Genomic DNA, 55332 nt, shown 5'->3' on the forward strand with positions numbered 1-55332 from the left:
CGGGCTTCTTCGAGCTTCTCCAGCGCGGTGTTGAGTCCGTTGACGTAGTTGGCGTGGTGTTTGGAGTGGTGGAGCTCCATGATCTTGCCGGAGATGTGGGGGTCGAGGGCGCCGTAGTCGTAGTTCAGGTCGGGCAAGCTGTAATCAGCCACGCGTTACTCCTCAGGTAGACGGGTCTTCCTCGCATCTTACGGACGACCGGAGGCGATGGCCTAGGGTGGCACTGATGAGAACCAAGGACGAGCGGGCCGAGGACCGCGTGCTGACGGTGCCGAACGCGCTGAGCTTCGCGCGCCTGCTCCTCATTCCCGTGTTCTTGTACCTCGTGCTGGGGCCGGAATGGGACGAGCTGGCGCTCGTCGTGCTGGTCGTCTCCGGCGTCACCGACTACCTCGACGGCAAGCTGGCCCGCAAGCTCGGACAGACCTCCAAGATCGGCGCGATCCTCGACCCGGTCGCCGACCGCCTCTACATCCTGGCCGTCGTCGTCGGGCTCAGCCTGCGCGACATCATCCCGTGGTGGCTCGCGGTGATCCTGCCGCTGCGCGACGTGTTCCTGTTCAGCCTCGTGCCCTTCCTGCGCACCCGCGGCTACAGCTCGCTGCCGGTGCACTTCCTCGGCAAAGCGGCCACCGCCGGCCTGCTCTACGCCTTCCCCTTGCTGTTGCTAGGCGACGGCACGGGGGTGGTCGCCGACCTCGCGAACGTCTTCGGCTGGGCCTTCACGATCTGGGGCGTCGCCCTCTACTGGTGGGGCGGGATCCTGTACGCCTTCCAAGTGCGCAAGCTGCTGGCCAGCACCGAGCGCGTCGATCCTGAGTCGCGCGACGGGAGCGACGCCCGCGCGGCGGGGTGAGTCCCTGTGCTCGATGTGCTCGACGGCGGCCAGACGCGTGAGCCGTCCTACGGCCGGCAGGCCGTCAGCCTGCTCGACCAGATCGCCGAGCGCGCCCTCGACGACGACTACTACGTCGTCCGCACGGGCCGGTACTCGCGCTCACGCGGCCTCAACACGGTCGCGACGGCGGCCGTGCTGGGGCTCTTCGCGCTGATGGTCACGATCACCGCCGTGCAGTACTACCTCGACCAGCCCTCCCGGAGCCAGACGCGCGAGGCGCTCGCCGCCGACGTCGAGCGCGGCCAGGCGCTCCAAGCCGAACTGCAGGACCAGGTCGCCGCGCTGGAGGCCGAGGTCGATCGGCTCAGCGGCGGTCCCGGCGCGACACCGGAGCGGCAGGCGGTCGAGATCGCCACCGGAGCCACCGCCGTCCACGGCGAGGGCCTGACCATCGCCATCGACTCGCCGTCCGACGCCGAGGTCACCGACGGAGAGCTGCGCTCGTTGGTCAACGAGCTGTGGATCGGCGGCGCCGAGGCGGTCGCCGTCAACGGCCACCGCTGGGGCGCCTTGACGTCGCTGCGCACCGCAGGCGGCGTCATCGCCGTCAATTTCTCGTCGATCGGACCGCCCTATGTCGTCGAGGCGATCGGCGACCGGCGGCAGATGATCGACCGCTTCGAGGCTGGCGGGGAGGCCGACTACTGGCGGGGGCGCGAGGAGACGGACGGCCTCGTCTACACGCTCCGGGAGGCCGACGACGTGACCGTCCCGGCGGCCCCGGAGCATCGGACCTCGGTGCGACGCGCGACGATGGCGCCGACGGCAGAAGGAGTTCTCCCATGATCCCGGTGCTCGGGCTGTTGATCGGCGTCGGCGTCGGGCTGGTGCTGCAACCGGAGGTGCCCGTGGCTCTCCAGCCCTACCTGCCCATCGCCATCGTCGCGGCCCTCGACGCCGTCGTCGGCGCGCTGCGGGCGCTCGGCGAGCGTCGCTTCGACGACCGGGTGTTCGTGGTCTCCTTCCTGTCGAATGTGCTGATCGCCGCGTTCATCGTCTTCCTCGGCGACCAGCTCGGCGTCGGGTCGCAGCTGTCGACCGGCGTGCTCGTGGTGTTGGGCATCCGCATCTTCGCCAACGCCGCCGCCATCCGCCGGAGGGTCTTCCGTGCGTGAGCCCGAGCCCCGCGGCGGGGAGGAATCCGGGGGGTCGCGCGCCCGGCCCGCCCGCCGTGCGCGATGGACGACTGCGTTGCTGCTGGGGTTGCTCGCCTTCGCGATCACCGTCCAACTGGGCCAGGACGAGGACGACACGTACCAGAATCTCCGCAGCGCCGAACTGGTCGAGCTGCTCAAGACCCTCGACGCCACCAACGGCAGGCTCACCGGCCAGATCGCCGACCTGACCGCCACCCGCGACGAGCTGAGCACTTCGACGGACGCCTCCGAGACCGCGCGGACCGAGGCCCAGCGGCGCCTCGACGACCTGTCGATCCTGGCCGGGGCCGTCGGCGCGGTCGGGCCGGGCGTGCGGCTGACGATCACCGACGAGCAGGGCGGCGTGGGCGCCTCGCTGCTGCTCGACCTGGTGCAGGAGTTGCGCGACGCGGGCGCGGAGGCCATCGTCGTCAACGGTCATGCGCGGGTGGTCGCCCAGACGTGGTTCGCCGACGACGCCGACTCGAACGTGCTGGTGTCGGGGCAGTCGGTGGAGGCCCCGTATGTGGTCGAGGCCATCGGCGATCCCGCGACCTTGGAGCCCGCGATGGGCTTTCGCGGCGGCATCGCCGACCGGGTCGCGGCGCGCGGCGGATCGCTCACGGTCGAGCGCGTCGACGAGATCACCATCACGGCGCTGGTCGACGCGGCGGCACCCGAGTACGCTCAGGGAGATTTGTGACACGACGAGGAGCGAGCCTGTGATTCCCGAGGACCTGTACTACAGCAACGAGCACGAGTGGGTGCGTCTCGACGACGACATCGCGACCGTGGGGATCACCGACTTCGCGCAGGAGCAGCTCGGCGAGATCGTCTACGCCGACCTGCCGCAGCCGGGTGACTCGGTGGAGGCCGGGAGCACCGTCGGCGAGCTGGAGTCGACCAAAGCGGTCAGCGACGTCTTCAGCCCGGTGGCCGGCGAGGTCGTGGTGAGCAACGACGGCCTGCACGACAACTACGAGGTCTTCGGCACCGATCCGTACGGAGAGGGCTGGCTGTTCAAGGTGCGGGTCGCGCCGGACGCCGTCGAGGGTTTGATGAGCGCCGAGGAGTACGCCGGGCTCATCACGCCGTGACCTTCTCCGGTGGCTCCGCCAGGGTGTTAGGTTGGTCGGTGAACGGCGCGTAGACGACGCGCGCCCGCCGTACGCAGGAGTGAGCCACATGACGACGCCAGGCGAGGGAACGCCCGACGCTCAGGGTCTGCCTGACCACACCGGGCTCGTCCCGGCGGTCGAGCACGACACCGAGGAGATGTCGGCCGAGGACCTCTCGGCGGTCGAGAAGCTCCCGAGCGGCTCGGCGATGTTGTTGGTCCAGCGCGGACCGGGGGCCGGTGCGCGCTTCCTGCTCGACACCGACAGCGTCACGGTGGGCCGTCACCCCGCCTCCGACATCTTCCTCGACGACATCAGCGTCTCGCGCCGTCACGCGACGTTGACGCGGGCGGGGGAGTCCTATGTCGTCTCGGACAAGGCGAGCCTCAACGGCACCTACGTGAACCGCGACCGCATCGAGCGCGACGTCCCCCTGTCCGGCGGCGACGAGGTGCAGTTCGGCAAGTTCCGGCTGCTCTACTTCGACAGCGCTGCCCGAGGTCGCGGATGACGGGGAGCGCCGCCTCTTTCGAACGGCTCGGCATCGGCAAGGTGCTCGACGAGCTGAGGCCGGAGTTTCCCGATCTGACGATCACCAAGATCCGCTACCTCGAGTCCGAGGGCCTGTTGGAGCCCGAGCGCACGCCGTCGGGCTACCGCAAGTTCAGCTTCGCCGACGTCGAGCGGCTGCGATTCATCCTGCGTCAGCAGCGCGACGCCTTCTGGCCGCTGAGCCACATCCGTCAAGTCCTCGACGACATGGACAACGGCCGCGCCCCCGGCGGCGAGCCCGACTCGCGGACGGGCCGCCATCTGGCCTTGGCCGAGGACGGGCTGCCCACCGAGACGACGTTCGCCGAGAAGCCGAGCCGCGAGCGGCTGACCCGCCAGGACCTGTGCGAACGCGCGGGGGTCGACGCGGCCCTGCTCGACGAGATCGAGGCGCACGGGCTGATCGTCCGCCGCCCGCGGCAGACCTACTACGACGGCGACGACCTGGCCGTGGTCAGCGCGGTGGCCGATTTGGCCCACCTCGGCGTCGAGCCGCGCCATCTGCGCCAGGTGCGCAGCGCCGCGCAGCGCGAGGCCGACCTGGTCCGCCAGGTGATGGGGCCGCGCGGCGGGGCCGCCGCCGAGGAGACCGCCGCCAAGCTCGCGGCCGGGTCGATCCGGTTGCACACGCTGGTCCTGCGCTCGCTCTTGCAGGACTGAGACGTGCGCGAGGTGGAAGTCGTCGGCGTGCGCGTCGACATGCCGTCGAACCAGCCGCTCGTGCTGTTGCGGGAGAAGAGCGGTCCCCGGCACATCCCGATCTGGATCGGCGCGGTGGAGGCCTCGGCCATCGCCTTCGCGCTGCAGGGCACACCGGCGCCGCGACCGTTGACCCACGAGTTGATGGCTTCTATCGTCGGGGCGTTCGGCGCCGTGTTGGAGCGGGTCGACGTCGTCGACGTGCGCGACGGCGTGTTCTTCGCGAAGTTGTGTTTCTCGGGTGGCGTGGTGGTCGAGTCGCGGCCCTCGGACGGCATCGCGCTGGCGCTGCGGTGCGGCGCGCCGGTGTACTGCTCCGAGGAGGTGCTGGACGCGGCGGGTATCGTTCCCGAGTCCGACGAGGAGGCCGAGGTCGAGCGGTTGCGGGAGTTCCTCGACGAGGTGGCTCCAGAGGATTTCGACCGCTGACACGCCGGGGAGGTGCTTGACGAGTCTTAACCTGAACTTTAGGTTGAGGGTTGTCGAATCTCATGCCCCTGAAAGGCCTTGTCATGACCGAGCCCCGCGCCGCTGAGCACGACGTCAGCGACCAGGGACGGCTTTTCGACGACGACGTCGCGGCGATGCCCGACGATCTGGGCTTTCGCGGCCCCACCGCGTGCGCGGCGGCGGGCATCACCTACCGCCAGCTCGACTACTGGGCGCGCACCGGGCTCGTCGAGCCGACCGTGCGCTCGGCCACCGGGTCGGGCACTCATCGGCTGTACTCCTTCCGCGACATCCTGCTGCTGAGGATCGTCAAGAGCCTGCTCGACGCGGGCGTGTCGCTGCAGCGGATCCGCACGGCGGTCCAGCACCTGCGCGAGCGCGGCACCGACGACCTCACCGAGGTCACGCTGATGAGCGACGGCGCCAGCGTCTACGAGTGCCGCTCGGCCGACGAGGTCATCGACCTGCTGCGCGGCGGCCAGGGCGTCTTCGGCATCGCCATCGGCGGTGTCTGGAAGGAGGTCTGGGGCACTTTGCACGAGCTGCCGAGCGAGCGCGCCGTCAGCGCGGAGGCCCCGTCCGACGAGTTGGCCGCCCGCCGCGCGGTCCGCAGCGCGAGCTGAACAACGCAAGGTGAACAACGCAGGGGAGTTCTCCCCATTGACGGGGGGGGGAGCGTCCCTCTAGCTTTTTCGTATGTCGTCGTGGATGGTGCGGAGAGTCGTTGTCGTTGTGGTTGTGTTGTCGGCGTTGTCGGCGTTGTCGGCGTGCGGCGGTGGGACGGGGAAGCGGGCGGCTGGCGAGGAGTCCGGGTCGGAGGTTCCGGGGACGTCGACGGTGGTCGTGTTGGACGCGTCGGCGTCGATGTTGGCCGACGACGCTCCGGGGGTGCGTTTCGAGGCGGCTCGGGCGGCGGTGACGTCGCTGGCAGAGGCGCTGCCGGAGTCCCATGAGCTGGGTCTGGTCGTCTACGGCACGGGGACGGGCACGTCGGACGCGGAGTTGGAGGCCGGCTGCGAGGACGTCTCGACGCTGATCGAGGTGGCCCCGCTCGACAAGGAGGAGTTCGTCGCGACGGTCGGCGAGGTCGTCCCCCAGGGCTTCACGCCGATGGGGAAGGCGTTGGAGGAGGCTGCGGCGGCGTTGCCGGAGAAGGGAGAGCGGTCGATCGTGGTCGTGTCCGACGGCGAGGACCATTGTGGGCAGCAGGGTTTCGGGAAGGAGCCGTGCGAGGTCGCGCGGACGTTGAAGGGGATCACCGTGCACACGGTCGGTTTCAAGACGACGGGCAACGCGGCGGCGACGGAGCAGTTGGACTGCATGGCGCAGGAGACGGGCGGGTTGGCGTTGGACGCGGCGAATCCGGCGCAGTTGGAGGCACGGTTGCCGGCGGTGTTGGATCCGGAGTGGGCCGAGAGCACGATGCAGCCGGCGGGGTATCGGGGCGTGCGTCCCGGTATGACGGCGGAGGAGGCAAGCGCCGCCGCTGAGGCGGCGGGCGAGGAGTTGGCGGAGGTCGCTGCGACGGGGACGGTGGAGGTGGTCTATGTGGACTGCACGCTGGTGTTCGCCGACGGTGTGCTGGTCCAGGTCGTTCCGGACGGTGACGAGGTGACCACGATCGACGGTGTCGGGGTCGGCGACGACATCACGGTGGCCGAGGAGCTGTACGGCGTGGCGGGCGAACCGTCGCGGGTCACCGAGGACGGCACGGTCGTCTATCCGCTCGACGTCGACGCGGGGACGGGCTATGAGGTGACCTTCACGCCGTCGTCGACCGACGAGGTGGCGGGGGAGATCACCAAGATCATCCTGTGTCTGTGTATGCCCGAGCCGGAGGTGGAGGAGTTCTTCTTCGATCCCCCGATCAACATCGCTGGTCCTAGCGACGTCGAACGGGTGACGGGAGCCGATGAGGAGTTCAAGCAGCTTCTTTTGGACCTTCTCGCGGAGATGGAAGACTTTGGCGCTGAGATGGGCTGCGACGCCATGGTGGAGGTCGAGGCCTATAGCACCGCTGGCTTCGCCTACGGCTTCGCCGGATCCTGTGACGGCGACCGGCAGAACTGGAGTAAGGCCTCCGGCTCGTGGGTGAGCGAGTACGGCGGAGCTCAATCACCGTTGGAATGTTCCACACTGCGTAGTCTGAGCTGGCCGCCAGGCGTGCTCGGCGTCACTGAATGCCTTGAGGAAGGCACCATGGACCTCGGCCCCTACACCGGCTGAGCCTTGCTAGGCTGGACGCGCTGACGACGCCGTGCGGGAGAGACTGACCCAGCCAGGGCAGCGCCGAAGGGGCGATTCCTCCCCGGACCCCTCCGGCGCCCGGACCGCGCGGACGAGGCGATTCTGGAGGTCCGGCCGACAGAAGGGGAGCGGAACAGCACCCTAGGTTCAGGAGCCCCGGTGACCCTCTTCGTCGACCGTCACATCGGCCCGCGCGCCGCCGAGATCGAGCACATGGTCCGCGAGGTCGGCTTCGACTCGCTCGACGCCCTGGTCGACACGGCCGTCCCCTCCGGCATCCGGACCGAGGCGCCCTCGCAGATCGCGGGTCGCGGGATGACCGAGCAGGCGGTGCTCGCCCGACTGCGCGAACTGGCCGAGCGCAATAACCCCGGCGCGGCGATGATCGGCGCCGGCTACCACCCGACCGTCACGCCGCCGGTGATCCGGCGCGGCGTGCTGGAGTCGCCCGCCTGGTACACCGCCTACACGCCCTATCAGCCGGAGATCTCCCAAGGGCGTCTAGAGGCGCTGCTCAACTTCCAGACGATGGTCGGCGACCTCACCGGCCTGCCCACCGCCAACTCGTCCCTGCTCGACGAGGCCACCGCCGCCGCCGAGGCGATGACGCTCGTGCGCCGGGCCGTGCGCGGTCGTGGCGACGCCCCGGTGGTGGTCGACAGCGCGCTGCACCCGCAGACGCTCGCCGTCGTGCGGACCCGGGCCGAGGCGATGGGGATCGAGCTGATCGAAGCCGACCTGGCCGACGGCGGCCTGCCCACCGACGACTGCGCGGGCGCGCTCCTCGCCTATCCGCGCAGCGACGGCGGCATCGTCGACCCGCGTCCGCTGATCGAGGCCACCCACGCCGCGAACGGGCTCGCGGTCGTCGTCGCCGACCCGATGGCCCTGGTGCTGATCGCCTCGCCCGGCTCGATGGGCGCCGACGTCGTGGTCGGCTCGGCGCAGCGTTTCGGCGTCCCGATGTTCTACGGCGGCCCGCACGCGGGCTTCATGGCCGTGCGCGACGGTCTGGAACGGCATCTGCCCGGCCGCCTCGTCGGCGTCTCGGTCGACGCCGACGGCCGCCCCGCCTACCGGCTCGCCCTGCAGACCCGCGAGCAGCACATCCGCCGGGAGAAGGCCACCTCCAACATCTGCACCGCCCAGGTCCTGCTCGCGGTCGTCGCGTCGATGTACGCCGTCTACCACGGCCCCGACGGGCTCGGACAGATCGCCGCGCGGATCCACGGCCACGCGGCGGGGATCGCGGGCTGCCTGCGCGAGGGCGGCGTCGAGCTGGTCGCCGACCACTTCTTCGACACCGTCACCGCCCGGGTGCCCGGCCGCGCCGCCGAGATCGTCGGACGGGCTCGGGAGAGCGGGGTGCATCTGCGCCTCGTCGACGCCGACCACGTGGGCGTCAGCTGTTCGGAGGCCACCACCGGCGAGCACGTCGTCGCCGTCCTCGCCGCCTTCGGCGTCGACCCGATGAAGGGCGGAGGCGGCTCGGCGCTGCCGCCGGGCCTGTTGCGCACCGACCCGATCCTCACCCACCCGGTCTTCCACGAGCACCGCAGCGAGACGCGCATGCTGCGCTATCTCACCCGGCTCAGCCAGCGCGACTACGCCCTCGACCGGGGCATGATCCCGCTGGGCTCGTGCACCATGAAGCTCAACGCGACCGCCGAGATGGAGCCGATCAGCTATCCGGGCTTCGCCGACCTGCACCCCTTCGTCCCGGCCGAGGACGCCGCCGGGTTCATCGAGCTGATCGACGAACTGGAGTCATGGCTCGCGGACTTGACCGGCTACGCGAAGGTGTCGATCCAGCCCAACGCCGGTTCGCAGGGGGAGTTGGCCGGACTGCTCGCCATCCGCGCCTACCACCGCAGCCGGGGCGACGAGGGCCGCACGGTCTGCCTCATCCCCAGCTCGGCGCACGGAACCAACGCCGCCTCGGCGGTCATGGCCGGGATGAAGGTCGTCGTGGTCAGGTCCACCGACGAGGGCGAGGTCGACCTCGACCACCTGCGCGAGCTGTGCGCGACGCACGCCGACGACCTCGCGGCGGTCATGGTCACCTACCCGTCCACGCACGGCGTCTACGAGCACGGCATCACCGAGCTGTGCGAGGTCGTACACGCCCACGGCGGCCAGGTGTACGTCGACGGGGCGAACCTCAACGCGCTCGTCGGCCACGCGCGGCCGGGCGAGTTCGGCGGCGACGTGTCGCATCTGAACCTGCACAAGACCTTCTGCGTCCCGCACGGTGGCGGCGGTCCGGGCGTCGGTCCGGTGGCGGTCGCGGCGCACCTGGCGGAGTTCCTGCCGACGCATCCGCACCATCCGGACCCGGCGCGTCGCGAGGGGGTCGTCGGCCCGGTCTCGGCCGCTCCGTTCGGGTCGGCCGGCATCCTGCCGATCCCGTACGCCTACATCGCGCTGATGGGCGCCGACGGTCTGCGCAAGGCGACGTCGGTGGCGGTGCTGGCCGCCAACTACATCGCCGAACGGCTGGGCGAGGCCTACCCGGTGCTGTACGCGGGCGCCGACGGACTGGTCGCCCACGAGTGCGTGCTCGACCTGCGCGACCTGACGAAGGCGGCTGGGCTGACCGTCGACGACGTCGCCAAACGGCTCGTCGACTACGGCTTCCACGCGCCCACGATGAGCTTCCCGGTCGCGGGCACGTTCATGGTCGAGCCGACCGAGTCCGAGGACCTGGCCGAGCTGGACCGCTTCTGCGACGCCATGCTCGCGATCCGCGAGGAGATCGACCAGGTGACGGCCGGGGAGTTCGTGGAGGGCGACAACCCGCTCGTCAACGCCCCGCACACCGCCCACGACCTGCTGGAGTGGGACCACGCCTACGAGGTCGCCGAGGGGGTCTTCCCCTCCGGCTCGACCGTCGACAAGTACTGGCCGCCCGTCGCCCGCGTCGACCAGGCCTACGGCGACCGCAACCTCTCCTGCTCCTGCCCGCCCCCCGAGGCCTTCGCGGAGTAGGGGGAGGCTCAGGGAGTGACGGACTCCTCCTGAGGAGTCTCCACCGGGTAGGCGTCGACCTCGTCGGACCACCACTCGACGACGCGGTCGACCACGGGCTCGGGGTCGCGGACCCAACGGACGTGGTCGGTGGTGCGGTCGGGGCCGGCGAGCGCGCGGGTGTAGCGCCAGCGGGTCGTCAGCGAGGGGTCGCAGAACTGCTCGGCGTAGTGGTCCTCGGCGCGCGCCACCGCGTAGGCGTCCCCCTCCAGTTGGACGAGCAGCGTCGGGACCGAGAGCGTGGCGTCGACGGGGAACGGCGGCCGCCCGGTCAGCGCCCAGCGCGCCCACTCGCGCATGAGCGTGCGGGCGCCGGGCGCGCCGAACGCCGGCTTGGGCAGATAGCCGAAGACCAGGGTGAGCGGCCAGGCCGTGACGCCCGCGGCGATCAGATGCAGGCCCGCGTGCGGATACCGCCGGAAGAACGGCGTCGACGTGCCGACGCCGACGATGCCGTCGGGCCGCCGCTCCGGTTCGCTGGTCAGCGCGTGCCCGGCCGCGACCTGGCCGCCGAGGCTGTGGCCCAGCACGATCACCGGACGGTCCGGGTGCTCCTCGCGGGCGTAGGCGACGGCCGCGTCGAGGTCGGCGATCTCGTCGGCGTAGGACCAGTCGTCCTCGCGCGACGCCTTCGGCAGCTCCTTCTCGAAGCCGCGCCGGGTGAGCGCCTTCGCCGTCCAGCCGCGCTCCTCGAACGCGGCGACGAGCGGGCCGTAGTAGCGCGAGCCGACGGCCATCGCCGGGCTGATGAGGATGACAGGTGTCGAGGTCACGGGCTCTATCATCGCCGATGGCCGCCGCAGCGTGTGACAGACTGCCGACGGCGTCTTCGACGGAGAGGAACGGCGTGAACGAGCTCGTCGCGTACACGGTGGCGGTCTATGCCCTGGGCGCCGCCGCCTACGCCGCATGGCACATGGTCGCCGAACGGCCGTTCTCCAATCCGCTGTTCTACGTGATCGCGGCGTTGGAGGTCGCGCTGATCGGTCTGCTGGTCGCGGGCTCGGTGGCGCTCGCCGGGCCGGACGGCGACGGCGTCGAGGGCGTCCTGTTCATCTCCTACCTGGTCACGACGGCGGTCATCCCGCCTGCCGCCGTGCTGTGGGGGATCGCGGAGAAGTCGCGGTGGGGCAGCGGCGTCGTGGTCGTGGCGATGCTGACCGTGTCGATCCTCCTCGTCCGCGAACTCCAGATCTGGCAGGCCGGGCATGCCTGAGAACTCCTCCACCTCGGCAGGTTTCGGGCGGGCGCTCGTCGCGGTGTACGCGGTGTTCGCGCTCGCGGCCTCGGCCCGGTCGGTCTACCAGCTGTCGGTCAAGGCGTCCGAGGCGCCGGTCGCGTACACGCTGTCGGCGGTCGCGGGCGTGGTCTACGTCGCGGCCACCTACGCGCTGGCCACCGACCGCCGGGGCCTCGCGCTCGGCACCATCGGTTTCGAGCTGGTCGGCGTGCTCGGCGTCGGCCTGCTGTCGGTGGTCGACGCGGCGCTCTTCCCCGAGCAGACCGTCTGGAGCGGCTTCGGCGTCGGCTACGGCTATATCCCGCTCGTCCTGCCCTTCGTCGGCCTCTGGTGGCTCCGTCGCACCCGACCGCCCGCCTGAATCTCTGGGTCGCGCCCTTCCCAGATTTGCTGGCTTATCCACCTTTTCCCTGCCGGGATTCGGTGGATTACTCAGCAAATCTGGGAAGAAGGCGACCTGGTCAGGGCCAGTGGGGGGAGAGGGGGACGACGTCGCCGATGACGGTGACGGCGGGGGAGGTCGCGCCGACGGCGGCGGCCTTCTCGGCGATGTCGGCGAGCGTGCCGACGGTGACCCGCTGGTCGGGGGCGTAGCCGCGCTCGACCACCGCGACCGGGGTGTCGGGGGAGTGGCCCGCGGCGATCAGCTCGGCGGTCGTCGTGGCGAGCCGTCGCACGCCCATCAGCATGACGATCGTGTGGTCGCCGCCGACCGGTAACTGGGCCAACTGATCGTGGCCGGTGACCACCGAGAACGACGCCGCGACGCCGCGATGGGTCACCGGGATACCCGCCGCCGCCGGGACCGAGATCGCGCTCGTCACGCCCGGCACGACCTCCACCGGCACGCCCGCCGCCTCGCAGGCCAGCCGCTCCTCGCCGCCCCGGCCGAACACGTACGGGTCGCCGCCCTTGAGCCGCGCCACGACCTTGCCCGTCCGCGCGTGCTCGATCAGGATCTGGTTGATCTCCTCCTGCGGCACCGGATGGTGGTCCGGATGCTTGCCGACGTCGACCACCTCGACGTCCGGGTCCAGCTTGTCGAGCACCGCCAGGGGAGCGAGCCGGTCGACCACGACCACATCGGCCTCGGCCAACAGGCGCCGCCCGCGCGCGCTCAACAGGTCGGGGTCGCCCGGGCCGCCGCCGATCAGCGCCACCCGCCCGCCGGGGTGGCGGGTCCGATGGCGCAACGGCAGCCCGCCGGTGTCGAGGGACAGCGCGACCTCGTCGCGCAGCCGCTTCGCCCGCCCGGCGTCGCCGCCCCCGCACACCGACACCGTCACGTCGTCGGCGCGCGCCACGGCGGGCATCCACGCGGTCGCGGCCTCAGGGTCGCCGCCCTTGAAGCACCAGATCCGGCGCTCCTCGGCGTCGGCCGCCACCTGATCGTCGACCGCCGAGCCCGTCGCCGTCTGGACCAGCCAGGCCCCGTCGACGTCGCTCGTCGTGTAGCCGCGCGCGTGCCAGACGAGCTCGCCCGAGGCCGCCAGCGCCGCGATCGGCTCGCTCGCCTCCGGCGAGACCACCACGACGTCGGCGCCCGCGTCGAGGAACGCCCGGACCCGCTTCGTCGCGACCCGGCCGCCGCCGACGACGAGGACGCGACGGCCGGTCAGCCGCAGCGTGACCGGCAGACTGCCCGAGGGCACGTCAGACCGCGGCCGTGGCCAGCAGCGCGTCGCCGACCATGCCCGCGGCCAGCGTCGCGCCGTCGTGGGCGTCGATCAGCAGGAAGGCGCCCGTGGCCCGCGAGTGCAGGTACTCCTCGGCCGGGATCGGCGCGGCGAGCCGCAGCGTCACGTGGCCGATGTCGTTCAGGCCCAGCTGCTCGGCCGGTTCCAGCCGCGCCTCGTCGAGGTCCAGACGGCCGCCGATGCCGGTGGCCATCGCCTGCACCGTCGTCGTGCCGTGCTTGAGCAGCACCTTCGTGCGCGGCCGCAGCTCGCGGTCCGACAGCCAGGCGACCGTGCCCTCGACGTCCTGCGTGACCGTCGGGACGCTGCGCGAGGTGACGATGACGTCGCCGCGCGCGATATCGATGTCGTCGGCGAGCCGCAGGGTGACCGATTGCGGCGCGAAGGCCTCCTCCAGCTCGCCGTCGGCGGTGTCGATACCCGCGATCGTGCTGGTGCGCCCGCCCGGCAGGATCGTCACCGGATCGCCGACGCGCACCAGGCCCGAGGCGATCTGGCCGGCGTAGCCCCGGTAGTCGCGGAACCGGTCGCCGGCGGCCTGCTGCGGCCGGATCACGTACTGCACCGGGAAGCGCAGCGGCTCGGACTGCGGCTCGCCCATCGGGGACAGGCGCTCCAGGTGGTCGAGCAGACTCGGGCCGTCGTACCAGGGGGTGCGCTCGGAGCGGTCGACCACGTTGTCGCCGACCAGCGCCGACACCGGCACCGTCGTGACGTCGCTCAGGCCGAGCCGTCCGGCGGCCTCCTGCACGTCGGCCACGACCGCGTCGTAGGCGGCCTGGTCGTAGTCGACGAGGTCGATCTTGTTGACCACGACGACCACGTGCGGCACGCGCAGCAGCGAGGACACGGCCAGGTGTCGGCGCGTCTGCTCGGCCAGGCCGTTGCGCACGTCGACCAGCAGCACCACGACGTCGGCCGTGCTCGCGCCGGTGACGGTGTTGCGGGTGTACTGCACGTGGCCGGGGCAGTCGGCCAGGATGAACGATCGCTCGGACGTCGCGAAGTAGCGGTAGGCGACGTCGATGGTGATGCCCTGCTCGCGCTCGGAGCGCAGGCCGTCGGTCAGCAGCGCGAGGTCGGCCTGCTCCAGGCCGCGGTCGCGGCTGACCCGCTCGACGGCGTCGAACTGGTCGGCCAGCACCGACTTGGAGTCGTACAGCAGCCGCCCGACGAGGGTGGACTTGCCGTCGTCGACCGAGCCGGCCGTCGCGAGACGCAGCAGCGTGCTCATCAGAAGTAGCCTTCCTTCTTGCGGTCCTCCATGGCGGCCTCGGAGATCCGGTCGTCGGCGCGGGTCGCGCCGCGCTCGGTGACGCGGGTCGCGGCGACCTCGGCGATGACGTCGGCGACGGTGACCGCGTCGGACGCGACCGCGCCCGTGCAGGACATGTCGCCGACCGTGCGGTAGCGCACCCGGCGCGTCTCGACGGTCTCGCCCTCACGCGGCTGCGCGAACTCGCCGACCGACAGCAGCATGCCGTCGCGCTCGAAGACCTCGCGGTCGTGCGCGTAGTACAGCGGCGGCAGCTCGATCTTCTCCCGGCCGATGTACTGCCAGACGTCGAGCTCGGTCCAGTTGCTCAGCGGGAACACGCGCACGTGCTGGCCGGGGGTGTGGCGGCCGTTGTAGAGGTTCCACAGCTCGGGGCGCTGGTTGCGCGGATCCCACTGGCCGAACTCGTCGCGCAGGCTGAGGATGCGCTCCTTGGCGCGCGCCTTCTCCTCGTCGCGGCGGCCGCCGCCGAAGACCGCGTCGAAGCGGTGGCCCTCGATGGCGTCGAGCAGCGGCTGGGTCTGCAGCGGGTTGCGGGTGCCGTCGGCGCGCTCGCGCAGGCGGCCGTCGTCGATGTAGTCCTGCACGCTCGCGACCTCCAGGCGCAGGCCGAGCCGCTCGACGGTGGCGTCGCGGTAGGCCAGCACCTCGGGGAAGTTGTGGCCGGTGTCGACGTGCAGCACCGGGAACGGCACGGGGGTCGGCCAGAAGGCCTTGACGGCGAGGTGGAGCATCACCACGGAGTCCTTGCCGCCGGAGAACAGCAGCACGGGCCGCTCGAACTCGGCGACCACCTCGCGGATGATGTGGATCGACTCTGACTCCAGCCACTCCAGGTGGGTGAGTCGTCGGGTGTCGACGGTCATGGATTCCTTCGTCTCAGGTGTGCAGGCCGCACTCGGTCTTGTTGAACCCGGCCCAGCGTCCGGCGCGCGGGTCCTCGCCGGGGGCGACGCGGCGCGTGCAGGGCTGGCAGCCGATCGACGGGTAGCCGTCGGAAACGAGGGGGTTGACGATGATGTCGTTCGTCTGGGCGTAGTCGAGCACCTCGTCGAAGGTCCAGTTCGCCAGCGGGTTGATCTTGACCAGGCCGTTCTTGGCGTCCCAGGCGACCCAGGGGGTGTTCGCGCGGGTGGGGCCCTCGTCGCGGCGTACGCCGGTGATCCAGGCCTCGTAGCCGCCGAGGGTGCGGGTCAGCGGCTCGACCTTGCGCAGCTGGCAGCACAGGGCGGGGTCGCGCTCGTGGAGGTTCGGGCCGTGCTCGGCGTCCTGCTCGGCGACGGTCGTGAGGGCGGTCACGTCGACGACGTTGAGGCGCATCGAGGAGGCCACGGCGTCGCGGGTGCCGAGGGTCTCGGCGAAGTGGTAGCCGGTGTCGAGGAAGAGCGTGTCGACCCAGTCGATGTGCTCGGCGACCACGGCCGGCAGCACGGCGTCGGCCATCGAGCAGGCGACGGCGGTGCGCAGGCCGAAGGTCTCGGCGACCCAGGCGAGCACCTCGGCGGTGGTGGTGTCGTCGCGGTCGAAGCGGCGCTCGGCCTCCTCGGCGATGGCCTGGAGCTCGGCGTCGTCGCGGCGCGGGGAGAGCAGGCCGTCACGCCGGGCGAGGTGTTCGGCGTGCTCGGCGTCGTGGCGCAGTTGACGCTCACGCCGCTCGGCGAGGGTGGCTTCAGCCATAGACGCACTCCAGGGATGTCGACTGTCGTCCAGGGTAGGTCGGGGTGCGGCGCGAACCCATTTTCCCGACGGCGTGTCCGCATCACGGAACGTGAACACGTGACACGCATCACATCGCCGGTCGGCTTCGGCGGGGCCGGCCGGTAGGGTCGGGGCCATGGCTCGCTTCATCGACATCCACCCGGACAATCCTCAGCAACGCGCCGTCGACCAGGCGGTCGCCCTGATCCGTGACGGCGGCCTGATCGCGCTGCCGACCGACTCCGGCTACGCGCTCGGCGCGCAGCTCGGCGCCGCCGACGCCCTCGCCCGCATCCGTTCGATCCGTCAGGTCGACGACAAGCACCACTTCACGCTGATCTGCCACGACTTCTCGCAGCTCGGCCAGTTCGTGCACGTCGACAACGCGGTGTTCCGGTCGATCAAGTCCGCGACGCCGGGGCCGTACACGTTCATCCTCCCGGCCACCCGCGAGGTGCCGAAGCGGCTGATGCAGGCCAAGAAGAAGACCGTCGGCGTGCGCATCCCGACGCACACGGTCGTGCGCGCGCTCGTCGCGGAACTGGGTGAGCCGCTGCTCACCAGCACGCTCATCCTGCCCGGCGAGACCGAGGCGATGAGCGACGCGTGGAGCGTCAAGGAGGCGTTGGAGCACGAGGTCGAGGCGGTCGTCGACTCCGGCGACGTGACGCCTCAGCCCACCACCGTCGTCGACTTCTCCGACGGCGTCCCCGAGGTGGTCCGCGAGGGCGCCGGCGATCCTTCCCTCTTCGCCTGACCTCAGGTTCAGCGGGAGGCCCTGCGGGGGAGGAGGTGGAGGAGGACGACGACCACTGCTCCGACGGTGAGGCCGATGACGGCGGAGGCGGCGGTGTTGGCGAGCCAGCCGAGCATGGAGCCGAGCGCGCCCGTGGCCTCATGCACCGCGTGCTCGGCGTCGTGGACGAGGCCGTACGGGCCGTGCCAGCCGAGGTCGTCGGTCCCGACGAGCAGGATGTGGCCGCCGACCCACAGCATCGCCGCGACGCCGACCACCGACAGCGTCGCCAGGACGATCGGCATGCCCGCGACCAGGCCGCGTCCGACCTTGCGCGACGGCGCCGAGGAGCGGGCGGCCATCGCCAGGCCGATGTCGTCCATCTTCACGATCAGTGCGACCGCCCCGTAGACCAGCGCGGTGATCGCCAGCGCCACGACCGCGAGGATGATCGCGCGCGAGACCAGCGGCTCGTCGGCGATCTCGTTGAGCGCGATGACCATGATCTCGGCCGACAGGATGAAGTCGGTGCGGACCGCGCCCGAGACGACCTCCTTCTCCTGCTCCGGCCCGGAGACGCTCGCCGGCTCGTCGGTCGTGTGCGCGTGGCCGGAGACCTTCTCCCAGATCTTCTCCGCGCCCTCGAAGCACAGGTACGCGCCGCCGCACATGAGGATCGGCGTGAGCAGCCAGGGCGCGAACTCGCTCAGCAGCAGCGCCGCGGGCAGGATGAAGACGAGCTTGTTGACGATCGACCCGCGGGCGATGCGGCCGATGATCGACAGCTCGCGCTGCGGATCGAGGCCGTCGACGTAGCGCGGGGTGACCGCGGCGTCGTCGACGACCACGCCCGCCGCCTTCGCGCTCGCGCGCCCGGCCGCTGCGCCCACGTCGTCGACCGACGCCGCAGCGAGCTTCGCCAGCGCGGCGACGTCGTCGAGCAGGGCGACCAGGCCGCCGCTCATCGGTTCTTGTCCCAGGTCGCGAGCATCTCGATCACGGGAACAGCGTAGACGCTCATCCGGGTGTGAGGTGAGTTACAGTGCTCTGGTGAGGAAGAGGCACAGGGGGCTGACGGCGTTCGCGGTCATGATGTTGTCCATCGGTCTGTGGTCGGCTCCGGCGGTCGCCGCCGACCCCGAGTACGCGCCGCTGGACCGTCCCGGCCCGGAGCTGACGGTGCCCGAAGCCGACCTCGCGGCGTCGCTGAAATGCACCGGCGACTTCACCTCCGACCTCAAGCCGGTGCTGTTCGTTCCGCCGACCGGCGCCACGCCCGACCAGACCTTCGAGTGGAACTACGGCAAGGTCTTCCGCGACGAGGGCCGCTCCTACTGCACGGTCACCCTGCCGCTGCAGGCCCTGGGCGACATCCAGACGTCGGCCGAGTACATCACCTACGGCATCCGTGAGACGTACGAGACGGCGGGGCGCAAGATCGCGGTCCTCGGCCACAGCCAGGGCGGCATGAGCCCACGTTGGTCGCTGCGCTTCTGGCCCGACACCCGAACGATGGTCGACGAGCAGATCGGCATGGGCGCCCCGCACAACGGCACCGCCCTGATCGACCCGCTCTGCAGCGAGGTGTACACGTGCAGCGAGGCGGTGTGGCAGCAGCGGTCGACGTCGAACTTCGTGGCGGCGCTCAACGCCGGTCCGCAGACCTTCGAGGGCATCGACTACACGTCGGTCTACTCCCTCACCGACGAGGTGGTCGCCCCGCCGGAGCAGATGTCGTCGCTGACGACGGGCGAGGGACGGATCTCGAACGTCGCCACGCAGGACGTCTGCGACCCGTTGCCGACGCAGTACCTGTACGAGCATCTTGCGGTCGGCACCGTCGACCCGGTCGCCTACGCGGTGGTCATGGACGCGCTGGACAACGACGGGCCGGCCGACCCCGGCCGCATCGACCCGTTGTCCACCTGCCTCGACGTCGTCATGCCGGGCCTGACGTCGGACGAGGCGCTGGAGGCGCTGAGCGTCCTGGCCGCCCTGCCGCACGTCCTCTCGGTGCCCCTGCCGCTCAACTTCGCGGGCGCGCCCGCGGCCACCGAGGAGCCGGCGCTGCGCTGTTACGTGTTCGCCGACGGCTGCCCGGAGTCGGAGGAGCCTGCGGAGGAGACGCCGGACGACGACGCGGACGGTGCGACCGTGCAGGCGGCGACGTCGTCGGCGGGGGAGACGTCGCGCGGGCTCGGCGGCGGCGGTGGCGTCGCGGGCGCGGCGAGCGACGCCCTGCCGTCCACGGGCGCGCCGCTCACCCTCACGCTGGCCTTGGCCGCGGCGGCCGCCCTCGCCGTCGGCGTCCAGTGCTGGTCGGCCGGACGCCTGCTCGGCCGTCGGACCTGACGCTCAGCGGCGTAGCCGCACCAGCTGGTCGAGGTCGGCGTCGCTGAGCTCGGTCAGGGCGGTCTCGTCGGCGTTGACGACCGAGTCGGCGATGAGCCGCTTGCTGGCGATCAACTCGGCGATCGACTCCTCGACCGTGCCCTCGCTGACCAGCCGATGCACCTGCACGGTCTTGGTCTGGCCGATGCGGTGGGCCCGGTCGGTGGCCTGGTCCTCGACGGCCGGATTCCACCAGCGGTCGTAGTGGATCACGTGGTCGGCGCGGGTCAGGTTGAGGCCGGTGCCGGCCGCCTTGAGCGACAGCACGAACACGTCGAACCCGCCGGCGTCGAAGTCGGCCACCATGCGCTCGCGCTGCCGCACCCCGGTGCCGCCGTGCAGGAAGCGGTGCGCGATGCCGCGCTCGGTCAGCAGCCGGGTCAGCAGACGGCCCATCGCGGTGTACTGCGTGAACACCAGGACGGCGCCGTTCTCGTCGAGGATCTCCTCGACCAGGTCGTCGAAGACCGTCAGCTTGCCCGAGCGTCCGTCGAGCCGCCCCTCAGACTCGCGCAGGAAGTGCGCCGGATGGTTGCAGATCTGTTTGAGCCGGGTGAGCAGCGTGATCACCAACTGGCGGCGCCTCATGCCCTCGGCCTGCTCGATCTGCGCCATCTGCTCGCGCACCGCCGCCTCGTACAGGCCGATCTGCTCGCGGGTCAGGCTCGCGCGGTAGTCCGTCTCGATCTTCGGCGGCAGCTCCGGGGCGATCCCCGGATCGGACTTGCGCCGACGCAGCACGAACGGGCGCACCAGCGCGGCCAGTTCCTCGGCGCGATGCGGGTCGCGGCCGGACTCGATCGGCCGCGACCACGACGAACGGAACTCCTGCAGCGAGCCGAGCAGGCCCGGCGTGGTCCAGTCGAGGATCGCCCACAGCTCGCCGAGATGGTTCTCGACCGGCGTGCCGGTGAGCGCGATCCGGGCGCGGCCGGTGAGGCTGCGCAGCACCCGGGCGGCCTTGGTGCGGGGGTTCTTGACGTTCTGCGCCTCGTCGGCGACCACCAGCTCCCAACCGATCTCGCGCAAGTCGGCGGCGGAGCCGACCATCGTGGCGTAGGTCGTGACGACGATGCCGCTCTCGACGCCCGCCAGCGAGCGTCCGGGGCCGTGGAACCGGTGGACGTCGACATCGGGGGCGAACCGTCGGATCTCCCGCTCCCAGTTGCCGACGACCGAGGCCGGGCAGACCACGAGCGTCGGGCCGGACCGGCCGCCCTCGGCCGCCGCCTGTTCCGCGCGGTGCAGATGCAGCGCGATCAGCATGACCGTCTTGCCCAGGCCCATGTCGTCGGCGAGGCAGCCGCCGAGGCCGAGTTCGGCCAGCTGGCTCATCCAGCGCACGCCGCCCTGCTGGTAGTCGCGCAGCGTGCCGTGCAGGCCGGACGGCTGGGCGGTGGCGAGCTTGCCCGCGTCGAGTCCGGCGAGGCGTCGGCGCACGTCGTCGAGCCAGCCGACGGTCTCCACCTGGGTGCGATGGCCGTCCACCATCAGCTCGCCGGTGACGACCGCGCGCAGCGCCTCGGCGGCGTCGATCCGGGCGGTCGAGGCGTTCAGCGCCCGGTGCAGGGTGGCGCGGTCGACCATCAGCCAGGAGTCGCGCATCCGCACGACGGGCCGGTGCTCGCGGGCGAGCCGCTCCACCTCCTCGCGGGTGAGCGCCTGGCCGTCGACGGCCACCTGCCAGTCGAAGCGGAACAGCTGCTGCTGGGTGAAGGCCGCCGGGCGGTCGTGGCCGGTGCGGGCACGCTCCTCGGAGTCGGCGCCGCGCAGCGTCGCGCGGGTGTCGAGCTCGCGGATCAGCGACTCCGGCCAGCGGACCTCGGCGCGGTTGGCGAGCAGCGCGCTGGTGAGCCGGCTCCCGCCCAGCTCGGCCAGCTCGTCGGCGCTGACCGTCACCCCGCCGCGCGTGTGCGGCTCGGCGAGTCGGGCGGCCGGCGCCCACCAGCGGGCGACCCGCTCCAGCATCGCCGCAGTCGGCTCGCGGGCGTCGAGCACGATGGGGCGTTCCGGGCCGACGGACAGCTCGGAGGCGTCGAAGGGCGCGGCCGCCCGGGCGCGGGGGACGACCCGCAGGCGCACCACCGCCGACTCGGCCTCGGTGGGGATGTCGAGGAAGGCCACCTCGAAGACGTAGGAGAACTGCGTCTCCGGCTGACGGGCCGGGACGCGCACGGCCGCCGGAGCCCGGGGCGTCGTGGCGACCTCGGGCGCGTCGACGGCGAGGGCGTCGAGGAAGGCGAAGACCGCGCGCTGGCCGCTGCCGGGGTCGGGGCCGATGGCCGCGCCCGCCGTGCGGAGCTGGTCGACGGTCGTGCCGGGGGGAGCGGCCAGATGCCCGGTGGTCATCAGCCGTAGCGCGAGGATCGCCGGCGTCGCCCACGCGCGCACCGACGCGTGCGCGTTGACCAGGCGGATGCCCTGGCTGAGCGGCCCGACCGCGTCGAAGGCGGTGAGATGGCGTTCGCCGTCGGGCGCCTCGACGACGAAATACGAGGTCGACGGCTCCTCGCCGACCTCGAATCGCACCGGGTGGCGCAGCAGCGGCGTCACATCGGTGCGAGTGGTCATCGAACCATCATCGCAAAGGGCCTGCGTCGTCCTTCTCAGGCCTGGGCCCCCGCGCCCTCGTCAGCGGTCGCCTGCCGGGCGGCGAGCTTCTCCCGGACCTCGTCCATGTCGAGGTCGCGCACCGCCTGGATCACCTGCTCGAGCGCGGGAGCGGGCAGCGCCCCGGCCTGCGAGAACACCAGGACGCCGTCGCGGAAGGCCATGATCGTGGGGATGGAGGAGACCTGCGCGGCGCTGGCGAGGGCCTGCTCGGCCTGGGTGTCGATCTTGCCGAAGGTGATGTCGGGGTGCTGCTCGCTCGCGGCCTCGTAGGTCGGCGCGAACTGGCGGCACGGACCGCACCAGTCGGCCCACCAGTCGATGAGGGTGATGCCCTCGTCGCCGATGGCGTCGTCGATGGTGGCCCGGGTGAGGTTCACGGTGGTCATGGCGGGGTCAACCGCCGACGGGGCGAGGTCATTCCGTGAACAGCGTGAAAACTACTCGTTGGTAGGGGTGGCGCCCTTGAAATGTGGGGCTATCGTCGAATCATGAGCGGCTGCTGCGGCCGCCGACACCGAGACCGGGAGCCACCCATGGACGAGAACGCCTTCGACATCGATCAGACGGCCGTCGCCGTCGCCTCCGACCGATTCCCCGCCCACCGTCTGCCGCACACGCCGGCCGAGAAGCCCGCCGACCTCGGCTACCTCGCCGCGCCGACCGAGTTCGGCGAGCACGCCTGGGACGAGAACGGCCACCTCTGACCCGCAGGTACGCCACGAGGCCCCCACCTTGGCGGTGGGGGCCTCGTGCTGTGTCAGATCAGAGCGCGCGGATGTTCGCGGCCTGGAGGCCCTTGGGGCCCTCCTCGACCTCGAACTCGACCTTCTGGTCGTCGTTCAGGGTGCGGAAGCCCGAGGTCTGGATCGCGCTGTAGTGCGCGAAGACGTCGGCTCCGCCGTCGTCGGGGGCGATGAAGCCGTAGCCCTTGTCGGCGTTGAACCATTTGACGGTGCCGGTGGCCATGTCATTTCTCCTTCAGCGAAGTCCGGGCGGCGCTTCCACCCGGGAGTCGCAAATTCACGTTCCACCGAAGACCGGCTCGGGCGGGCCCGGGCGCGCGGCTCGACATCACATCTTGCAACGGTCAACCACCCTAGAGCACCGGACGGACAGGATCGGATCAGAGGTCGTAGTCCACGACGAGGGGCGCGTGGTCGGACCACCGCTCGGCCCAGCTCTCGGCCCGGTCGACCTGTGAGGACACCGCCGTGGCGGCGAGATCGGGGGTGGCGGCCTGGTAGTCGATGCGCCAGCCGGTGTCGTTGTCGAAGGCCTGTCCGCGCATCGACCACCACGTGTACGGGCCGTCCACGTCGCCGGCGAGCGAGCGGGCGACGTCGACCCAGCCGAGCTCGCCGAAGAAGCGGTTGAAGTAGGCCCGCTCCTCGGGCAGGAAGCCCGCCTTCTTGAGATTGCCCTTGGCGTTCTTGATGTCGCGGGGGGTGTGCGCGACGTTGAGGTCGCCGGTGACGACCGCGTGCGGCGTGGCCGCCCTGAGCTCGCCCATGCGGACGGTCATGTCCTCGAGGAACTGGTACTTCTGGTCCTGTTTCGGGGTGCCGACGCCGCCGGTGTGGACGTAGGCCGACACGACGGTGAGCGTGCCGCCAGCGTGCGCGAGGTCGGCCTCGATCCAGCGGCCCGACTCGTCCGGCCCGGCACCCAGGCCGACGCGGACGGCGGTCGGCTCGACGCGGCTCAGCACGGCCACGCCCGCGCGGCCCTTGTCGACGGCCTCGGCGTGGGCGAGGTGGTAGCCGGTGTCGGCGAGCAGCTCGCGGACGACCGCGTCGGGGGCGCGCACCTCCTGGAGGGTGACGACGTCGCAGTCCCGCTCGGCCAGGAACTCCGCCAGACCCTTGCTCTGACCGCGGTTCTTGTTCCAGGCGGCGCGGACGCCGTTGACGTTGACAGTGGCGAGTCGCAGCATCGGACCAGCCTAGAGCGGCCCGAGGGGAGGCGTCGAGCGGGGCACGGCGGCGGCACTCGGGACGGCACGACCCCGGCTGGCCCCGCCTCGCGGGGCCAGCCGGGGTCGCCAGCCGACAGGCGTCACTTGCCGAGGATGAGGGCCTTCGGGTCGGTCTTCGGAGCGACGACCACGGCGTGCTTCAGGATCTTGTCGGCGAAGGTCTCCTTCTTCGCGTCCCACAGCGGCCACAGCCAGCCGATGTAGCAGGGCAGGCTGTCGAGGATGTGCACGAAGTAGCGGGCGATCGCCATGCCCGTGCCGACCGGCTGACGGGTCGCGCCGTCGACGAGCTGGAGTCCGACGATGGCCTTGCCGAGCGTGTAGCCGGTGGTGCCCTGCTTGACGCCGTAGTTGAAGATGACCCAGCCGAACATCGCCACATAGATCAACAGCATCACGATCATGCCGAGGCCTTCGTTGATCGCGCTGAAGACGCCGGACAGGCAGCCGCCGAGGATGCCGACGACGAAGGCCGGCGCCATGTCGATCAACCAGGCCAGCGCGCGCTGCGGCCACTCGGCCGGAAGGCCCGCGGCGCCGCCGGGAGGGGGAGTGGTCGGGGGTGGGAATCCGCTCATGAGTTTCCTCGATCCTTCACAGGGATGGGTTCGAACTGAGCATAGTCTGAGACCAGGCCGATGTTCCAGGGGTTCGCCCGATCAGTTCGTCAGCCGCGGGCTCGGCCTAGGAGGCGAACGGGGGACGCTCGTCGAGCGCGATGGAGCGACGGCCCGCCCAGCGCCACAGCCGGGCGGTCAGATCGCGGTCCTCGTCGGTGACGAGATTGCCCATGACCCGTAGCGCCACGGTCATCAGCCGCTGGGAGCGCATGCCGATCGGGCCCGCGAGCGGCAGCAGCTTCGGGACCGTCAGCAGTCCGGCCAGGCGGCGGGCGATGGAGAACGCCTCGCCGTAGCGGCCGGTGAGCAACTGCGGCCAGGCGGTGTCGAGCCGGGTCTCGGCCGCCATCAGCTCGACCGCGACGCGCCCGGTCTCCAGGCCGTAGTCGATGCCCTCGCCGTTGAGCGGGTTCACGCAGCCCGCGGCGTCGCCGATCAGCGCCCAGTTCGGCCCGGCCACGCCCGACACCGCGCCGCCCATCGGCAGCAGGGCGCTCGTCGGGGCGCGCAACTCGTCGGCGAGGTCCCACTCCTCGCGGCGCAGCGTCGCGTAGTACTCCATCAACGGCCGCAGCCGCAGGTCGGCGGGACGCTTGGCGGTCGCCAGCGCGCCGACGCCGAGGTTCACCTCGCCCGCCTCCGCGCCGAGCGGGAAGATCCAGCCGTAGCCGGGCAGCAGCTCGCCGTCGGGGCCGCGCAACTCCAGATGCGAGCTGATCCAGGGGTCGTCGCTGCGGGTCGACTTCACGTAGGAGCGGCCCGCCACGCCGTAGGCTGTGTCGCGGTGCCACTCGCGGCCGAGCACCCGGCCGAGCGGCGAGCGGACGCCGTCGGCGACGATCAGCCGCTCGCAGGCCACCGTGTGCGGGGTCTTGGCCTGGCCGATCTGGAAGTGCACGGCGGTGACCCGGCCGCCCGCGTCCCGGTCGACGTCCACGGCGCGGGCGTGGTCGAGGCTCGCCGCGCCGTCGTCGAGCGCCACCGCGCGGATCCGCGCGTCGAGCTCGGCGCGCGGCACCGCCGAGCCGTGGTCGGGCAGCGACCCGCCCGGCCAGGGGAGCAGCAGTTCCACGCCGAAGCCGGCCGCGCGCAGGCCCCGGTTGAGCGTGTGCGAGCGGACCCAGTCGCCCAGGCCGAGCCGGTCGAGCTCGGCGATGGCGCGCGGGGTGAGCCCGTCGCCGCAGGTCTTGTCGCGGGGGAAGGGCGCCGCGTCGGCGAGCGTCACGTCCCATCCGTGACGGGCCGCCCACGCGGCGGCCGAGGAGCCGGCGGGGCCGGCGCCGACGACGAGGACTTCGGTCTGCGTGGGCAGGGTCATATCGCGATTCTCGCAGAGGGCGCCATCATGGCCGCCATGAGTTCTCAGGCGACCTCACCACAACCTGACGTCCGCTTCGCGACCCGCGTGACATCTCATTACGACGTCCTCCTCGCGCTGTTCTGCGTCGTGCTCGTGGTGTCCAACATCGCCGCGACCAAAAGCATCGAGTTCGGCTCGGGATCACTGTCGATCGGGTCGCTGCAACTCTGGCCGATCGTCACGGACGGCGGCGCCTTCCTGTTCCCGCTCGCCTACATCGTCGGCGACGTGATCTCCGAGGTCTACGGCTTCAAAGCCGCCCGCCGTGCGGTGCTGCTCGGCTTCGGCGCGGCGCTGCTCGCCGCCTTCACCTTCTGGCTCGTGCAGATCGCGCCGGGCGCGAGCTTCTACGAGAACCAACCCGCCTTCGAGGCGGTCGCCGGGCCGGTCGCGCAGATCGTGCTGGCCAGCGTCGTCGGCTACGTCGTCGGGCAGCTGCTCAACTCGTGGGTGCTGGTCAGGATGAAGGAGCGCACCAGCGAGAAGGGCCTCGCCGGTCGCCTGGCCGCCTCCACCGGCGTCGGCGAGATGGCCGACACCTTCCTGTTCTGCGCCATCGCCGCCAGCGCCATCGGCATCACCTCGATGGACGTGTTCTGGAACTACCTCGTCGTCGGCGTGCTCTTCAAGATCGCCGTCGAGATCGTCGTCATGCCGCTGACCGTCGCCGTCATCGCCTGGTTGAAGCGGCGCGAGCCGACCTACTGACCCTTCGCGCCAGGTCAGGCGACCAGGAGTGTGTCCTGTTGGTGGGCAGGCGTGACGTCGAGGAGTCCGCGATGTATGAGGTGGTGACATCGGGAACAGTAACCCGCGAGTTCGTCGATGTCGGTTTTGCCGCCGTTGCCCCACCAGGTGGTGTGGTGGATTTCGAGGTGGGTGTTGGTACAGCCGGGGGCGGCGCATCTGCCTTTTTGTCGGGCGGTGATGGCTTTGCGTTGCCTCGGGGTGGCGAGTCGGTGGTCGCGTCCGACGTTCAAGATCTTCGCTTGGGGGAGGTCTTTGCCGCTGGTGAGGATGGGGGTGATGTCACCGATACAGCCGAGGTAGTTGAGTAGCTGGCTGCCGATGGGTCCGAAGCCGACGAGTTCGGCGGGCTTGCCGCCTTCGTTGGGCTGGTTGGTGAGGGCGTTGTGGAGTGTCTCGACGTCGACGTTCACCAAGAGGTGGGGTCGGATGCCCTTGTCGGACGGGAGCCCGTTGTCCAGCACCGATGTCAACAGCTCATCGAGGGCATCCACGCGTCGCTGAGGCGGGGTCCGCACGTCCTCGATAGAGGACGGCTTGCTCAAGGCGTCGAGTGCGGCCTTCAACTTCGCGCCCGTCGCCTGGTTGAGGAAACCGTTGATGTGCCAACCGTCGGGGACGGGGCTGATCTTCAGATCCTCGCGGTCCATGCCACGAATCCACGCCTCGTCAAGGCTGTCGGGGTAGACGGCCTGACGCAGTTCCTTCATCACGGCCCGCAGCTTGGACGGCTCGCAGGTCCTCGCGACCCGCAACAGCCAGCCGGCGGACTCGCGGATCATCTCGTGACCGATGTGCTTGACTCCGTAGGCGAACAGATTCAGGTGCTCCATCCGCACCGAACCAGCGGCGGCGGCCTCCTCGACCTCCGGCAGTTCCCGCATGGTCTTCGCGCACCTCACTGCTGTCCGCGTCTGGGCGGGCTCCAACCGCAGTTCCCGGCGTGCCCAGTTCGTCACCGAGGACGCCCCGTCCAGTTCGTAGTCCCGAGACTCTTCAAGCTTGCACAACAGGTGGGCTTTCGTCGCGTCGAGCGCGTCTTGCAGAGCTTGGACCGCGCGCAGGGAGTCACGCGTGTCACCGCTACGAAGCGTGTGCGCGGCGGTGCGCATGGCGTCGATGGTGGCGGTTGTGCTCATGCCTTCATTTTATCCGAACAAATGTTCGATCACAAGGTTCGAGCCAGATTCTCAAGGATTTTCTGGGGGGATCTGTCCGAACCTCTTGGAACGTCGGGGTGATACTCCTGGTTCGCAGAGCGGTCGAGTGATTGACCAAAATCAGCGGGGGGGGGCAGTCTCTACGTATGTCAAACCTGGTGGGTCACGATGTTCAACGTTCCGAGCGGCCAGAGACGCCACGCGCTTTGCGGATCACGATCAGCATTTTCGCGGTGTTGTACATCGTCCTCTGCCTGACCGCCGCGGCGTATGCGTTGGCTGAGGTTCGTCGTGGATGGGCCGAACCGGCGAGTGTGTGGAGCATGGTCGTGGCGACCGCCCCGCTGATTCTGGTTCTTCCTCTGGCCTGGAGCCGCTGGGCGCGTTGGGCAGGCCCATGCTTGGTGCTTGTACTTCCTCCGCCAGCCGTACTGAGCGTTGTCCTGTATGTGGACGGTGGGTTTGGTTCGAATGTCGAATGGATTACCCCGGTGATGGTATTCGGCGGGGGAGTCTTACTCCTTGCGACGGTCGTTCTCTCCGTCACCGTTTTCGTGAAGACGGCTCGTCGAGTGATTCCGCAGGAAATTCTAGGCGGTGACTACTACGCGATAGTCATGGGGGAGCCGATGGGGCCGTTCAGCGGGGAACAACTGAGTCAGCAGGCGCAAACCAGAGCCGTGCATCCGGAGACACAGGTCTCGCGTAACGGTGGCCAGTGGTTTCCAGCGGCGGAAGTGCCAGGGCTGTTTGGTCGGCAGGGTGACAAACAGTTCATAACGGCAGTGCTACTGGCCGTTTTCACTGGCAGCCTCGGGATCGACCGGTTCTATCTCGGATACACCGGCCTCGGCGTGCTGAAACTGCTCACCTGCGGCGGCTTGGGCCTGTGGTCGCTCGTCGACCTCATTCTCATCGCCACAGGCAAACTCCGCGCGGCTGACGGCACCGAGTTGGCGCGGTAGCCAGCAGGGGGCCTCGGCCTACTTGCTCCGATACTGCCCCAAGAAATCCGCCTTGACGTCGGCGTAGGTCCCGTCGGCGAGGCTGGCGCGGATCCGGTCGACCAGCGAGACGATGAAGTGCTCGTTGTGGATCGTGCCGAGGGTCGCGCCGAGGTACTCGCCGGTCTTGTACAGGTGGTGCAGGTAGGCGCGCGAGTAGTGCTGGCAGGTGTAGCAGGCGCAGCCCTCCTCGATCGGGCCGAAGTCGCGCTTGTTCGCCGCCACCTTCAAGTTGAAGTATCCAGTGGAGGCGTACAGCCGCGAGGTGCGCGCCACCCGGGACGGGGCGACGCAGTCGAAGGTGTCGCAGCCGGACTCGACGGCCGTGAACAAGTCCTCCGGCTCGCCGATGCCGAGCAGGTGGCGCGGCTTGTCGTCGGGCAGCTCGTCGGTGACCCAGGCGGTGATCCGGCCCAGGTTCTCCTTCTCGATGGCGCCGCCGATGCCGAAGCCGTCGAAGCCGAGCGGCACGAGGTCACGGGCCGCCCGACGGCGCAGATCCTCGTACTGCGCGCCCTGGACCACGCCGAAGAGCGCCTGGTACGGCTTGTCGGCCCGCTCGGTGGTGAGCCGCCGGTGCTCGGCGACGCAGCGCTCGGCCCACGCCTGGGTGCGGCGCAGCGACTCCTCCTGATAGCCGCGGGTGTTCATCAGCGTGGTCAGCTCGTCGAAGGCGAAGATGACGTCCGCGCCGAGCAGGTGCTGGATGCGCATCGACACCTCGGGGGTGAAGCGGTGCTTGGACCCGTCGAGGTGGCTCTTGAAGGTCACGCCGTCGTCGTCGACCTGCGCCAGCCGCTCCTTGCCCGGCGCGATCACGTCGTCGGAGGCGACCCCCTTGGCGTCCATCGCGAGCGTCTTCTTGAAGCCCGCGCCGAGGCTGAGCACCTGGAAGCCGCCGGAGTCGGTGAACGTCGGGCCGGGCCAGTTCATGAACGCGCCCAGGCCGCCCGCCTCGTCGATCAGATCCGCCCCGGGCTGCAGGTACAGGTGGTAGGCGTTGGCCAGCAGCGCCTGTGCGCCGAGCTCGGCCATCGTCTCGGGCAGCACCGCCTTGACCGTCGCGCGCGTGCCCACCGGGATGAAGGCGGGCGTCGCGATCTGCCCGTGCGGGGTGGTGAGGACCCCGGTGCGGGCACGGGAGTCGGGGGCGTCGTGGAGCGGTTCGAACACCTCGGTATTCAATCAGCCGACGTCGAGGGGGAGTCGGGTGACGGCGGGCCAGAGGGCGGCGAGGGTGAGCGCCAACAGGATCAGATTCCACAGGGCGGCGGGCAGGTGGGTGAGCCGGGCGAGCACGTCGGCGTCGGTCGTGCCGCTGCGCTGACGGCGTCGGTTCGTCCAGAGCTCCAGCACCGTGCGCGGCGCGGCGAGCAGCCAGAACCACGCGGCTGTCTCCACGATCGTGGTCTGCCAGAGGGTGTCGGCCCATCGCAAGGACGCGCCGACGGCGGCGAGCGCCGTGACGACGATCAGCAGGCCGAAGGCGTTGCGGATGAACACGAGTGTGACCACGAGGACGCCGAGCAGCGCCCACAACGCCTCGTGCGACCAGCCCGCGTGGACCGCGCCGATCAGCGCGAGGCCGACGAACGACGGCGCGAGATAGCCCGCCGCCGCGGTCGCGATCATGCCGAGGCCGCGTGGCTTGCCGCGCGAGACGGTCAGGCCGGAGGAGTCGGCGTTGAGCCGGATGCCGTTCAGCGTCCGTCCGGTCAGCACCGCGACGCCTGCGTGGCCCAGTTCGTGGACGAGCGTCACCGCGTGGCGGGCGAAGGGCCACACGACGGGGACGGTCACGAGGGCGAGCGCGACGGCGACGGGAAGCCAGCGGGAGAGGTCCATCAGACTATGGTGCCGATCCGGCTCCAGCCGCCGTCGGCCACCTCCACCCGCAGCTGCGCGGGGATCTGCTCCTTCATCGCCTCCACATGGCTGATCAGGCCGATGACGCGACCGCCCTCGCGCAGCGCGTCGAGCGTCTCCATCGTGACCTCCAGCGTCTCGGGGTCGAGGGAGCCGAAGCCCTCGTCGATGAACAGGGTGTCGAGGCGCAGCCCGCCGGCCCGCGCGGTGACCGCCTCGGCCAGGCCGAGGGCGAGCGCCAACGAGGCTTGGAACTTCTCGCCGCCGGACAGCGAGGCGGGGGTGCGGGCGTCGTCGGTGTGAGCGTCGAGGACCAGCAGGTCGAGGCCGCCGCGTCCGCGCCGCGCGACGTCGGCGGAGCGGTGGAGGGTGTACCGCCCGGTGGTCATGCGCGCGAGGTGGCCGTTCGCCGCGCCGAGGATGTCGTCGAGCTCGGCGGCCAAGGCGAAGGTCTCCAGCGGCATCTTGAGCTCGTTGGCCCCGGCGCCGTGCAGCGCCTCGTCGAGGTCGCGGACTGTCTCACAGCGGGCGAGCTGGTCGGCTGAGCGGGAGATCAGGCTCCGCAGCGTTCTGGCCTGACCGGTGAGCGAGTCGAGTCGCTCTTGGGCGGTCGCCTGCTCGGCGGCGGACTGACGCGCCGCCGTCCGTGTCCGCAGGTAGGTGTCACGCGAGGCGGTGGAGTCGATCGGCTCGGCGGGCAGGTCGGCCAACTCCGGCTCGGCCAGGACGCTCTCGACCGAGGCGCGCGCCTGGTCGTGCTCGGCCACCTCGCGGTCGAGCCGGTTGACCTCGACGGCGGGGAGCAGGGCGGCCTCCACCTGCTCGGCGGACGCGAAAGGGCTCTCGGCGAGGGCGGCGGCGAGCGCCTGCTCGGCCTCGTCGGCCTCGGCGCGACGTCGGGTCAGCGTCTCGGCGGCGGTGAGGAGCCGCTGGGCGGCCTCGCTCGTCTGGCGCAGGTCACGGAGTCGGTCGGCGACGGAGGGATGGTCGCCTCGGGCTTCGGCCACCTCGGCGGCGGCCTTCTCCCAGGTGATCTGGGCCGCCGTGGCCTGTTCGGAGAGTTCGGCCTGATGACGATCGGACGCGAGGAGCGCGGTGTCGAGGTCGGCGAGACGGCGCCGGATCCGGGCGGCCTCGGCCTGTCGCTCCTCGTGCGCCGCGAGGTCGGCCTTGCGACGTTCCCACTCCGTGCGGGCCTCGGCGGCGAGCGTGGTCAACTCCTCAAGGCTGGCCCCGGCCTCCTCCTCGGCGGCTTCGAGCGCGGTGGTCAGGCGGGTGAGGCTCTCCGAGGCCTCCGACTCGCGGTCGCGCGCCTGTTGATGTTCGATCTCGGCCTGGTCGACGGCGGAACCATCGACGTGATCCTCGCCGGGACGCGCCGGAGACGGGTGCTCGACCGACCCGCAGACAGGACAGGGCTCGCCGTCGCTCAGCTCGGCGGCGACTGTGGACGCCCAGCCGTCCAGTTGTCGACGACGCAGGTCGATGAGCCGCTTCTCGGCGTCGTGGGCGGCCTCCTGTCGGGCGAGGCGGTGGCGTTCGGCCTCGGCGACCTCCTCGCGGAACGTCGCCGCTCGGCGTGCGGCGTGCGACCGAGCGGTCAGTCGCTCCACCTCGGCCTGCTGCTCGGCGTGCCGGGCGCCGAGGTCGCCATCGGCCGCGATCCGCTCGGCGAGGTGGCTCAGCGCGGTGTCCGTCTGCCGCCGCTCGACCCGCTGTCGCTCGACGGTCTGGCTGAAGGCCTGGTCGGCGTCGCGAGCGTCGCGCGATCGCTGTTCGAGGTCGGGGAGCTGATGTTCGGTCGCGGCGGGGGCCGTCAGCGCGCCGATCTGCTCGGTGAGCGACACGACCTGGAGGCGCAGCGACTCGACGTCGTCGCGGGGCAGGCCGGGGGCGGCCTCGGCGGCGCGGCGATGGCTGCGCTCGGCCTCCTCCAGGGCGGTCGTGGCCGTGCGCGCCGCGCGGACGGCAGGGTGCGCGACGGCGGCCTGCTGGGCCGAGGCGACGGCACGACGCTGTTCCTCGATGTCCTCCCGCCGCTGGTCGAGGAGCGTTCGGCGTTCCAGGGCGTCGGCCCGGCGTCGTTGGAGCGATATGACCCGCTCGACCTCGCGGGACTGCTGCTCGGCGTCAGCGTGGGCTCTCTCAGCGGCCTCGGCCCGCCGGCTCGTCTCCTCGACGATCACGCGCCGCGTGGCCAGCAAGTCCTCGATCCACACGTCGACCTGCTCGGACGACGCGGGCGGATCGACCTCGGCGTGTCGGGCGAGGGTGGCCGTGGCCTGGTCGATGGCGGCGGTCTGCGCGCCGACCTCGGCCTCGGCCGCGCGGGCGCGCTCGCGGACCGCCTCGGTGTAGCGGTCGAAACGCTCGGTGCGGAACAGTGTGCGTAAGAGCGCGCGTCGCTCCTCGCTGCCAGCGACGAGGAACTCCTGGAACTGCCCCTGCGCCAGCAGCACCACCTGGAGGAACTGGTGGGCGGTGAGACCGATCAGGCCCTGGACGTGCCGCTCGGCGTTGCCGATCTTCGTCTCGAACACCTCGTAGTCGTCGCCGGCTCGACGGCTGAGCGTCAACTGCGCGGCCTGTGTGGTGAAGCCGTCGCCGCGCTGCTTCGGACGCTGATAGGCAGGAGAGCGCCAGACGCGATAGCGCGTGCTGCCGACGCTGAACTCGACGGCGACCTCCGTCGGCTCGCCGGGCTCCAGATAACGGCTGCGCACCTGCTCGTCGGCCTTGCCGCCGTAGCGCGGGACCGTGCCGAACAGGCCGTAGGCGAGCGCGTCGAGCAGCGAGGACTTGCCCGCGCCGGTCTTGCCGCCGATGAGGAAGAGTCCGTCGACGGCGAAGGCGTCGATGTCGACGTGGGTCTCGTCGCGGTACGGGCCGAAGCCCTTCACCGTGATGGTGTGGATTCTCATGCGGTCACGTCGACCCGCGCCTCGTCGACGACCTCGGCGATGATGGCGCGCTCGTCGTCGCTGAGGCCGGCGCCGCGTGTGATGGACAGGAAGGAGTCGACCACCTCGAGGTCGCTCTTGCCTTGGGTGAGCGCGCGGTAGTCGACGCCGCCTCCGCCGGTGACTGTCAGACCGGTCCATTCGAGGTGGGCGCAGTGGGGGAAGCGCTCCTGGAGGCGGCGCATGGCGTCGCGCTGGCGGGTGGCGTCGGTGAGGCGGGCGCGCACCCATTGGCTCTCGGCGTCGGTGTGTGCGGCGTCGGTGAGCAGTTCGTCGAGGGTCCCGGTGAGGGTGGTCAGCGGGCGGGGGACCGGCAGGTCGACCCACTCGGCGCCAGCCAGCCCGCCCGCGTCGAGGTCGACCAGCCACCCGCCGCGCGGCTTGCCCTCCTCGGAGAACGACAGATGCAGGGGAGCGCCGCTATAGCGCAGATGGGGCGCCAGCTCGGAGCGTCCGTGGATGTGGCCGAGAGCGACGTAGTCGACGCCGTCGAAGGCGTTGACCGGCACTCGGTCGACGCCGCCGACGGCGACGTCGGTGGCGACGATGGACCGTTCGGACTCGCACGACTCGCCCTCGGCCCCCGCGACGAAGGTGTGCGCGAGGACGACGGTGCGGGCGTCGTGGCGGGCGGCGTCGGCGCGGATCTGCCGCATGGCCTCGCCGAGGGCGTCGGCTTGGCTGCGCATCGGGGTCGCGTCCCAGAGGTGGCGGAGCCTGGCCGGTTCGAGAAAGGGGATGCCGTAGAAGCGGACGGGGCCGTGCTCGTCATCGATCACCACCGGCTCGGTGATCTGCTCGGGACGGGTGATGACGTGCACGCCTGCCGCCTTCGCGAAGTCGGACATGGTGCCGAGGCGGGTGGCCGAGTCGTGGTTGCCCGCCGTGACCACGACCTGCGCGCCCGCGTCGTGCAACCGCAGCAGCGCCCGGTTGAACAGCGCGATCGCGTCGGCCGAGGGCGTGGCCGAGTCGTAGACGTCGCCGGCCGCCACGACCACGTCGACGCCACGCCGGGCGACCTCCCCGGCCATCGCCGTCAACACCTCCTCCAGGGCGTCCAGCGTCGAGTGCCCATGGAAGGTCCGCCCGATGTGCCAGTCCGAGGTGTGCCAGATCCGCATGCCCACACCCTAGGAGTTGGCTCGGACTCTTCCCAGATTTGCGCCAAGTTCAACCGAGTCAGCGAAGGGAAACGGTTGAACTCGGCGCAAATCTGGCTAGAAGGTGACCCGGAGGCGCTTGAGGCGGGAGGTATGGCCGGAGGTGATGGTGACGCGGGACTTCGGGACGCCCGCGTGGGCGGCGATCAGCTTCTCGACGGCCGCGTTGGCCTTGCCGTCGACGGCTCGCTCGGGGGTGAAGACGACGAGGTCGACGCCGTCCTCGGCCGACGGCTCGACCAGCGGCCCCTTCTTGCTGCCGGGTTTGACCCGCACCCGGATGACGCGTTCGTCGGCCATGCTCACCGCGCCAGATGGCGGCTGATGACGAGCCGCTGGATCTGGTTGGTGCCTTCGAAGATCTGCATCACCTTCGTCTCGCGCATGAACCGCTCGACGGGGAAGTCGCGGGTGTAGCCCGCGCCGCCGAGCACCTGGACGGCATCGGTGGTGACCTTCATGGCGTGGTCGGTCGCGACCAGCTTCGCGACCGACGCCTGACGTCCGTAGGGACGTCCGGCGTCCTTCAACCGCGCCGCGTGCAGGTACGTCGCGCGCGCCGACTCGACCGCCGCGGCCATGTCGGCCAGCAGGAATCCGAGCCCCTGGTGGTCGATGATCGCCTTGCCGAACGCCTCGCGCTCCTTCGCGTAGGCGACCGCCGCGTCGAGCGCCGCCTGCGCGACCCCGGTCGCGACCGCCGCGATGCCGAGCCGTCCGGCGTCGAGTCCGGCCAGCGCGATGGACAGCCCCTGGCCCTCCGCGCCCAACCTCCGTTCGACCGGAATCCGCACGCCGTCGAGCACCACCGTGGCGGTGGTCGAGCTCATCAGGCCCATCTTCTCCTCGGGCCTGTCGAAGCTCAGACCCTCGGCGCCGGCGGGGATCAGGAAACACGAGATCCCCTTGCCGCCGTCGTCGGAGGTGCGGGCCATGACCTTGTAGAAGTCGGCCTCGCCGCCGTGCGTCGTCCACGCCTTCGCGCCGGACAGCACGTACTCGTCGCCCTCGCGGACCGCCTTGGTGCGCATCGCCGCCGGGTCGGAGCCCGCGTGCGCCTCGGACAGGCAGTACGCGCCCAACCGCTCCCCGCCGATCATGTCGGGCAGCCACGCGGCCTTCTGCTCGTCGGTCCCGGCCTCGAACAGGCCGAAACACGACAGCACGTGCACGCTCGTGCCGACGCCGACCGCCGCCCACGCCGTCGCGATCTCCTCGACCACCTGCAGGTACACCTCGTACGGCTGGCCGCCACCCCCGAAATCCTCCGGATAGGGCAGGCCCAGCAGACCCGCACGACCGAGCACGCGGAAGACCTCGCGAGGGAAGGACGCGGTCCTCTCCGCCTCGTCGACCTTCGGACGCAGCTCGCGGGAAGCGATCTCGCGGGTCAACTCGATCAGGTCGCGGGCCTCGTCGGTGGGAAGCAAACGGTCGGTGGACATGTTGGTGAGGGTACGCTGCCCACGTCTCAGCCGTCGTGACCTGTGGAGATCCTCATGGCCCTGCCCGCCGCCCTGGCGCGCCCGCTCGCCCTGCCCGTCATCGCCTCGCCGATGTTCATCGTGTCCGGCCCCGCGCTGGTCACCGCCCAGTGCCAGGCGGGCGTCATCGGCGCGTTCCCGGCGCTCAACGCGCGTCCGCAGAGCCTGCTCGACGACTGGCTGCACGAGATCGCCGAGAGCAACCGGGCCTTCGCCGCCGCCCATCCCGACCGGCCCGTCGCGCCCTTCGCGGTCAACCAGATCGTGCACCGCTCCAACGACCGGCTCGAGGCCGACATGGAGCTGGTCGTCAAGCACGAGGTGCCCGTCGTCATCACCTCGCTCGGCGCCCGCACCGACATCAACGACGCCGTCCACTCCTACGGCGGCGTCGTCCTGCACGACGTCATCAACGACAAGTTCGCGCGCAAGGCCATCGAGAAGGGCGCCGACGGCCTCATCGCGGTCGCCGCGGGCGCGGGCGGCCACGCCGGAACGCAGTCGCCCTTCGCGCTCGTGCGGGAGATCCGCCAGTGGTTCGACGGCCCGCTCGCGCTGTCCGGCGCCATCGCGCACGGCAGCTCCGTGCTCGCGGCGCTGGCCGCCGGGGCGGACTTCGCCTACGTCGGCTCGGCCTTCCTCGCCACCGACGAGGCGAATGCGGTCGACGCCTACAAGAACATGATCGTCGACTCATCGGCCGAGGACGTCGTCTACAGCAACCTGTTCACCGGCGTCCACGGCAACTACTTGCGCGGCAGCATCGAGGCCTCCGGTCTCGACCCCGACAACCTCGCCACCTCCGATCCGTCCAAGATGAGCTTCGGCTCCGACGAGAAGGAGTCCGGAGCGAGCGAGGCCAAGCCGTGGCGCGACATCTGGGGCTCCGGCCAGGGCATCGGCGCGGTCGAGGCCGTGGTCCCCGTCGCCGACCTCGTCACCCGCCTGAAGGGCGAGTTCGACGAGGCGCGGGCGCGACTTCTCAGCTGAGGTACGTCTTGAGGTGCTGGCCGGTGAGGGTGGAGGCGTCGCCGACGAGATCGGCAGGGGTGCCCTCGAAGACCACCTGGCCGCCGTCGTGGCCGGCGCCGGGGCCGAGGTCGATGATCCAGTCGGCGTGCGCCATCGCGGCCTGATGGTGCTCGATGACGATGACGCTCTTGCCGGAGTCGACGATGCGGTCGAGCAGGCCGAGCAGGTTCGCGACGTCGGCCAGGTGCAGGCCGGTGGTCGGCTCGTCGAGCACGTAGACGCTCGCGTCGGTGGCCAGGTGGGTGGCGAGCTTGAGCCGCTGGCGCTCGCCGCCGGACAGGGTGGTGAGCGGCTGGCCGAGGGTGACGTAGCCGAGGCCGACGTCGGCGAGCCGGGCGAGGATCTTGCTGGCGGCGGGGATGCGCGCCTCACCGTCGGAGAAGAAGTCCAACGCCTCGGCGACCGGCATCGACAGCACCTCGCTGATGTTCTTCTCGCCGAGGGTGTACTCCAGCACCTCGGCCTGGAAACGCTTGCCCTCGCAGTCCTGGCAGGGCGTCGCCACCCCGGCCATGACGCCGAGGTCGCTGTAGATGACGCCCGCGCCCTTGCAGGCGGGGCAGGCGCCGGCCGAGTTCGGGCTGAACAGCGCTGGCTTGACGCCGTTGGCCTTCGCGAACGCCTTGCGGATCGGGTCGAGCAGGCTCGTGTAGGTGGCCGGGTTCGACCGACGCGAGCCCTTGATGGCCCCCTGGTCGATGGCCACGACCCCCTCCCGCAGCGACACGTGGCTGTGGATCAGCGAGCTCTTGCCCGACCCCGCCACGCCGGTCACCACCGTCAGCACGCCCAGCGGCACGTCGACGTCGACCTCCCGCAGGTTGTGCTCGTTCGCCCCCCGGATCTCGATGCGTCCCGTCGGCGTGCGCACCTCGTCCTTCAAGCTCGCCCGGTAGCTCAGATGCCGTCCGGTGAGCGTGTCGGCCTGACGCAGCTCCTCGACCGTGCCCTCGAAGACGACCTCGCCGCCGCCGGTGCCCGCCGCCGGTCCCATGTCGACCACACGGTCGGCGATGGCGATGGTCTCCGGTTTGTGCTCGACCACCAGCACCGTGTTGCCCTTGTCGCGCAGGCGGAGCAGCAGCTCGTTCATGCGGTCGATGTCGTGCGGGTGCAGGCCGACCGTCGGCTCGTCGAAGACATAGGTGACGTCGGTCAGCGACGACCCGAGGTGGCGGATCATCTTGGTGCGCTGCGCCTCGCCGCCCGACAGCGTGCCGGACGGGCGCTCCAGGCTCAGGTATCCGAGGCCGATGTGCGTGAAGGAGTCGAGCGTGTCGCTCAGCGCCTCGACCAGCGGCTCCGCGCCGGGCGCCTCCAACTCGCGCACCCATACGGCGAGGTCGCTGATCTGCATGCGGCACAGGTCGGCGATGCTCTTGCCGGCGATCTTCGACGAGCGGGCCTCGGCGTTGAGCCGGGTGCCCTCGCAGTCGGGGCACTCGGTGAACACGACCGCCCGGTCGACGAAGGCCCGGATGTGCGGCTGCATCGCCTCGCGGTCCTTGCTGAGCATGGACTTCTGGATCTGCGGGATCAGGCCGACATAGGTGACGTTGATGCCCTCGGCCTTGATCTTGGTGGGCTCCTTGTAGAGGAGATCGTGCAACTCGGCGTCGGTGAAGTCCTTGATCGGGGTGTCGGCGTCGAAGAAGCCGCAGGAGTTGAAGATGCGCCCGTACCAGCCCTCCATCGAGTAGCCGGGGATGGTGATGGCGCCGCCGTTGATCGACTTGTCCTCGTCGAACAGGGCGGGCAGGTGGAAGTCGCTGACCCGGCCCATGCCCTCGCAGCGCGCGCACATGCCGCCCTGCAGGCTGAACTCGCGGCGCTCTTTGACCTTGGTGTCGCCCTTCTCGACCGTCACCGCGCCGGCCCCGCTCATCGAGGCGACGTTGAAGGAGAAGGCCTGCGGACCGCCGACATGCGGCTCGCCGAGGCGGCTGAACAGGATGCGCAGCATCGCGTTGACGTCGGTGACCGTGCCGACGGTGGAGCGGGCGTTGGCCCCCATGCGCTCCTGGTCGACGAGGATCGCGGTGGTCAGCCCGTCCAGCACGTCGACGTCGGGCCGCGCCATCTGCGGCATGAACCCCTGGACGAAGGCGCTGTAGGTCTCGTTGATGAGCCGCTGCGACTCCGCCGCGATGGTGCCGAAGACCAGTGAGCTCTTGCCCGACCCCGACACGCCGGTGAACACCGTCAGACGGCGTTTGGCCAGGTCGAGGTCGACACCTCGGAGGTTGTTCTCGCGCGCTCCGCGCACGGTGATCTGGTCGTGGGAGTCGGCGGGGTGCGCGTTGGTCGAGGCCATGGGGTCCATCTCACCACAACCGGCTGACAGAAACGGCTCCTATTGCGTCCCTCCGCAGGCTTTGCGGCGCGCCAGGGTCGGGTTCGCTCCACGTCCGATCGGGGAGGTGGGGAGTCGGGTCGCCTCGGCGAGCTCGAGCACCCGTCGCCGGTCGGACAGCGGACCGTCGTTCGACGACGCGACGCGCGCTGAGATCGACGGGCTCGTCACTGACGGCAGTACGTCCGCGGGCGCACCGGCTGGGGCCTGGCCGAGGCGAAGGCCTACGTCGACCGCCTGGGGTGATCCACCGCTAGGCTCGGCGCATGATGCGTCAGCGGTTGGCCCGCCTGGTGACTCGTGTGTTGGGCTATCGCATGGTGGGGACGGTGCCGGAGCGCGGCGTGCTCGTCGGCGCGCCGCACACGTCGAACTGGGACTTCGTCACGATGCTGATCGTGATGTGGCACGAGGGCGCCCACCCGCGCGTGCTGGTGAAGAAGGAATTGTTCGTCGGCCCGCTGGGCTGGCTGCTCAAGGCCTTCGGCGGCATCCCGCTCGACCGCAAGAACGCCGGCGGCGTCGTGCAGACCTTCGTCGACGAGGCGGGCCAGAACGAGGCCTTCCGGCTGGTCATCGCCGCCGAGGGAACCCGCTCGCCCGGGAAGTACTGGAAGTCGGGCTTCCTGCGCATCGCCCACGAGGCCGACCTGCCGGTCGCGCTGGCGTTCTTCGAGCCATCCACCAAGACGATGGGCTTCGGCGAGCCGTTCACGCCGACCGGCGACTTCCGCGCCGACATGGACGTCGTGCGGGCTTTCTACGCCGACAAGCAGGGCATCAAGCCCGCCAACCGCACCGAGCCCCGCCTCCGCGAGGAGGACGAGCAGTCCTGAGCCGGGGCTAGACTTCCCCTATGTCTTTACTCGACCGCATCTTGATCTCGCCGGACGTCGTTCATGGCCGTCCCGCGATCAAGGGAACTCGAATGCGAGTCAGCGACGTGCTGGGGCTTCTCGCCGCCGGAGCTGACGAGACGGAAATCCTCGAGGACTACCCCTACCTCTCCGGTGAGGACATCCGAGCCTGTCTGGCGTATGCGGCGGCTCAGGCCGATCATACGGTCGTGATCGCCTCGTAAGCATGCGATTTCTCGTTGACGCTCAGCTGCCGCCAGCCCTGGCGAAACTGTTGCGTGACCGAGGGCACGAGGCCGACCACGTCACCGACATCGCTCCCGGTGACACACCCGACCACGACCTCTGGCTCTACGCCTTGCGGAACCAGGCGGTCATCGTGACCAAGGACGAGGATTTCTCCCTCATGTTCGCCATGCGTGGTGACGCGCCAGCCGTCGTCTGGGTCAGGATCGGCAACACCCGAAAGGCGGTGTTGCTGGCTTGGTTCGAACCGCTCATCGACCAGATCGTCGAACTCGTCGAGCAGGGGCAGCGACTGATCGAGCTTCGCTGAGCTTTCTCAGTCGTCCTCGCGCAGGGGGCTGACGGGCCAGTCGGCGGGGTAGAGGTCGTCGGTCTCGGCCTGCATCTTGTCGAGCTTCTTGCGGGGCCGCTTGGCGAGGCGGTCGCCGAACACGGTGCCGAACAGGTGGTCGGTCTCGTGCTGCAGGCAGCGGGCCAGCAGGCCGGTGCCGGTGAACTCCACCGGTTCGCCGAACTGGTCGACGCCGCTGACGTGCGCGTGGTCGGGGCGGGCCAGCGGCGCGTAGGAGCCGGGGAACGACAGGCAGCCCTCGTCCTCGTCGTCGAGACGGCGGTCGCCGCCGTCGGGCAGCGTGAGCACCGGATTGCAGACCACGCCGGTGACGCTCTGGCCGTCGGCGTCGGGGCAGTCGAAGACGAACACCTTGACGCTCTCGCCCACCTGGTTGGCCGCCAGGCCCACGCCGCGCGCGGCGTACATCGTGGCGACCATGTCGGCGACGAGCGTCTGCAGCTCCTCGCCGAAATCGGTCACGTCGTCGAGCTCGCGGTGCATGACCGGGGTGCCCCAACGGGTGATCGGACGGACCTGGCCGCCCTCGGGCAAGGGGCGCGACTGCGAAGTGCTCAAGCGGGGGCTCACGACCCTACCGTAACGGAACACGGTCGGATATCATCGTCAGGCCAGCGTGCAAACGTGAGTTACACCCGGCTTCCCCCTAGTTTCCCAAAGGAGCTCTCGTGGCCTCTCGCAAGGACCCCATGGGCATCGGACTGGCGGTGCTCAACCGCATCGCCAGCTCGCCCACGATCGACAAGCTCGGGCTGCGCAAGCAGGCCGAGAAGACCGTGTACCACGGCACCCGCGCCGGCTTCCAGGCCGCCGGAGCCGGGGCGCGCGCGTTCAAGAAGGTCAAGGGGTCGGGCAAGCCCGCCCGCCCCAGCGCCTCCAGCGACTCCGGCGTCTTCGACCTGACGCCCACCGAAGACCAGGAGATGATCGTCTCGGTCGTCTCCGAGTTCGCCGCCGACGTCCTCCGCGCCGGCGCGGAAGAGGCCGAGAAGAACGACGACACGCCCGACTCGGTCCTCGACCAGACCAGCGAGTTCGGTCTGAGCCTGCTCAACGTGCCCGAGAAGCTCGGCGGCCTGTCCGAGGAGCGCTCGGTGACCACTGGCGTGCTCGTGGCCGAGGCGCTGTCGAACGGCGACATGGGTCAGGCCGTGGCCTGCATGGCGCCCGCCGCCGTCGCCACCGCGATCTCCCTGTGGGGCTCCGACGAGCAGCAGCAGACCTACCTGCCCGCCTTCACCGGCGACGACGTCCCGGCCGCCGCCTTCGTCGTGGCCGAGCCGGCCCCGCTGTTCGACCCCTTCGTGTTGTCGACCAAGGCGACCAAGAGGGGCGAGGGCTACGTGCTCGACGGCCTCAAGTCCGGCGTCGTGCGCGGCGCGGCCGCCGAGTTGTTCGTGGTCGCCGCCGACCTCGACGGCCAGTCCGCGCTGTTCCTCGTCGAGGCGAAGTCCGAGGGCGTCAGCGTCGCCGCCGACCCGTCGATGGGTCTGCGCGCGGCCGGCCTGAGCCGCCTCAAGCTGGAGTCCACCCCGGCCCAGCTGCTCGGCGAGGGAACCCTCGACGACTACCGCGAGGCGATCCGCCTCTCGCGTCTGGCCTGGAGCGCCCTGGCGCTCGGCACGGCCAAGTCGGTCCTCGACTACACGAAGGACTACGTCGTGACCCGCGAGGCGTTCGGCGAGCCCATCGCCTACCGCCAGTCGGTGGCCTTCATGGTCGCCAACATCGCCATCGAGCTCGAGGGCATGCGCCTGGTCACCCTCAAGGCCGCCTCGCGCGCCGAGCAGGGCAGCGACCACGCCCGCGAGGTCGCCCTGGCCCGCAAGCTCGCCGCCGAGTACGGCATGAAGATCGGCACCGACGGCGTCCAGCTGCTCGGCGGCCACGGCTTCGTCAAGGAGCACCCGGTCGAGCGTTGGTACCGCGATCTGCGGGCCGTCGCCGTGATGGAAGGAGCGGTCCTCGTCTGAGGACGGACAGAACATGATCAATCTGGACACCCCCAAGAAGTTCCGCGCCTTCATCGGCCAGGCCAACCAGGTCGCCAATGAGTTCCTGCGCGCCAACTCCCGCAAGTACGACCTCGCCGAGCACTCCTACCCCAAGGAGCTCGACCTGCTGGCCTCGCTGATCGACGGCATGAGCGACTCCGGCCAGGGGCAGGGCGCCGGCGCGACCGGTGTGCGCCGCAGCGAGGACGAGGACACCGTCAAGGGCAAGAACAAGATCAAGAACGGCACCAACATGTCGTCGGTCTTGTCGGTCATCGAGATGTGCTGGGGCGACGTCGGCCTGCTGCTGACGATGCCGCGCCAGGGCCTCGGCAACTCGGCCATCGCCTCGGTCGCGACCGACGAGCAGTTGGAGCGCTACAAGGGCACGTGGGCCGCGATGGCGATCACCGAGCCCAGCTTCGGCTCGGACTCGGCCGCCATCAAGACCACGGCGGTCAAGGACGGCGACCACTACGTCCTCAACGGCGAGAAGATCTTCGTCACCTCCGGCGACCGGGCCGACTCCGTCGTCGTGTGGGCCACGCTCGACAAGAGCCTCGGCCGCGCGGCGATCAAGTCCTTCGTCGTCTCCAAGGACACCCCGGGCATCCGGGTCGAGCGGCTCGAGCACAAGCTCGGCATCCGCGCGTCCGACACCGCGGTGATCGTGCTCGACAACTGCCGCGTGCACGAGTCGAACCTGCTCGGCAACCCCGAGATCGACGTCAAGCAGGGCTTCGCCGGCGCGATGGCGACCTTCGACAACACCCGTCCGCTGGTCGCCGGCATGGCCGTCGGCTGCGCCCGGGCGTCGCTGGAGCTCATGCGCGAGATCCTGGAGAAGGCCGGCGTCGAGATCGACTACGACCGTCCGGCGGCGACGCAGTCCTACGCCGCGGCCACCTTCTTGCAGATGGAGGCCGACTGGGAGGCCGCGCTGCTGCTGACGTTGGAGGCCGCCTGGCTCGCCGACAACCGCAAGCCGAACTCCGTCGAGGCGTCCATGTCGAAGGCGAAGGCCGGCCGCGTGGGCAACGACATCACGCTGCGCTGCGTCGAGCTCGCGGGCACGCTGGGCTACAGCGAGACCGAGTTCCTGGAGAAGTGGGCCCGCGACTCCAAGATCCTCGACATCTTCGAGGGCACCCAGCAGATCCAGCAGCTCATCGTGGCGCGCCGTCTGCTGAACCTGTCGTCGTCACAGCTCAAGTGACGGACTGACCGCACGGGTTCGAGGTCGATGTCGGTAGGTTGGACGCATGTCCGGCCCCGACATCGACCTCGAACTCGAGTTGACGCGCCTGGCGAGGAGACTGCGTCGACGCTCGGTGCAACTCGTCTCCGAGCTGCATCCCGACCTCGACTACGGCACCTATCTGTTCTTCCTCGCGATCTGCGACGCACCCGGCCGGGTGCGCGGCGCGGACCTCGCCGAGATGACCGGCGTGCATAAGTCCACCGCGAGCCGCGCGGTGGCCGCCCTCGTTTGTTTCGGACTGGTCGAGCAGCGTCCCGACCCGAGCGACGGCCGTGCCCGTCTGCTGGTCCCCACCCCCGACGCCTTGAAGCGTCAGACCGCCTACCGCGCCGCCATGCGCGACCGGCTCAACGAGTTCCTCGCCGACTGGGACCTCGACGACCTCGACACCTTCATCAGCCTCATGCGCCGTTTCAACGACTCGGCCGAGGCGTCGGGCTGAGCGAGTCTAGGAGTCCTTTTCGAGGCGTGCCAGTTCTTCTCGTAAAATTCGCTCGAAATCGGCCAGGTTGCTCGTTATCGTGTCAGCGATCGTGGCGAAGTCGACGAACGCGTATCCGTGGGCGATGTAATTACGGGTTCCCCAGATCTGTCGCCACTGTTCGCCGAAGAGTCGTTTGCCCAGTAAAGGGTCGCCATGGTGGAGAGCTTCGACTGCGGCCGACAAACGCATGCTGACAGCGTCGGCGACGGTGGCATCATCGAGGTCGTGACGGGAGAGGTGCCGATGGAGCGCGTCGAGATGAGTCAACGACTCAGCGACACGTTGGGCGTCTGTTCGCTTGCTCATAGTGCGACAGCATCCGCGAGAACATCAGAGCGAAGATGTTGGTGGAGCGCGCCGTCGGGGACAGCGTCGACGGTCACCCCGAGCAGATCGGACAGTTCTTGTCCCATCGCGACGATCGAGAACAAGCCCATGCCGTCAGGGCGGGTGAAAAGCAGGTCAATGTCGCTGTGCTCATCAGCGTCACCACGGGCGACTGATCCGAAGATCCGGACATTCGAGACGCCGTACCGTCGGAGGATCGCCGCCACTTCGTCACGATGTCGCTCGATGAGCCCACGCAACTCCATCGAGCGGACGCTGGGAACGAGCAAGGTCATGCCACCAATCTACGTGTCCTGTCGTCCTGAGTCACGGATCGTCGACATCTCAGGGGCTGACTCTCCGCTCGCGAGAGAGTTGTGACCCGCTCATGAGAGACTTTCGCACCTGCCTCGCGGGCCACGACTCTCTCATCAGGGGTGCAGAAGTCTCTCGCGAGTGTGGGCGGCTTAACAAGTTTCCGTCGTGCTGGCAACCCCCGAAAATGGTGACGCCGAAAGTTGGACAAACCGGCGGGGGGGGGGCTTAAGTTCTGAGCATGACTGTGACGTCTGGAAAGTTCGCCGTCCTGGTGGCGGTCGCATCGCTGTTGCTCTCCTCATGCGGGAACGATGGTCAGACGAAGGACGCTGGCGACAGTCCTGCGGCCGAAGTCCCGGCGATTCCGACGGTGATCGCCTTGGACGCGTCGGCGTCGATGCTGACCGACGACGCGCCGGGCGTGCGTTTCGAGGCGGCGCAAGGCGCGATCGGCTCGTTGGTCGAGGCGTTGCCTGACGACCACGAGCTGGGGTTGGTGGCCTTCGGCAACGGCACGGGGGCGACGGAGGCCGAACAGGCGGCCGGATGCGAGGACGTGTCGACGTTGATCGAACTCGGCCCGCTCGACAAAGACACCTACATCTCCACGGTCGAGGAGGTCGCGCCGAGCGGATTCACACCGATCGCCGTCGCGTTGACCCATGCGGCCGAACTGTTGCCTGCCGAGGGCGAACGCGCCATCGTGATCGTGTCCGACGGCGAGGACAAGTGCGGTGAACTCGGTCTGGGCGAGGACCCTTGCGAGGTGGCGAAGGCCTTGGACGGCGTCACGGTCCACACGGTCGGATTCAAGACCGAGGCGCACCAGGCGGCGATGGAGCAGTTGAGCTGCGTCGCCGAGGCCACGGGCGGATTGTTCCTGGACGCGGCGAATCCGGGCCAACTGCAGGCCCGGCTGCCCGCGGTGTTGGACCCGTCGTGGGCGGAGAGCACGATCCAGCCGGCGGGCTATCGCGGACTCCGGCCGGGCATGACGGTCGCGGAGGCGCGGGCGGCCGCCGAGGACGCGGGCGAGAAGCTTCCCGACGTGGAGCCCTCGGGGACGGTCGAGGTGGTCTACGTCGATTGCACGCTCGTCTTCGAAGAGGGCGTGCTGACGAGGGTCGTCTCCGATGACGAGGAGATGACGACCATCGACGGTGTCGGTGTCGGCGACGACGTCGCGGCGGCCGAGGAGCTGTACAACCTGGACGGCCTGCCGTCGGAGCCGACCGAGGCTGGCACCGTCGTCTACCCGGCGGACCCGGCGACGGGCACCGGATACGAGATCAGCTTCGACGGCGAGGGCGACTCGCTGTCGGGAACGATCACTCAGATCATCCTGTGCAAGTGCATGCCGAAGAAGCGCTGGAGCGACGACCCGAGCGAATGGGAGATCGGCCCCGGTTACTTCGGTCCACTGGAGGTGGGTATGCCGATGGCTGAGATCGCTGATCAGGGCTACGCGCAAAAGATTCCCGACGATGTATGCACTGGCATTTGGGAAGGCATCGGTGTCCTGTCCCCCTTCGTCTACATGTTGAGTGACGCAAGCCAGAATCCGAGTTCCGGCAATGGAGGGCTCCACGGCCTACGAGTCTTCGACGCGGAAACTTTCATAACGGGCGTTCCTTCCGAAGGACTCCCGCGGACAGTTGAAGGTCTGGGGATCGGAACCACCGTCGATGAGTTGCAGCAGATTTATGGTGAGCGCCTTCACTTTGGTCAGTGGATAGGGGAAGGAGGCGAAATGCTCGGTTATTCGCTGTTCGGTGAGAAGGGTGCCCTCGTTTTCGAGGTCGGCACAGCTATGCAGCCGGCAACAACCGTCCAGGCAATCCAGGTTGTCTCCGGCGCGTCATTCGACGATCTTGAGAAGTCGGTGTTGCGTTGCTAGTGTCGGGCGACCTATCTCATGTCCGCTGAATATTAAACCCGGAGGAAAGCCTTAATCGCCGTGCGCTCGTCCATCGCCTGATAGCCCTTGGCGACCTGGTCGAGGGGGAGGGTGAGGTCGAAGACGTCGCCGGGGGTGACCGCGCCGCTGAGGACGTCGGGGAGCAAGTCCTCCAGGTAGGCGCGGACGGGTGCGACGCCGCCGGCGAGGTTGCGGTTCGTGTAGAACATGACCGGGATGTTCGGCTCCACGCCGTGCGGCAGACCGACATAGCCGACCGTGCCGCCGGGGCGCACCGTGCGGAACGCCTGCTTGAACGAGTCATTCGTGCCGACGCACTCCAACACCGCGTCCGCGCCGATGCCGCCCAGGATCTCGGACACCTCGGCGGCGCCCTCGGAGCCGCGCGTGGCGACGATATGGTCGGCGCCGAACGCCCGGGCGACCTCTTGACGCGGCTCGTGCCGCGACATCGCGATCACCGTCGCCGCGCCGAGTCGCTTGGCCGCGAGCACCGCCGACAGGCCGACGGCTCCGTCGCCGACGACCGCGACGGTGCTGCCCTCGGTCACGCCCGCGCTGACCGCCGCGTGATGGCCGGTGGGGAAGACGTCGGACAGCGTCAGCAGGTGCGGCAGCATCGCCTCGTCGACCTCGCCGGGAACCGTCACCAGCGTGCCGTCGGCGAAGGGAACGCGCACCAGCTCGCACTGGCAGCCGACATACCCGCCGCCGTTCACGCACGACGTGTGCACGCCCTTGAGGCACAGCGCGCAGGTGTTGTCGCTGTAGGTGAACGGCGCGATGACGAAGTCGCCGGGGGAGACGCCGGCCACCGCCGAACCGACCTGCTCGACCACGCCGACGAACTCGTGGCCGATCTGACGCGGCTCGCCCGCATGGTCGGCGCCGCGATACGGCCACAGGTCCGAACCGCACACGCACGAGGCGACGACCCGCACGATCGCGTCGGTGTCATCACGAAGATCGGGGTCGGGCAGCGTCTCGACACGGATGTCGCCGGGCGCGTGGAGGACGGTGGCTCGCATGGGCCCATTGTGCCTTTGCGACGGTGTGGAAGGATCGAGCCCATGACCTCTAAGCCTGAGATCGATTTCATTCCCGGACCCCCGCCCACCGAGCTCCAGGTGACCGACCTGGTCGTCGGCGACGGCGCCGAGGCCGTCCCCGGTGGCCTCGTCGACGTGCATTACGTCGGCGTCGACTTCGAGAGCGGCGAGCAGTTCGACGCCTCGTGGGACCGTGGCCAGTCCGCCCGTTTCCCGCTGCCTAAGCTCATCGGCGCCTGGCAGGAGGGCATCCCCGGCATGAAGGTCGGCGGACGCCGTCAGATCGTCGCCCCGCCGCACCTCGCCTACGGCCCCGCCGGCGGCGGCCACCGCCTGTCCGGCAAGACCCTCGTCTTCGTCATCGACCTGCTCGACGTCGGCTGAGACGACACCCTCTCCTGCTCCGCGCCCTTCTCAGACGGTCAAGCCGTCGAGGAGGGCGCGGACGCGTTTGAGGCTGACGGGGTGGGCGGTGCCGAGTTTCTGCGCGGTGAGGCTGACCCGTAGTTCTTCCAACGCCCAGCGGACCTTGGCGACGTCGGGGGCGAGCTTGCGCCAGGACGACAGGTCGCCAGTGCGGCGGTAGAACTCGACTTCCAGGTCCTGCGCCGCGATCAGATCGTCGGGGGTGCCGGCGATGGCCAGCCGGGCGGCGGCGGCCTTCAGATAGACCGCGAGGCGGGGGAGCCGCTTGATTCCCATGTCGCGGATGAAACCGCGGTAGACCAGCCAGGACAGCTGGACCTTCACGTCCTCGCCCGCCTCGTCGGCGCCGGGGCGTAGCTCGCCGAGCCGGTCGTAGGCGGCGACCACCTGGACGACGGCCCGCTGGGTGATCGCGAAGACCTCCGGTTTGACCTGCTCGACCAGTGCGGCGAAGGCCGCCTCGTCGGCGACCGGCCCGCCCTTCGCCTCGACCAGATGGTCGAGCGCGGCCAGCCAGCACTGTTCGATCACCTCGGCGGCGTCCTTGTACGGGCCGGTCTGCAAGGTGAGCTTCTGGCGGACGTCGAGCGTGCGGCCGATGGTCGGCACCACCGACGGCAGGTCGAAGGAGGCGAGTGTGGCCTGGCCGCGGATCCCGGCGGCCCGCTGCTCGGCGGCCGAGTGCAGCACCTTGAGTCCGACGGTCTTCCCCTCGTCGACGACGGCGGGATAGCCGACCTGGCCGCGCGCCCGGGTCTCGGCGGGGATCTCGCCGAAAGTCCACGCCTTCTGGCCGGTCTGCTCGATGTCGCCGGTGGCGTCGAGCAGATGCTCGCGCAGCCGGAGGCTCAACCGCTCGCGCAACTCGTCGGGATTGGACCCACGCGCGACCTCGTCGGAGCCGTCGGTGACCCGGAACTTGACGCGCAGATGCTCCGGCAGCGCGGCGAGGTCGAAGGTCTCCGCCGGGATCGGCTCGCCGATCCGCGCCCCGAGCACCCGCGCCAACTCCTCGGCGACCGATCCGCGCGACGGGTCGAGCAGCGGCAGCACCTCGCCGGTGACCTGGGGGACCGGCACGAACTGGCGGCGCAGGCTCTTCGGCAGCGAGCGGATCAGCGTCTCGACCAACTCGCGCCGGTGCCCCTCGACCTGCCAGGTGAAGGCGGTGCCGTCGAGCGTCGGCAACTGCTCCAGCGTCACGTCGACCATGACGCCGTCGTGCGCCGCGCCCGGCTCGAAGGAGTAGGTCAGCGGCATCGGGGCGCCGTCGGAGAACCACTCGCGTGGGAACTCCTCGTCGGCGTCGACGTCGGCCCGCAAGAGGTCGTCCATGCTGAGGTCGAGCAGGTGCGGCGTGTCGCGTCGGGCCTGCTTCCACCAGCGGTCGAAGTGGCGCGTCGAGACCACCTCGGCGGGCACCCGGGCGTCGTAGAACTCGAACAGCGTCTCGTCGTCGACGCGCAGGTCGCGGCGGCGCGAGCGGGCCTCCAACTCCTCGACTTCGGCCAGCAGGCGGGTGTTGTGCTTCCAGAAGCCGTGATGGGTGCGCCACTCGCCCTGGACGAGCGCGTGCCGGACGAACAACTCGCGGGCCAACTCGGCGTCGAAGCGCGACAGCGGCCCACGCCGGTCGGCGACGACCGGCAAGCCGTAGAGCAGCACCCGCTCGCGCGCCATCGCCGCGCCCCGCCGGCTCGACCAGTGCGGCTCGGCGTACTGACGTTTGACGAGGTGCCCGGCGGCCTCTTCGATCCACTCCGGCTGGATCTTGGCGGCGGTGCGCGCCCACAGCCGGGTGGTCTCGACCAGTTCGGCGGCCACCACCCACGACGGCGGCTTCTTCGCCAGACCCGAGCCCGGGAAGATCATGAACCGGGCACCGCGCGCGCCGGTGTACTCGCGGCCGTCGGCGTCCTTCAACCCGATGTGCGACAGCAGTCCGGTGAGCACCGCCCGATGGATCGCGTCGGCGTCGCCGGCGGGCTTGCCGGGCTTCATGCCGAGGTCGCGGACCGTGCGGCGCAGCTGGGAGTGGACGTCTTGCCACTCGCGGACTCGCAGATAGTGCAGGAACTCCTCGTGGCACATCTTGCGGAACTTCGAGTGCGACATGGCGTCGCGCTGCTCGCCCAGATACGTCCACAGGCTCAGCCAGGACAGGAAGTCGGAGTCGGGCTGACGGAAACGCGCGTGCTTCTCGTCGGCGGCCTGCTGCTTCTCCAACGGACGCTCGCGGGGGTCTTGGATCGACAGCGCCGCGACGACCACCAGCACGTCGCCGAGGCAGCCGAGCCGGTCGGCGGCCACGATCATGCGGGCCATGCGCGGGTCGACAGGCAGGCGCGACATGGTCTGGCCGAGCTTCGTCAGTCGCAGCCCGCCGCCCTTGGCGTCCACGACTGCGCCCAGTTCCCGCAGCAGCGCTGTGCCGTCGGCCACGGCGCGATGGTCGGGCGGGTCGAGGAAGCCGAACTCACTGATCGGCCCGAGGTCGAGCGCGGCCATGCGCATGATGACCGACGCGAGGTTGGTGCGCAGGATCTCCGGGTCGGTGAACTCCGGGCGCCCCTCGAAGTCCTCTTCGGAGTACAAACGGACGCAGATACCGTCGGCGACACGCCCGCAGCGACCGGCGCGCTGGGCGGCGCTCGCCTGCGAGACCGGCTCGATGGGCAGCCGTTGCACTTTCAGGCGGTTGCTGAACCGGGAGATACGCGCCAGGCCCGGGTCGATGACGTAGCGGATGCCGGGCACGGTCAGCGAGGTCTCCGCGACGTTCGTGGCCAGCACGATGCGCCGCCCCGCGTGGGAGGAGAAGACCTTCTGCTGGTCGTGCGCGGCGAGCCGTCCGTACAGCGGGATGATCTCGGTGTTCCGGTACTTCTTGCCCGACAGATGCTCGTCGGCGTCGCGGATGTCGCGCTCACCCGGCAGGAAGACGAGGATGTCGCCGTCCTTGGGCAGTTCCTCCACCGCGGCCGCGATCCCGTCGAGCAGGTCGGCCGCGTCGGACTCGTGCAGCGGCCGGTAGCGGACCTCCACCGGATAGGTGCGCCCGCTGACCTCGATGACCGGCGCGTCGAAGAGCTCGGCGAAGCGGTCGACGTCGATGGTCGCCGAGGTGATGACGAGTTTCAGGTCGGGGCGACGGGGGAGGAGTTGGCGTAGATAGCCGAGCAGGAAGTCGATCGACAGCGACCGCTCGTGCGCCTCGTCGACGATGACGGTGTCGTAGCGGCTCAGATTCCGGTCGTGGTGGATCTCCTGCAAGAGCAGGCCGTCGGTGACGAGGCGGATTTTCGTGTCGGCGCCGCTGCGGTCGTCGAAACGCACCGCGTAGCCGACCTCGGCTCCGAGCTCCACCTCGCACTCGTCGGCGATCCGCTTGGCGACCGAGCGCGCGGCGATCCGGCGGGGCTGGGTGTGTGCGATCTTCTCGCGACCGATCCCGAGCGCGATCTTCGGCAACTGGGTGGTCTTGCCCGAACCGGTCTCACCAGCGACCACGACGACCTGATGGTCGCGCAGCGCGTCGGCGATCTCGTCACGGCGTGCCGAGATCGGCAGGGTGTCGTCGAAACGGATCCTCACAGCCAGGCCACCTGGTCGGCGAGGGCCAGATAGCCGACGAACGCGACCACGTCGAGCAGCGTGTGCGCGACGACCAGCGGCATGACGCGGCCGGTCTTGTGGAACCACCAGCCGAAGACCAGCCCCATGACGACGTTCCCGAACGCCTGCCCGACCCCCTGGTAAAGGTGGTACGACCCGCGCAGCAGGGCGCTCGTGACGATGACGGTCCCCACGTTCCAGCCGAGGTCGCGCAGTCGGGTCTGGAGATAGCCGACCACCACGACCTCCTCCAGCAGGCCGTTCTGCAGCGCCGCCGCGACGAGGATGAGCGCGGTCCACCAGTAGACCGTGTCCGGCGCGGTGACGATCTCGGCCGTCACGCCGAGCGCCCGTCCGGCGAAGTAGACGCCGAGTCCGGGCAGGCCGATCAGCGCGGCGAGCCCGGCGCCGATCAGCGTGTCACGGCCGGGGGAGCGCGGATCGAGGCCGATCGAGCGTCCCGCCAGCAGCCACAGCGCGAGCGCCACCGGCACCAGTCCGAAGCCGATGGAGAGAACTTGCAGGGTCAGGTCGAGCCACTGCTGCTCGGCCCGCGAGGCGTTGAGGGTGGCCGTCGACGACTTCAATCCGCCGTCGGTCAGCTTGACGATCAAACTCAGGACGGCGTAGACCGCCGACTGCCCGAGGGACAGGCCGAGGACGATCCAGACCTCGGCTTTCGTCCGCGACCGCTCGGTCACAGGTCGTCGGTGTTAAAGGTGTCGCACGAGCCGATCGAGCCGGACTCGTAGCCCGCGAGGAACCACTTCTGCCGCTGCTCGCTCGACCCGTGCGTCCAGGAGTCGGGGTTGACGGTGCCGCCGCCGAGCTCCTCCTGGATGTGGTCGTCGCCGACCGCCGCCGCCGCCGACAGCGCGGACCGGACGTCCTCCTTGGTCAGCGGCTCGATGAGGGTGACGCCGTTCTCGTCCTCCGTGGTGGCCGCGTGGTGCGCCCACACGCCGGCGAGGCAGTCGGCCATCAGCTCGACGCGCACGCCGCCGCTGGTCGGACCGGTGGAAGTGTCCTTCTGCGCCTCGGCGAGGTAGCCGAGGATGTGCTCGACGTGGTGGCCGTACTCGTGCGCGACGACGTACATCTGCGCGAGGTTGCCGCCGTCGGCGCCGAAGCGGCTGGTGAGCTCGTCGAAGAAGGCCGCGTCGATGTAGACCTGCTCGTCGGCCGGGCAGTAGAAGGGGCCGACCGCCGCGTTGGCGGTGCCGCAGGCCGACTGCGTGGTCCCGGAGAAGATGACCGTCTTGGCCTCGCGGTAGTCGGTCTTGGCGTCGGCGGGCAGCGCGTCGCCCCAGTAGTCCTGGACGCTGTTGACGGTGCCGACGATGCGGCAGACGTCGGACTCGTTGGCGTCGGCGCCGGTCTCGCACTGGGAGACGTCGACCTGCTCGCCGCTGCCGCCTTGCAACACCTGGGAGGGGTCGAAGGGGAGTCCGCCGGTGCCGCCCTCGCCGCCGCCGAGGAACATGACCACGAGCAGCAGGATGACGCCGCCGATGCCGCCGCCGGCGATCGCGCCGCCCTTGCCGCCGATGACCTGGCTGGTGTCGAGGCGCGCCTTGTCGTTGAAGCTCACAGGCCAGAGTCTACGCAGCGTAGGCTTCGCATGTGCCCGACTCCTTCGCCTTGTCGCCCGAGTTATCGGCCAAAGACGCCGAACGCCGCCGCGCGTTGCGCCGGATGCGGATCGTGGCGACGTCGTTGCTCGCCCTCGCGGCGGTGATTTTCGTGTTCACCCGCGACGGCGAGGGGTGGGTCGGCTATGTGAACGCGGCCTCCGAGGCGGCCATGGTCGGCGCCATCGCGGACTGGTTCGCGGTGACGGCGCTGTTCAAGCATCCGCTCGGCCTGCCGATCCCGCACACCGCGATCATCCCGAAGCGCAAGGAGTCGCTGGGGGAGAGCCTGCAGGACTTCGTGGCCGACAACTTCCTGCAGCCCGACATCGTCCGCGACCGTCTGTCGGCGCTGAGTGTGGCGCGGCACGGCGGCGAGTGGCTGTTGGAGGGCGAGCACGCCGACCAGCTGGTGCGGGCGGGGTCGCGGATCACGGCGCACGCGCTCGACCGGATCAGCGACGACGACGTGGCCGCGCTGGTGCGTGAGGTGGCCGTGCCGAAGTTGATGACCGAGCCGCTGGGGCCGGCCGCCGGGCAGATGTTGGGCGAGATCGTCGCCGACGGGGCGCACACGGGTGTGGTCGACCTGGTGATCGACGAGCTGCACCGCTGGCTCGGCAAGAACGGCGAGGAGGTCATGCTGCTGGTCGAGGAGCGGGCTCCCTCGTGGACGCCGCACTGGCTCGACCGGAAGGTGGCCGAGCGTCTGCATCTGGAGGCCCGGCGCTGGGTGGCCGACGTGCGGCGCGACCCGACGCATCGGGCTCGTTCGGCCCTCGACCGTTGGCTCGCCCAGTTGGCGCACGACCTGCAATTCGACGCCGAGACGCGAGACCGCGCCGAGCGGTTGAAGGAGCGCATGCTCAGCCAGCCGCAGGTCGTGGCGACGGCGATCTCGCTGTGGACGTCGTTCAAGGGCGTGCTGACCGAGGCGCTGACCGACGAGTCGGGACTGCTGCGGCGTCGCGCGGTCGAGGAGGTGCGCGCGCTGGGCCAGCGGCTGCTGGACGACGAGGCGCTGGCCGCCCGGGTCGACGAGCTGGCCGCCGACGTCGCCTCGTACACGGTCGAGCGCCACGGCGGCGACCTCGCCACCGTCATCTCCGCCACCGTCTCCCGCTGGGACGGAGTGGAGACGGCCCAGCGCATCGAACTGCATGTCGGCCGCGACCTCCAGTTCATCCGCATCAACGGGACGGTGGTCGGAGGACTGGCGGGGTTGTGGATCCACGCGGTGTCGCACGCGCTGTGAGAGACGCCCTCGTCCTGCTCGGACAGCAGATCCGCCGACCTCGCTGATGGCGAGCCGGACTTAGCCCAGGGACATAGATCCCATGTGTGCCCGTTGG

General features: G+C 70.1%; 55 protein-coding genes, 1 pseudogene and 1 riboswitch. Of the genes and pseudogenes, 28 read left to right on the plus strand and 28 right to left on the minus strand.

Features of this window, described 5'->3' with window-relative positions:
• Positions 1 to 152, minus strand: a pseudogene (locus tag QM621_RS05055) (superoxide dismutase); the annotation flags it as partial.
• Between the two features lie 74 nt (positions 153 to 226).
• Between QM621_RS05055 and QM621_RS05060 the strand changes: the two are divergent.
• The 11 genes from QM621_RS05060 to gcvP all read left to right on the plus strand — a co-directional run bounded on the left by QM621_RS05060 (position 227) and on the right by gcvP (position 10088).
• Positions 227 to 856, plus strand: a complete 630-nt coding sequence (locus QM621_RS05060; protein ID WP_414989271.1) for a CDP-alcohol phosphatidyltransferase family protein — start codon at positions 227 to 229, stop codon at positions 854 to 856.
• Between the two features lie 6 nt (positions 857 to 862).
• Positions 863 to 1684, plus strand: a complete 822-nt coding sequence (locus QM621_RS05065; protein WP_414989272.1) for a DUF881 domain-containing protein — start codon at positions 863 to 865, stop codon at positions 1682 to 1684.
• On the plus strand, positions 1681 to 2013 hold the full coding sequence (locus QM621_RS05070; RefSeq protein WP_414989273.1) for a small basic family protein: 333 nt from the start codon (positions 1681 to 1683) through the stop codon (positions 2011 to 2013). Before QM621_RS05065 ends, QM621_RS05070 begins: the two co-directional genes overlap by 4 nt.
• Positions 2006 to 2737, plus strand: a complete 732-nt coding sequence (locus QM621_RS05075) for a DUF881 domain-containing protein (protein WP_414989274.1) — start codon at positions 2006 to 2008, stop codon at positions 2735 to 2737. The genes QM621_RS05070 and QM621_RS05075 overlap by 8 nt, the downstream gene beginning before the upstream one ends.
• 19 nt (positions 2738 to 2756) lie before the next feature.
• Positions 2757 to 3131 (plus strand): glycine cleavage system protein GcvH, encoded by a 375-nt coding sequence (gene gcvH / locus QM621_RS05080; RefSeq protein WP_414989275.1) that lies wholly within the window; start codon positions 2757 to 2759, stop codon positions 3129 to 3131.
• Positions 3132 to 3219: 88 nt separating this feature from the next.
• Positions 3220 to 3663, plus strand: coding sequence for an FHA domain-containing protein (locus QM621_RS05085; protein ID WP_414989276.1), 444 nt, complete (start codon positions 3220 to 3222; stop codon positions 3661 to 3663).
• Positions 3660 to 4364 (plus strand): MerR family transcriptional regulator, encoded by a 705-nt coding sequence (locus tag QM621_RS05090; protein ID WP_414989277.1) that lies wholly within the window; start codon positions 3660 to 3662, stop codon positions 4362 to 4364. The genes QM621_RS05085 and QM621_RS05090 overlap by 4 nt, the downstream gene beginning before the upstream one ends.
• Before the next feature lie 3 nt (positions 4365 to 4367).
• The gene (locus tag QM621_RS05095) at positions 4368 to 4832 is read left to right on the plus strand and encodes a bifunctional nuclease family protein (RefSeq protein WP_414989278.1); all 465 of its coding nucleotides are present in this window, start codon (positions 4368 to 4370) and stop codon (positions 4830 to 4832) included.
• An 83-nt stretch (positions 4833 to 4915) separates the two neighbouring features.
• Positions 4916 to 5476 carry a MerR family transcriptional regulator gene (locus QM621_RS05100; protein ID WP_414989279.1) on the plus strand — a complete coding sequence of 187 codons (561 nt, stop codon included), beginning with the start codon at positions 4916 to 4918 and terminating at the stop codon, positions 5474 to 5476.
• A 109-nt stretch (positions 5477 to 5585) separates the two neighbouring features.
• Positions 5586 to 7079: a vWA domain-containing protein gene (locus tag QM621_RS05105; protein ID WP_414989280.1), complete on the plus strand. Its 1494-nt coding sequence runs from the start codon at positions 5586 to 5588 to the stop codon at positions 7077 to 7079.
• A gap of 24 nt (positions 7080 to 7103) precedes the next feature.
• Positions 7104 to 7196, plus strand: a riboswitch (glycine riboswitch).
• A 63-nt stretch (positions 7197 to 7259) separates the two neighbouring features.
• Positions 7260 to 10088 (plus strand): aminomethyl-transferring glycine dehydrogenase, encoded by a 2829-nt coding sequence (gene gcvP / locus QM621_RS05110; RefSeq protein ID WP_414989281.1) that lies wholly within the window; start codon positions 7260 to 7262, stop codon positions 10086 to 10088.
• 8 nt (positions 10089 to 10096) lie between these two features.
• On the opposite strand, the gene QM621_RS05115 is transcribed toward gcvP, so the two are convergent.
• Positions 10097 to 10900: an alpha/beta fold hydrolase gene (locus tag QM621_RS05115; RefSeq protein ID WP_414989282.1), complete on the minus strand. Its 804-nt coding sequence runs from the start codon at positions 10898 to 10900 to the stop codon at positions 10097 to 10099.
• A gap of 74 nt (positions 10901 to 10974) precedes the next feature.
• Here QM621_RS05115 and QM621_RS05120 point away from each other — a divergent pair, with 74 nt between their 5' ends.
• Both QM621_RS05120 and QM621_RS05125 read left to right on the plus strand, forming a co-directional pair.
• On the plus strand, positions 10975 to 11343 hold the full coding sequence (locus tag QM621_RS05120; RefSeq protein ID WP_414989283.1) for a hypothetical protein: 369 nt from the start codon (positions 10975 to 10977) through the stop codon (positions 11341 to 11343).
• Positions 11336 to 11728, plus strand: coding sequence for a hypothetical protein (locus tag QM621_RS05125; protein WP_414989284.1), 393 nt, complete (start codon positions 11336 to 11338; stop codon positions 11726 to 11728). Before QM621_RS05120 ends, QM621_RS05125 begins: the two co-directional genes overlap by 8 nt.
• A 100-nt stretch (positions 11729 to 11828) precedes the next feature.
• Here QM621_RS05125 and cobA read toward each other — a convergent pair whose 3' ends face one another.
• Genes cobA through QM621_RS05145 form a run of 4 tightly spaced genes read right to left on the minus strand, consistent with a single transcriptional unit; the run spans position 11829 to position 16017 of the window.
• The gene (cobA, locus tag QM621_RS05130; RefSeq protein ID WP_414989285.1) at positions 11829 to 13019 is read right to left on the minus strand and encodes a uroporphyrinogen-III C-methyltransferase; all 1191 of its coding nucleotides are present in this window, start codon (positions 13017 to 13019) and stop codon (positions 11829 to 11831) included.
• A gap of 1 nt (position 13020) precedes the next feature.
• Complete coding sequence (locus QM621_RS05135; RefSeq protein ID WP_414989286.1) at positions 13021 to 14298, minus strand: sulfate adenylyltransferase subunit 1; 1278 nt, start codon at positions 14296 to 14298, stop codon at positions 13021 to 13023.
• Positions 14298 to 15206 carry a sulfate adenylyltransferase subunit CysD gene (gene cysD, locus QM621_RS05140; RefSeq protein WP_414989287.1) on the minus strand — a complete coding sequence of 303 codons (909 nt, stop codon included), beginning with the start codon at positions 15204 to 15206 and terminating at the stop codon, positions 14298 to 14300. The genes QM621_RS05135 and cysD overlap by 1 nt, the downstream gene beginning before the upstream one ends.
• 13 nt (positions 15207 to 15219) lie before the next feature.
• Complete coding sequence (locus QM621_RS05145; protein ID WP_414989288.1) at positions 15220 to 16017, minus strand: phosphoadenylyl-sulfate reductase; 798 nt, start codon at positions 16015 to 16017, stop codon at positions 15220 to 15222.
• A gap of 157 nt (positions 16018 to 16174) precedes the next feature.
• Between QM621_RS05145 and QM621_RS05150 the strand changes: the two genes are divergently transcribed.
• Complete coding sequence (locus QM621_RS05150; protein ID WP_414989289.1) at positions 16175 to 16795, plus strand: L-threonylcarbamoyladenylate synthase; 621 nt, start codon at positions 16175 to 16177, stop codon at positions 16793 to 16795.
• A gap of 8 nt (positions 16796 to 16803) precedes the next feature.
• Here QM621_RS05150 and QM621_RS05155 read toward each other — a convergent pair whose 3' ends face one another.
• Positions 16804 to 17739, minus strand: coding sequence for a DUF808 domain-containing protein (locus QM621_RS05155; protein ID WP_414989290.1), 936 nt, complete (start codon positions 17737 to 17739; stop codon positions 16804 to 16806).
• Between the two features lie 85 nt (positions 17740 to 17824).
• Between QM621_RS05155 and QM621_RS05160 the strand changes: the two genes are divergently transcribed.
• Positions 17825 to 19126, plus strand: a complete 1302-nt coding sequence (locus QM621_RS05160; protein ID WP_414989291.1) for a lipase family alpha/beta hydrolase — start codon at positions 17825 to 17827, stop codon at positions 19124 to 19126.
• Positions 19127 to 19129: 3 nt separating this feature from the next.
• Here QM621_RS05160 and QM621_RS05165 read toward each other — a convergent pair whose 3' ends face one another.
• Together QM621_RS05165 and QM621_RS05170 are read right to left on the minus strand one after the other, a co-directional pair.
• Positions 19130 to 21736, minus strand: a complete 2607-nt coding sequence (locus tag QM621_RS05165) for a DEAD/DEAH box helicase (protein ID WP_414989292.1) — start codon at positions 21734 to 21736, stop codon at positions 19130 to 19132.
• A 35-nt stretch (positions 21737 to 21771) separates the two neighbouring features.
• A complete protein-coding gene (locus tag QM621_RS05170; protein WP_414989293.1) occupies positions 21772 to 22164 on the minus strand; it encodes a thioredoxin family protein in 393 nt (130 codons plus the stop codon).
• Positions 22165 to 22311: 147 nt separating this feature from the next.
• Here QM621_RS05170 and QM621_RS05175 point away from each other — a divergent pair, with 147 nt between their 5' ends.
• Entirely contained in the window at positions 22312 to 22482 is a 171-nt protein-coding gene (locus QM621_RS05175) for a hypothetical protein (RefSeq protein ID WP_414989294.1), read from the plus strand.
• A gap of 58 nt (positions 22483 to 22540) precedes the next feature.
• On the opposite strand, the gene QM621_RS05180 is transcribed toward QM621_RS05175, so the two are convergent.
• The 4 genes from QM621_RS05180 to QM621_RS05195 form a co-directional block, all read right to left on the minus strand.
• A complete protein-coding gene (locus tag QM621_RS05180; RefSeq protein ID WP_414989295.1) occupies positions 22541 to 22744 on the minus strand; it encodes a cold-shock protein in 204 nt (67 codons plus the stop codon).
• A gap of 157 nt (positions 22745 to 22901) precedes the next feature.
• On the minus strand, positions 22902 to 23711 hold the full coding sequence (locus tag QM621_RS05185; protein WP_414989296.1) for an exodeoxyribonuclease III: 810 nt from the start codon (positions 23709 to 23711) through the stop codon (positions 22902 to 22904).
• A gap of 122 nt (positions 23712 to 23833) precedes the next feature.
• Positions 23834 to 24331, minus strand: coding sequence for an RDD family protein (locus QM621_RS05190; protein ID WP_414989297.1), 498 nt, complete (start codon positions 24329 to 24331; stop codon positions 23834 to 23836).
• A gap of 106 nt (positions 24332 to 24437) precedes the next feature.
• A complete protein-coding gene (locus tag QM621_RS05195) occupies positions 24438 to 25691 on the minus strand; it encodes a geranylgeranyl reductase family protein (RefSeq protein WP_414989298.1) in 1254 nt (417 codons plus the stop codon).
• Between the two features lie 36 nt (positions 25692 to 25727).
• On the opposite strand from QM621_RS05195, the gene QM621_RS05200 reads away from it, so the two are divergent.
• Positions 25728 to 26441 (plus strand): queuosine precursor transporter, encoded by a 714-nt coding sequence (locus QM621_RS05200; protein ID WP_414989299.1) that lies wholly within the window; start codon positions 25728 to 25730, stop codon positions 26439 to 26441.
• A gap of 14 nt (positions 26442 to 26455) precedes the next feature.
• Here the strand turns inward: QM621_RS05200 and QM621_RS05205 are convergent, their stop codons facing one another.
• Positions 26456 to 27619 carry a DUF222 domain-containing protein gene (locus tag QM621_RS05205; RefSeq protein ID WP_414989300.1) on the minus strand — a complete coding sequence of 388 codons (1164 nt, stop codon included), beginning with the start codon at positions 27617 to 27619 and terminating at the stop codon, positions 26456 to 26458.
• A gap of 167 nt (positions 27620 to 27786) precedes the next feature.
• Here QM621_RS05205 and QM621_RS05210 point away from each other — a divergent pair, with 167 nt between their 5' ends.
• A complete protein-coding gene (locus QM621_RS05210) occupies positions 27787 to 28605 on the plus strand; it encodes an NINE protein (protein WP_414989301.1) in 819 nt (272 codons plus the stop codon).
• 18 nt (positions 28606 to 28623) lie between these two features.
• On the opposite strand, the gene tgt is transcribed toward QM621_RS05210, so the two are convergent.
• From tgt to QM621_RS05240, 6 genes are all read right to left on the minus strand, one after another.
• Positions 28624 to 29817, minus strand: coding sequence for a tRNA guanosine(34) transglycosylase Tgt (tgt, locus tag QM621_RS05215; protein WP_414989302.1), 1194 nt, complete (start codon positions 29815 to 29817; stop codon positions 28624 to 28626).
• Positions 29818 to 29829: 12 nt separating this feature from the next.
• Complete coding sequence (locus tag QM621_RS05220; RefSeq protein WP_414989303.1) at positions 29830 to 30489, minus strand: M50 family metallopeptidase; 660 nt, start codon at positions 30487 to 30489, stop codon at positions 29830 to 29832.
• Positions 30489 to 33431, minus strand: a complete 2943-nt coding sequence (locus tag QM621_RS05225; protein WP_414989304.1) for an AAA family ATPase — start codon at positions 33429 to 33431, stop codon at positions 30489 to 30491. Before QM621_RS05225 ends, QM621_RS05220 begins: the two co-directional genes overlap by 1 nt.
• Positions 33428 to 34594 (minus strand): exonuclease SbcCD subunit D, encoded by a 1167-nt coding sequence (locus QM621_RS05230; RefSeq protein ID WP_414989305.1) that lies wholly within the window; start codon positions 34592 to 34594, stop codon positions 33428 to 33430. The genes QM621_RS05225 and QM621_RS05230 overlap by 4 nt, the downstream gene beginning before the upstream one ends.
• Positions 34595 to 34690: 96 nt before the next feature.
• Positions 34691 to 34933: a DUF167 domain-containing protein gene (locus QM621_RS05235; RefSeq protein ID WP_414989306.1), complete on the minus strand. Its 243-nt coding sequence runs from the start codon at positions 34931 to 34933 to the stop codon at positions 34691 to 34693.
• A 2-nt stretch (positions 34934 to 34935) separates the two neighbouring features.
• Complete coding sequence (locus QM621_RS05240) at positions 34936 to 36078, minus strand: acyl-CoA dehydrogenase family protein (RefSeq protein WP_414989307.1); 1143 nt, start codon at positions 36076 to 36078, stop codon at positions 34936 to 34938.
• A gap of 54 nt (positions 36079 to 36132) precedes the next feature.
• On the opposite strand from QM621_RS05240, the gene QM621_RS05245 reads away from it, so the two are divergent.
• A complete protein-coding gene (locus QM621_RS05245; protein ID WP_414989308.1) occupies positions 36133 to 37107 on the plus strand; it encodes an NAD(P)H-dependent flavin oxidoreductase in 975 nt (324 codons plus the stop codon).
• On the opposite strand, the gene QM621_RS05250 is transcribed toward QM621_RS05245, so the two are convergent.
• On the minus strand, positions 37100 to 39463 hold the full coding sequence (locus QM621_RS05250) for an ATP-binding cassette domain-containing protein (protein WP_414989309.1): 2364 nt from the start codon (positions 39461 to 39463) through the stop codon (positions 37100 to 37102). The two genes, QM621_RS05245 and QM621_RS05250, sit on opposite strands and share 8 nt — an antisense overlap.
• A 305-nt stretch (positions 39464 to 39768) precedes the next feature.
• Between QM621_RS05250 and QM621_RS05255 the strand changes: the two genes are divergently transcribed.
• Genes QM621_RS05255 through QM621_RS05265 form a run of 3 tightly spaced genes read left to right on the plus strand, consistent with a single transcriptional unit; the run spans position 39769 to position 40915 of the window.
• Positions 39769 to 40338: a 1-acyl-sn-glycerol-3-phosphate acyltransferase gene (locus tag QM621_RS05255; protein ID WP_414989310.1), complete on the plus strand. Its 570-nt coding sequence runs from the start codon at positions 39769 to 39771 to the stop codon at positions 40336 to 40338.
• Between the two features lie 20 nt (positions 40339 to 40358).
• Positions 40359 to 40583: a DUF433 domain-containing protein gene (locus QM621_RS05260; protein WP_414989311.1), complete on the plus strand. Its 225-nt coding sequence runs from the start codon at positions 40359 to 40361 to the stop codon at positions 40581 to 40583.
• 2 nt (positions 40584 to 40585) lie between these two features.
• The gene (locus QM621_RS05265) at positions 40586 to 40915 is read left to right on the plus strand and encodes a DUF5615 family PIN-like protein (protein ID WP_414989312.1); all 330 of its coding nucleotides are present in this window, start codon (positions 40586 to 40588) and stop codon (positions 40913 to 40915) included.
• 6 nt (positions 40916 to 40921) lie between these two features.
• Here QM621_RS05265 and def read toward each other — a convergent pair whose 3' ends face one another.
• Complete coding sequence (gene def, locus QM621_RS05270; protein ID WP_414989313.1) at positions 40922 to 41527, minus strand: peptide deformylase; 606 nt, start codon at positions 41525 to 41527, stop codon at positions 40922 to 40924.
• A gap of 98 nt (positions 41528 to 41625) precedes the next feature.
• Here def and QM621_RS05275 point away from each other — a divergent pair, with 98 nt between their 5' ends.
• Genes QM621_RS05275 through QM621_RS05285 form a run of 3 tightly spaced genes read left to right on the plus strand, consistent with a single transcriptional unit; the run spans position 41626 to position 44654 of the window.
• Positions 41626 to 42930 carry an acyl-CoA dehydrogenase family protein gene (locus QM621_RS05275; protein ID WP_414989314.1) on the plus strand — a complete coding sequence of 435 codons (1305 nt, stop codon included), beginning with the start codon at positions 41626 to 41628 and terminating at the stop codon, positions 42928 to 42930.
• A gap of 13 nt (positions 42931 to 42943) precedes the next feature.
• Complete coding sequence (locus QM621_RS05280) at positions 42944 to 44167, plus strand: acyl-CoA dehydrogenase family protein (RefSeq protein ID WP_414989315.1); 1224 nt, start codon at positions 42944 to 42946, stop codon at positions 44165 to 44167.
• A gap of 46 nt (positions 44168 to 44213) precedes the next feature.
• Entirely contained in the window at positions 44214 to 44654 is a 441-nt protein-coding gene (locus QM621_RS05285) for a MarR family winged helix-turn-helix transcriptional regulator (protein ID WP_414989316.1), read from the plus strand.
• Positions 44655 to 44660: 6 nt separating this feature from the next.
• Here QM621_RS05285 and QM621_RS05290 read toward each other — a convergent pair whose 3' ends face one another.
• Positions 44661 to 45002, minus strand: coding sequence for a DUF86 domain-containing protein (locus QM621_RS05290; protein WP_414989317.1), 342 nt, complete (start codon positions 45000 to 45002; stop codon positions 44661 to 44663).
• Entirely contained in the window at positions 44999 to 45319 is a 321-nt protein-coding gene (locus tag QM621_RS05295; RefSeq protein WP_414989318.1) for a nucleotidyltransferase family protein, read from the minus strand. The genes QM621_RS05290 and QM621_RS05295 overlap by 4 nt, the downstream gene beginning before the upstream one ends.
• Before the next feature lie 401 nt (positions 45320 to 45720).
• On the opposite strand from QM621_RS05295, the gene QM621_RS05300 reads away from it, so the two are divergent.
• Positions 45721 to 47238 (plus strand): vWA domain-containing protein, encoded by a 1518-nt coding sequence (locus QM621_RS05300; protein WP_414989319.1) that lies wholly within the window; start codon positions 45721 to 45723, stop codon positions 47236 to 47238.
• A 32-nt stretch (positions 47239 to 47270) separates the two neighbouring features.
• Here the strand turns inward: QM621_RS05300 and QM621_RS05305 are convergent, their stop codons facing one another.
• Positions 47271 to 48287, minus strand: a complete 1017-nt coding sequence (locus QM621_RS05305; RefSeq protein ID WP_414989320.1) for a zinc-dependent alcohol dehydrogenase family protein — start codon at positions 48285 to 48287, stop codon at positions 47271 to 47273.
• Between the two features lie 42 nt (positions 48288 to 48329).
• On the opposite strand from QM621_RS05305, the gene QM621_RS05310 reads away from it, so the two are divergent.
• Positions 48330 to 48692: an FKBP-type peptidyl-prolyl cis-trans isomerase gene (locus QM621_RS05310; protein ID WP_414989321.1), complete on the plus strand. Its 363-nt coding sequence runs from the start codon at positions 48330 to 48332 to the stop codon at positions 48690 to 48692.
• Between the two features lie 30 nt (positions 48693 to 48722).
• Here QM621_RS05310 and hrpA read toward each other — a convergent pair whose 3' ends face one another.
• From hrpA to QM621_RS05325, 3 genes are read right to left on the minus strand one after another with little or no spacing between them, the layout of a single operon-like run.
• Positions 48723 to 52328 (minus strand): ATP-dependent RNA helicase HrpA, encoded by a 3606-nt coding sequence (hrpA, locus tag QM621_RS05315; RefSeq protein ID WP_414989322.1) that lies wholly within the window; start codon positions 52326 to 52328, stop codon positions 48723 to 48725.
• A complete protein-coding gene (locus tag QM621_RS05320) occupies positions 52325 to 53050 on the minus strand; it encodes a CPBP family intramembrane glutamic endopeptidase (RefSeq protein ID WP_414989323.1) in 726 nt (241 codons plus the stop codon). Before QM621_RS05320 ends, hrpA begins: the two co-directional genes overlap by 4 nt.
• Positions 53047 to 53940: a neutral zinc metallopeptidase gene (locus QM621_RS05325; RefSeq protein ID WP_414989324.1), complete on the minus strand. Its 894-nt coding sequence runs from the start codon at positions 53938 to 53940 to the stop codon at positions 53047 to 53049. Before QM621_RS05325 ends, QM621_RS05320 begins: the two co-directional genes overlap by 4 nt.
• A gap of 32 nt (positions 53941 to 53972) precedes the next feature.
• Here QM621_RS05325 and QM621_RS05330 point away from each other — a divergent pair, with 32 nt between their 5' ends.
• Complete coding sequence (locus QM621_RS05330) at positions 53973 to 55235, plus strand: DUF445 domain-containing protein (RefSeq protein ID WP_414989325.1); 1263 nt, start codon at positions 53973 to 53975, stop codon at positions 55233 to 55235.
• Positions 55236 to 55332 lie beyond the last annotated feature (97 nt).

Source organism: Aeromicrobium sp. (genome assembly GCF_047606445.1).
GTDB lineage: Bacteria > Actinomycetota > Actinomycetes > Propionibacteriales > Nocardioidaceae > Aeromicrobium.

Bases quoted from the DNA above. Each gene is read 5' to 3' on its own strand.
- QM621_RS05060 (WP_414989271.1), top strand. From the start codon at position 227: ATGAGAACCAAGGACGAGCGGGCCGAGGACCGCGTGCTGACGGTGCCG.
- QM621_RS05070 (WP_414989273.1), top strand. From the start codon at position 1,681: ATGATCCCGGTGCTCGGGCTGTTGATCGGCGTCGGCGTCGGGCTGGTG.
- QM621_RS05085 (WP_414989276.1), top strand. From the start codon at position 3,220: ATGACGACGCCAGGCGAGGGAACGCCCGACGCTCAGGGTCTGCCTGAC.
- QM621_RS05090 (WP_414989277.1), top strand. From the start codon at position 3,660: ATGACGGGGAGCGCCGCCTCTTTCGAACGGCTCGGCATCGGCAAGGTG.
- QM621_RS05100 (WP_414989279.1), top strand. From the start codon at position 4,916: ATGACCGAGCCCCGCGCCGCTGAGCACGACGTCAGCGACCAGGGACGG.
- QM621_RS05125 (WP_414989284.1), top strand. From the start codon at position 11,336: ATGCCTGAGAACTCCTCCACCTCGGCAGGTTTCGGGCGGGCGCTCGTC.
- QM621_RS05135 (WP_414989286.1), bottom strand. From the start codon at position 14,298: ATGAGCACGCTGCTGCGTCTCGCGACGGCCGGCTCGGTCGACGACGGC.
- cysD (WP_414989287.1), bottom strand. From the start codon at position 15,206: ATGACCGTCGACACCCGACGACTCACCCACCTGGAGTGGCTGGAGTCA.
- QM621_RS05145 (WP_414989288.1), bottom strand. From the start codon at position 16,017: ATGGCTGAAGCCACCCTCGCCGAGCGGCGTGAGCGTCAACTGCGCCAC.
- QM621_RS05150 (WP_414989289.1), top strand. From the start codon at position 16,175: ATGGCTCGCTTCATCGACATCCACCCGGACAATCCTCAGCAACGCGCC.
- QM621_RS05155 (WP_414989290.1), bottom strand. From the start codon at position 17,739: ATGAGCGGCGGCCTGGTCGCCCTGCTCGACGACGTCGCCGCGCTGGCG.
- QM621_RS05165 (WP_414989292.1), bottom strand. From the start codon at position 21,736: ATGACCACTCGCACCGATGTGACGCCGCTGCTGCGCCACCCGGTGCGA.
- QM621_RS05170 (WP_414989293.1), bottom strand. From the start codon at position 22,164: ATGACCACCGTGAACCTCACCCGGGCCACCATCGACGACGCCATCGGC.
- QM621_RS05175 (WP_414989294.1), top strand. From the start codon at position 22,312: ATGGACGAGAACGCCTTCGACATCGATCAGACGGCCGTCGCCGTCGCC.
- QM621_RS05180 (WP_414989295.1), bottom strand. From the start codon at position 22,744: ATGGCCACCGGCACCGTCAAATGGTTCAACGCCGACAAGGGCTACGGC.
- QM621_RS05185 (WP_414989296.1), bottom strand. From the start codon at position 23,711: ATGCTGCGACTCGCCACTGTCAACGTCAACGGCGTCCGCGCCGCCTGG.
- QM621_RS05190 (WP_414989297.1), bottom strand. From the start codon at position 24,331: ATGAGCGGATTCCCACCCCCGACCACTCCCCCTCCCGGCGGCGCCGCG.
- QM621_RS05195 (WP_414989298.1), bottom strand. From the start codon at position 25,691: ATGACCCTGCCCACGCAGACCGAAGTCCTCGTCGTCGGCGCCGGCCCC.
- QM621_RS05200 (WP_414989299.1), top strand. From the start codon at position 25,728: ATGAGTTCTCAGGCGACCTCACCACAACCTGACGTCCGCTTCGCGACC.
- QM621_RS05205 (WP_414989300.1), bottom strand. From the start codon at position 27,619: ATGAGCACAACCGCCACCATCGACGCCATGCGCACCGCCGCGCACACG.
- QM621_RS05210 (WP_414989301.1), top strand. From the start codon at position 27,787: ATGTCAAACCTGGTGGGTCACGATGTTCAACGTTCCGAGCGGCCAGAG.
- QM621_RS05220 (WP_414989303.1), bottom strand. From the start codon at position 30,489: ATGGACCTCTCCCGCTGGCTTCCCGTCGCCGTCGCGCTCGCCCTCGTG.
- QM621_RS05225 (WP_414989304.1), bottom strand. From the start codon at position 33,431: ATGAGAATCCACACCATCACGGTGAAGGGCTTCGGCCCGTACCGCGAC.
- QM621_RS05230 (WP_414989305.1), bottom strand. From the start codon at position 34,594: ATGCGGATCTGGCACACCTCGGACTGGCACATCGGGCGGACCTTCCAT.
- QM621_RS05235 (WP_414989306.1), bottom strand. From the start codon at position 34,933: ATGGCCGACGAACGCGTCATCCGGGTGCGGGTCAAACCCGGCAGCAAG.
- QM621_RS05240 (WP_414989307.1), bottom strand. From the start codon at position 36,078: ATGTCCACCGACCGTTTGCTTCCCACCGACGAGGCCCGCGACCTGATC.
- QM621_RS05245 (WP_414989308.1), top strand. From the start codon at position 36,133: ATGGCCCTGCCCGCCGCCCTGGCGCGCCCGCTCGCCCTGCCCGTCATC.
- QM621_RS05250 (WP_414989309.1), bottom strand. From the start codon at position 39,463: ATGGCCTCGACCAACGCGCACCCCGCCGACTCCCACGACCAGATCACC.
- QM621_RS05255 (WP_414989310.1), top strand. From the start codon at position 39,769: ATGATGCGTCAGCGGTTGGCCCGCCTGGTGACTCGTGTGTTGGGCTAT.
- QM621_RS05260 (WP_414989311.1), top strand. From the start codon at position 40,359: ATGTCTTTACTCGACCGCATCTTGATCTCGCCGGACGTCGTTCATGGC.
- QM621_RS05265 (WP_414989312.1), top strand. From the start codon at position 40,586: ATGCGATTTCTCGTTGACGCTCAGCTGCCGCCAGCCCTGGCGAAACTG.
- QM621_RS05280 (WP_414989315.1), top strand. From the start codon at position 42,944: ATGATCAATCTGGACACCCCCAAGAAGTTCCGCGCCTTCATCGGCCAG.
- QM621_RS05285 (WP_414989316.1), top strand. From the start codon at position 44,214: ATGTCCGGCCCCGACATCGACCTCGAACTCGAGTTGACGCGCCTGGCG.
- QM621_RS05290 (WP_414989317.1), bottom strand. From the start codon at position 45,002: ATGAGCAAGCGAACAGACGCCCAACGTGTCGCTGAGTCGTTGACTCAT.
- QM621_RS05295 (WP_414989318.1), bottom strand. From the start codon at position 45,319: ATGACCTTGCTCGTTCCCAGCGTCCGCTCGATGGAGTTGCGTGGGCTC.
- QM621_RS05305 (WP_414989320.1), bottom strand. From the start codon at position 48,287: ATGCGAGCCACCGTCCTCCACGCGCCCGGCGACATCCGTGTCGAGACG.
- QM621_RS05310 (WP_414989321.1), top strand. From the start codon at position 48,330: ATGACCTCTAAGCCTGAGATCGATTTCATTCCCGGACCCCCGCCCACC.